Source organism: Streptomyces sp. NPDC046308, assembly GCF_055588065.1.
This window is the reverse complement of sequence record NZ_JBVJFB010000002.1, coordinates 1,280,348-1,335,353: the sequence shown is the minus strand read 5'-3', so window position 1 is coordinate 1,335,353 and position 55,006 is coordinate 1,280,348. Positions and strand designations below refer to the sequence as shown.

At 72.6% G+C, this 55,006-nt stretch carries 54 protein-coding genes (2 of these 54 cut by a window edge); 28 read left to right on the top strand and 26 right to left on the bottom strand.

Annotation, left to right across the window (positions count from 1 at the left end):
* The 9 genes from ACZ6JT_RS13550 to ACZ6JT_RS13510 all read right to left on the bottom strand — a co-directional run.
* Positions 1-2,647 carry the 5' portion of a hypothetical protein gene (locus ACZ6JT_RS13550; RefSeq protein ID WP_469209494.1) on the bottom strand. The gene continues 137 nt to the left of window position 1, outside the view, so the window shows 2,647 of its 2,784 coding nt (coding positions 1-2,647); it begins with the start codon at positions 2,645-2,647; its stop codon lies beyond the left edge, outside the window.
* Between the two features lie 4 nt (positions 2,648-2,651).
* Positions 2,652-2,810, bottom strand: a complete 159-nt coding sequence (locus ACZ6JT_RS13545) for a DUF6760 family protein (RefSeq protein ID WP_190184831.1) — start codon at positions 2,808-2,810, stop codon at positions 2,652-2,654.
* The gene (locus ACZ6JT_RS13540) at positions 2,807-3,304 is read right to left on the bottom strand and encodes a zinc-ribbon domain-containing protein (RefSeq protein ID WP_030710066.1); all 498 of its coding nucleotides are present in this window, start codon (positions 3,302-3,304) and stop codon (positions 2,807-2,809) included. The genes ACZ6JT_RS13545 and ACZ6JT_RS13540 overlap by 4 nt, the downstream gene beginning before the upstream one ends.
* Positions 3,301-3,741 carry a phage tail protein gene (locus tag ACZ6JT_RS13535; RefSeq protein ID WP_030031999.1) on the bottom strand — a complete coding sequence of 147 codons (441 nt, stop codon included), beginning with the start codon at positions 3,739-3,741 and terminating at the stop codon, positions 3,301-3,303. Before ACZ6JT_RS13535 ends, ACZ6JT_RS13540 begins: the two co-directional genes overlap by 4 nt.
* Positions 3,742-3,791: 50 nt before the next feature.
* Complete coding sequence (locus tag ACZ6JT_RS13530) at positions 3,792-5,348, bottom strand: phage tail sheath family protein (RefSeq protein WP_469209493.1); 1,557 nt, start codon at positions 5,346-5,348, stop codon at positions 3,792-3,794.
* Between the two features lie 156 nt (positions 5,349-5,504).
* Positions 5,505-7,598, bottom strand: a complete 2,094-nt coding sequence (locus ACZ6JT_RS13525; protein ID WP_469209492.1) for an ATP-binding protein — start codon at positions 7,596-7,598, stop codon at positions 5,505-5,507.
* Entirely contained in the window at positions 7,595-8,374 is a 780-nt protein-coding gene (locus ACZ6JT_RS13520; protein ID WP_469209491.1) for a Pvc16 family protein, read from the bottom strand. Before ACZ6JT_RS13520 ends, ACZ6JT_RS13525 begins: the two co-directional genes overlap by 4 nt.
* Entirely contained in the window at positions 8,371-11,556 is a 3,186-nt protein-coding gene (locus tag ACZ6JT_RS13515) for a hypothetical protein (protein WP_469209490.1), read from the bottom strand. Before ACZ6JT_RS13515 ends, ACZ6JT_RS13520 begins: the two co-directional genes overlap by 4 nt.
* Before the next feature lie 177 nt (positions 11,557-11,733).
* Positions 11,734-12,405: a helix-turn-helix transcriptional regulator gene (locus ACZ6JT_RS13510; protein ID WP_376612999.1), complete on the bottom strand. Its 672-nt coding sequence runs from the start codon at positions 12,403-12,405 to the stop codon at positions 11,734-11,736.
* A 168-nt stretch (positions 12,406-12,573) separates the two neighbouring features.
* On the opposite strand from ACZ6JT_RS13510, the gene ACZ6JT_RS13505 reads away from it, so the two are divergent.
* The gene (locus ACZ6JT_RS13505) at positions 12,574-13,965 is read left to right on the top strand and encodes a COG1470 family protein (RefSeq protein WP_469209489.1); all 1,392 of its coding nucleotides are present in this window, start codon (positions 12,574-12,576) and stop codon (positions 13,963-13,965) included.
* 1,073 nt (positions 13,966-15,038) lie between these two features.
* Positions 15,039-15,920 carry a helix-turn-helix domain-containing protein gene (locus tag ACZ6JT_RS13500; RefSeq protein ID WP_469209488.1) on the top strand — a complete coding sequence of 294 codons (882 nt, stop codon included), beginning with the start codon at positions 15,039-15,041 and terminating at the stop codon, positions 15,918-15,920.
* A 74-nt stretch (positions 15,921-15,994) separates the two neighbouring features.
* On the opposite strand, the gene ACZ6JT_RS13495 is transcribed toward ACZ6JT_RS13500, so the two are convergent.
* Positions 15,995-17,566 (bottom strand): ice-binding family protein, encoded by a 1,572-nt coding sequence (locus ACZ6JT_RS13495; protein ID WP_469209487.1) that lies wholly within the window; start codon positions 17,564-17,566, stop codon positions 15,995-15,997.
* Between the two features lie 406 nt (positions 17,567-17,972).
* Complete coding sequence (locus ACZ6JT_RS13490; protein ID WP_469209486.1) at positions 17,973-18,581, bottom strand: hypothetical protein; 609 nt, start codon at positions 18,579-18,581, stop codon at positions 17,973-17,975.
* A 134-nt stretch (positions 18,582-18,715) separates the two neighbouring features.
* Between ACZ6JT_RS13490 and hemL the strand changes: the two genes are divergently transcribed.
* From hemL to ACZ6JT_RS13450, 8 genes are all read left to right on the top strand, one after another.
* Positions 18,716-20,038, top strand: a complete 1,323-nt coding sequence (gene hemL, locus ACZ6JT_RS13485; protein ID WP_078892852.1) for a glutamate-1-semialdehyde 2,1-aminomutase — start codon at positions 18,716-18,718, stop codon at positions 20,036-20,038.
* On the top strand, positions 20,035-20,715 hold the full coding sequence (locus ACZ6JT_RS13480) for a histidine phosphatase family protein (RefSeq protein WP_376612992.1): 681 nt from the start codon (positions 20,035-20,037) through the stop codon (positions 20,713-20,715). The genes hemL and ACZ6JT_RS13480 overlap by 4 nt, the downstream gene beginning before the upstream one ends.
* Positions 20,716-20,900: 185 nt before the next feature.
* Complete coding sequence (locus ACZ6JT_RS13475) at positions 20,901-22,127, top strand: polysaccharide deacetylase family protein (protein ID WP_469209485.1); 1,227 nt, start codon at positions 20,901-20,903, stop codon at positions 22,125-22,127.
* Between the two features lie 197 nt (positions 22,128-22,324).
* Positions 22,325-22,963, top strand: a complete 639-nt coding sequence (locus ACZ6JT_RS13470; protein WP_469209484.1) for a TlpA family protein disulfide reductase — start codon at positions 22,325-22,327, stop codon at positions 22,961-22,963.
* Between the two features lie 4 nt (positions 22,964-22,967).
* On the top strand, positions 22,968-23,741 hold the full coding sequence (locus ACZ6JT_RS13465; protein WP_365480142.1) for a cytochrome c biogenesis CcdA family protein: 774 nt from the start codon (positions 22,968-22,970) through the stop codon (positions 23,739-23,741).
* Between the two features lie 13 nt (positions 23,742-23,754).
* Positions 23,755-25,536: a cytochrome c biogenesis protein ResB gene (gene resB, locus ACZ6JT_RS13460; RefSeq protein WP_469209483.1), complete on the top strand. Its 1,782-nt coding sequence runs from the start codon at positions 23,755-23,757 to the stop codon at positions 25,534-25,536.
* On the top strand, positions 25,533-26,624 hold the full coding sequence (ccsB, locus tag ACZ6JT_RS13455; protein ID WP_388475466.1) for a c-type cytochrome biogenesis protein CcsB: 1,092 nt from the start codon (positions 25,533-25,535) through the stop codon (positions 26,622-26,624). The genes resB and ccsB overlap by 4 nt, the downstream gene beginning before the upstream one ends.
* Positions 26,625-26,649: 25 nt before the next feature.
* Positions 26,650-27,153 (top strand): SRPBCC domain-containing protein, encoded by a 504-nt coding sequence (locus ACZ6JT_RS13450; protein ID WP_469209482.1) that lies wholly within the window; start codon positions 26,650-26,652, stop codon positions 27,151-27,153.
* 61 nt (positions 27,154-27,214) lie between these two features.
* Here the strand turns inward: ACZ6JT_RS13450 and ACZ6JT_RS13445 are convergent, their stop codons facing one another.
* Positions 27,215-27,616 (bottom strand): MarR family winged helix-turn-helix transcriptional regulator, encoded by a 402-nt coding sequence (locus tag ACZ6JT_RS13445; protein ID WP_469209669.1) that lies wholly within the window; start codon positions 27,614-27,616, stop codon positions 27,215-27,217.
* Between the two features lie 157 nt (positions 27,617-27,773).
* On the opposite strand from ACZ6JT_RS13445, the gene ACZ6JT_RS13440 reads away from it, so the two are divergent.
* Positions 27,774-28,145 carry a cupin domain-containing protein gene (locus tag ACZ6JT_RS13440; RefSeq protein WP_469209481.1) on the top strand — a complete coding sequence of 124 codons (372 nt, stop codon included), beginning with the start codon at positions 27,774-27,776 and terminating at the stop codon, positions 28,143-28,145.
* A gap of 31 nt (positions 28,146-28,176) precedes the next feature.
* Here ACZ6JT_RS13440 and ACZ6JT_RS13435 read toward each other — a convergent pair whose 3' ends face one another.
* Positions 28,177-28,503: a PLD nuclease N-terminal domain-containing protein gene (locus tag ACZ6JT_RS13435; RefSeq protein ID WP_469209480.1), complete on the bottom strand. Its 327-nt coding sequence runs from the start codon at positions 28,501-28,503 to the stop codon at positions 28,177-28,179.
* Between the two features lie 89 nt (positions 28,504-28,592).
* On the opposite strand from ACZ6JT_RS13435, the gene ACZ6JT_RS13430 reads away from it, so the two are divergent.
* The 3 genes from ACZ6JT_RS13430 to mqnP are packed head-to-tail and all read left to right on the top strand — an operon-like array spanning position 28,593 to position 31,443.
* On the top strand, positions 28,593-30,050 hold the full coding sequence (locus tag ACZ6JT_RS13430; RefSeq protein WP_469209479.1) for a menaquinone biosynthesis decarboxylase: 1,458 nt from the start codon (positions 28,593-28,595) through the stop codon (positions 30,048-30,050).
* Positions 30,047-30,523, top strand: a complete 477-nt coding sequence (locus ACZ6JT_RS13425) for a hypothetical protein (protein ID WP_469209478.1) — start codon at positions 30,047-30,049, stop codon at positions 30,521-30,523. Before ACZ6JT_RS13430 ends, ACZ6JT_RS13425 begins: the two co-directional genes overlap by 4 nt.
* Complete coding sequence (mqnP, locus tag ACZ6JT_RS13420; protein WP_469209477.1) at positions 30,520-31,443, top strand: menaquinone biosynthesis prenyltransferase MqnP; 924 nt, start codon at positions 30,520-30,522, stop codon at positions 31,441-31,443. The genes ACZ6JT_RS13425 and mqnP overlap by 4 nt, the downstream gene beginning before the upstream one ends.
* Positions 31,444-31,470: 27 nt before the next feature.
* On the opposite strand, the gene ACZ6JT_RS13415 is transcribed toward mqnP, so the two are convergent.
* Complete coding sequence (locus ACZ6JT_RS13415) at positions 31,471-32,091, bottom strand: rhomboid family intramembrane serine protease (protein WP_469209476.1); 621 nt, start codon at positions 32,089-32,091, stop codon at positions 31,471-31,473.
* Positions 32,092-32,182: 91 nt separating this feature from the next.
* Between ACZ6JT_RS13415 and ACZ6JT_RS13410 the strand changes: the two genes are divergently transcribed.
* Entirely contained in the window at positions 32,183-32,872 is a 690-nt protein-coding gene (locus ACZ6JT_RS13410; RefSeq protein WP_469209475.1) for a UbiX family flavin prenyltransferase, read from the top strand.
* Here the strand turns inward: ACZ6JT_RS13410 and ACZ6JT_RS13405 are convergent.
* A complete protein-coding gene (locus ACZ6JT_RS13405) occupies positions 32,869-33,003 on the bottom strand; it encodes a hypothetical protein (protein ID WP_267884487.1) in 135 nt (44 codons plus the stop codon). The genes ACZ6JT_RS13410 and ACZ6JT_RS13405 overlap by 4 nt on opposite strands.
* Positions 33,004-33,125: 122 nt before the next feature.
* Here ACZ6JT_RS13405 and ACZ6JT_RS13400 point away from each other — a divergent pair, with 122 nt between their 5' ends.
* The 5 genes from ACZ6JT_RS13400 to ACZ6JT_RS13380 all read left to right on the top strand — a co-directional run bounded on the left by ACZ6JT_RS13400 (position 33,126) and on the right by ACZ6JT_RS13380 (position 37,556).
* The gene (locus ACZ6JT_RS13400) at positions 33,126-33,581 is read left to right on the top strand and encodes an Lrp/AsnC family transcriptional regulator (RefSeq protein WP_030710106.1); all 456 of its coding nucleotides are present in this window, start codon (positions 33,126-33,128) and stop codon (positions 33,579-33,581) included.
* Positions 33,582-33,641: 60 nt separating this feature from the next.
* Positions 33,642-34,805, top strand: a complete 1,164-nt coding sequence (gene mqnE, locus ACZ6JT_RS13395) for an aminofutalosine synthase MqnE (RefSeq protein WP_030710107.1) — start codon at positions 33,642-33,644, stop codon at positions 34,803-34,805.
* Between the two features lie 108 nt (positions 34,806-34,913).
* Complete coding sequence (locus tag ACZ6JT_RS13390; protein WP_469209474.1) at positions 34,914-35,438, top strand: GNAT family N-acetyltransferase; 525 nt, start codon at positions 34,914-34,916, stop codon at positions 35,436-35,438.
* 150 nt (positions 35,439-35,588) lie between these two features.
* On the top strand, positions 35,589-35,861 hold the full coding sequence (locus tag ACZ6JT_RS13385) for a DUF4229 domain-containing protein (RefSeq protein ID WP_469209667.1): 273 nt from the start codon (positions 35,589-35,591) through the stop codon (positions 35,859-35,861).
* 372 nt (positions 35,862-36,233) lie between these two features.
* Positions 36,234-37,556, top strand: coding sequence for a dicarboxylate/amino acid:cation symporter (locus ACZ6JT_RS13380; protein WP_469209473.1), 1,323 nt, complete (start codon positions 36,234-36,236; stop codon positions 37,554-37,556).
* Between the two features lie 77 nt (positions 37,557-37,633).
* On the opposite strand, the gene ACZ6JT_RS13375 is transcribed toward ACZ6JT_RS13380, so the two are convergent.
* The 5 genes from ACZ6JT_RS13375 to ACZ6JT_RS13355 form a co-directional block, all read right to left on the bottom strand.
* On the bottom strand, positions 37,634-37,948 hold the full coding sequence (locus tag ACZ6JT_RS13375; RefSeq protein ID WP_469209472.1) for a hypothetical protein: 315 nt from the start codon (positions 37,946-37,948) through the stop codon (positions 37,634-37,636).
* Positions 37,945-38,265 carry a hypothetical protein gene (locus ACZ6JT_RS13370; protein WP_469209471.1) on the bottom strand — a complete coding sequence of 107 codons (321 nt, stop codon included), beginning with the start codon at positions 38,263-38,265 and terminating at the stop codon, positions 37,945-37,947. The genes ACZ6JT_RS13375 and ACZ6JT_RS13370 overlap by 4 nt, the downstream gene beginning before the upstream one ends.
* The gene (locus ACZ6JT_RS13365) at positions 38,262-39,650 is read right to left on the bottom strand and encodes a hypothetical protein (RefSeq protein WP_469209470.1); all 1,389 of its coding nucleotides are present in this window, start codon (positions 39,648-39,650) and stop codon (positions 38,262-38,264) included. The genes ACZ6JT_RS13370 and ACZ6JT_RS13365 overlap by 4 nt, the downstream gene beginning before the upstream one ends.
* Positions 39,647-40,087 carry a hypothetical protein gene (locus ACZ6JT_RS13360; protein ID WP_469209469.1) on the bottom strand — a complete coding sequence of 147 codons (441 nt, stop codon included), beginning with the start codon at positions 40,085-40,087 and terminating at the stop codon, positions 39,647-39,649. Before ACZ6JT_RS13360 ends, ACZ6JT_RS13365 begins: the two co-directional genes overlap by 4 nt.
* A 69-nt stretch (positions 40,088-40,156) precedes the next feature.
* The gene (locus ACZ6JT_RS13355; protein WP_469209468.1) at positions 40,157-40,579 is read right to left on the bottom strand and encodes a contact-dependent growth inhibition system immunity protein; all 423 of its coding nucleotides are present in this window, start codon (positions 40,577-40,579) and stop codon (positions 40,157-40,159) included.
* Positions 40,580-41,580: 1,001 nt separating this feature from the next.
* On the opposite strand from ACZ6JT_RS13355, the gene ACZ6JT_RS13350 reads away from it, so the two are divergent.
* Positions 41,581-41,937, top strand: a complete 357-nt coding sequence (locus ACZ6JT_RS13350; protein WP_469209467.1) for a hypothetical protein — start codon at positions 41,581-41,583, stop codon at positions 41,935-41,937.
* A 4-nt stretch (positions 41,938-41,941) separates the two neighbouring features.
* Here ACZ6JT_RS13350 and ACZ6JT_RS13345 read toward each other — a convergent pair whose 3' ends face one another.
* A complete protein-coding gene (locus ACZ6JT_RS13345) occupies positions 41,942-42,370 on the bottom strand; it encodes a MarR family winged helix-turn-helix transcriptional regulator (RefSeq protein WP_469209466.1) in 429 nt (142 codons plus the stop codon).
* 134 nt (positions 42,371-42,504) lie between these two features.
* Between ACZ6JT_RS13345 and ACZ6JT_RS13340 the strand changes: the two genes are divergently transcribed.
* The 3 genes from ACZ6JT_RS13340 (at position 42,505) to ACZ6JT_RS13330 (ending at position 45,743) form a co-directional block, all read left to right on the top strand.
* Positions 42,505-43,395: an MBL fold metallo-hydrolase gene (locus ACZ6JT_RS13340; RefSeq protein ID WP_469209465.1), complete on the top strand. Its 891-nt coding sequence runs from the start codon at positions 42,505-42,507 to the stop codon at positions 43,393-43,395.
* Positions 43,396-43,481: 86 nt separating this feature from the next.
* Entirely contained in the window at positions 43,482-43,646 is a 165-nt protein-coding gene (locus ACZ6JT_RS13335; RefSeq protein WP_469209464.1) for a hypothetical protein, read from the top strand.
* Between the two features lie 177 nt (positions 43,647-43,823).
* Entirely contained in the window at positions 43,824-45,743 is a 1,920-nt protein-coding gene (locus ACZ6JT_RS13330; RefSeq protein WP_469209463.1) for an AMP-dependent synthetase/ligase, read from the top strand.
* Positions 45,744-45,864: 121 nt separating this feature from the next.
* Here ACZ6JT_RS13330 and ACZ6JT_RS13325 read toward each other — a convergent pair whose 3' ends face one another.
* The 3 genes from ACZ6JT_RS13325 to ACZ6JT_RS13315 all read right to left on the bottom strand — a co-directional run bounded on the left by ACZ6JT_RS13325 (position 45,865) and on the right by ACZ6JT_RS13315 (position 48,617).
* Entirely contained in the window at positions 45,865-47,016 is a 1,152-nt protein-coding gene (locus tag ACZ6JT_RS13325) for a lipase family protein (protein WP_469209462.1), read from the bottom strand.
* A gap of 136 nt (positions 47,017-47,152) precedes the next feature.
* Complete coding sequence (locus tag ACZ6JT_RS13320) at positions 47,153-47,332, bottom strand: hypothetical protein (protein ID WP_469209461.1); 180 nt, start codon at positions 47,330-47,332, stop codon at positions 47,153-47,155.
* Between the two features lie 274 nt (positions 47,333-47,606).
* The gene (locus ACZ6JT_RS13315) at positions 47,607-48,617 is read right to left on the bottom strand and encodes an AraC family transcriptional regulator (protein WP_469209460.1); all 1,011 of its coding nucleotides are present in this window, start codon (positions 48,615-48,617) and stop codon (positions 47,607-47,609) included.
* 166 nt (positions 48,618-48,783) lie between these two features.
* Here ACZ6JT_RS13315 and ACZ6JT_RS13310 point away from each other — a divergent pair, with 166 nt between their 5' ends.
* The 3 genes from ACZ6JT_RS13310 (at position 48,784) to ACZ6JT_RS13300 (ending at position 52,193) form a co-directional block, all read left to right on the top strand.
* The gene (locus tag ACZ6JT_RS13310; RefSeq protein WP_469209459.1) at positions 48,784-50,532 is read left to right on the top strand and encodes an AMP-dependent synthetase/ligase; all 1,749 of its coding nucleotides are present in this window, start codon (positions 48,784-48,786) and stop codon (positions 50,530-50,532) included.
* Positions 50,533-50,926: 394 nt separating this feature from the next.
* Positions 50,927-51,550, top strand: a complete 624-nt coding sequence (locus ACZ6JT_RS13305; protein WP_469209665.1) for a histidine phosphatase family protein — start codon at positions 50,927-50,929, stop codon at positions 51,548-51,550.
* A 94-nt stretch (positions 51,551-51,644) separates the two neighbouring features.
* Entirely contained in the window at positions 51,645-52,193 is a 549-nt protein-coding gene (locus tag ACZ6JT_RS13300; protein ID WP_469209458.1) for a hypothetical protein, read from the top strand.
* Between the two features lie 76 nt (positions 52,194-52,269).
* On the opposite strand, the gene ACZ6JT_RS13295 is transcribed toward ACZ6JT_RS13300, so the two are convergent.
* Both ACZ6JT_RS13295 and ACZ6JT_RS13290 read right to left on the bottom strand, forming a co-directional pair.
* Positions 52,270-53,628, bottom strand: coding sequence for a Kelch repeat-containing protein (locus ACZ6JT_RS13295; RefSeq protein WP_469209457.1), 1,359 nt, complete (start codon positions 53,626-53,628; stop codon positions 52,270-52,272).
* 138 nt (positions 53,629-53,766) lie between these two features.
* Complete coding sequence (locus ACZ6JT_RS13290; RefSeq protein WP_469209456.1) at positions 53,767-54,363, bottom strand: dihydrofolate reductase family protein; 597 nt, start codon at positions 54,361-54,363, stop codon at positions 53,767-53,769.
* A gap of 309 nt (positions 54,364-54,672) precedes the next feature.
* On the opposite strand from ACZ6JT_RS13290, the gene ACZ6JT_RS13285 reads away from it, so the two are divergent.
* Positions 54,673-55,006: the start of a PKD domain-containing protein gene (locus ACZ6JT_RS13285; RefSeq protein ID WP_469209455.1), read on the top strand. Its footprint extends 2,408 nt past the window's final position; the window shows 334 of its 2,742 coding nt (coding positions 1-334); its start codon is at positions 54,673-54,675; its stop codon lies off the right edge, out of view.

The following is a 55,006-nucleotide window of genomic DNA, read 5'->3' as shown; positions in this document are numbered from 1 at the left end:
GCCGGTCGGCCGGGGCGGACCTCGCACCGCCGCCGCCGCCGCTGCCGGCGCTCGGCCCGGGGGTGGCCGGACCGGGGGCGCTCCGGGCGCCGCCCGGGGCCCGCTGCACCGCCGGCGGGCCCGCCGGCGCGGGGCCGGTCGCTGGCGGGGTGGCGGGGGCGGGAGCCGGTGTCCTCGGGCGTACGACGGGTACGGGCCGCGCGGGCGACGCGGCCGGGGCCGGCTGCACCGCGACCGGCGGTGCCTGCGGGCTCGTCACGGGCAGGGGGGTGGCCGCGGCGCGGGATGGACCGGGGGGCGACGCGGGCGCGGTACGCGGGTCGGGCGCGGGGCGCACGGCGTGCGGCCCGTGCACCGCGGCGCGCTGAACCGGCTGCGGTGCGCTCGAGGGGGCCGGCCAGCGCGCCGCCACCACGGGACGGCCCGCCGGGCGGGGGGCGGGCGCGGCCGCGCTCCCCATGTCACGGGTGTTGGTGCCGAGGGGCAGCGGCCGGGCCGCCAGCAGCTGGAGCGTGCGGGGCGCCGAAGGCGTCGGCGGGACGTCGCCCGCGGCCTTGTCGGTGACCGAGCGGGCGACGACCAGCGGAACCGGGGGAACGGAACCGGAGGTCGCGGCGGACGTGGTGGACGGGGCCGTACGGCGCTGCACGGAGCCCGTGCCCAGTACGGGCGCGCGGCCGGCGGGCGACGACGCGGCCCCGGCCGCGAGTGCACGCTGGATGTCCGCGTGGGACATGGGCCGGGCCGCCGCCCGAGCCCGGGACGAGGGGGACACCGGAGGGGCCGCGCTCGGCGGCAGCGCGGTCAGCGGCGCGCCGAGGCCGGTGCGTACGCGCGGTGCGGACGGCCCCGCCGAGGGCTCGGCCTGGCGCTGGACCGTGGGCATGGCCGGCGCGGGCCGGCCCGCCGGGGTCGCGGTGGGCGGGAGTTCGGCGAGCGGCGCGCCGAGCGGTGCGCGGCTGCGCGTGCGCTGCGCGGGCGCGTCGGCGCCGGCCGCAGGCTCCGCCCGGCGCTGCGGGGACGGCCTCGACCCTGCGCTGTCGGGCTCGGCCCGCTGGACCATGGGCATGGCGGGGGCGGGCCCAGCGGTCCGAGCGGGTGCCGGGTGCCCCGCCGTGGGCCGGAGTTCGGTGAGCGGGCCGTCGAGCGGTGGGCGGCTCCCCGGGCGCTGCACGGGCACGTCCGGCCCGGCCGAGGGCTCCGCCTGGCGCTGGACCGTCGGCATGGCCGGGGCGGGCGCGGGCCGGCCCGCCGGGGTCGCGGTGGGCGGGAGCTCGGCGAGCGGCGCGCCGAGGGGCGGGCGGGTTCCCGTCCGCGGCGCGGGCGTGTTCGGGGCGGAGGGCTTCTCCGGGGAGGGGGTCGGCCGAGCGCTGTCGGGGTCGGTCTGGCGTTGGACCGTCGGCATGGCCGGGGTGGGTGCGGGGGCCTCGGCTGCCGAGGGGGTGGCGGTGGGCGGGAGTTCGGTGAGGGGTGCGCCGAGCGGCGGGCGGGTTGCCGTGCGCCGCACGGGCGCGTCCGGCCCGGCGGTGGGCTCGGCCTGGCGCTGCGCCGTGGGCTTCGCCGGGCGGTGCTCGGCCTGGCGCTGGACCGTCGGCAGCGCCGGGGTGAGCGCGGCGGGCGCGGCGGGGCCTTCCGACGGGGTGGCGGTGGGCGGGAGGTCGGTGAGGGGGGTGCCGAGTGGTGCGCGGCTTCCCGCCCGCTGCACGGGCGTGTCCGAAGCGGCCCCGGCCGTAGGTCCGGCGATGGGCCGGACGGCGGGCACGCGGCGCCTGGCCGTGGCCGGGACCCGGGCGACGGTCAGCGTGCGGCCGACCGCGCGCGGCCGGACCGCGACGGGCGTCTCCTCACCGGCGCGGCCGGCACGGGCCTCCACCGTGGCCGGGGCGGACCCGGACCGCCGAACGGTCGGACCCGACGGGGTCGGGGCGGTACCCCCGGCGGACGCTCCCCGGGTCGCCGATGCGGCGGGGACGACCGCGACCCGGCGGATCAGCGGGAACCGCGGAGCGGGCATCGGCGTACGGTCGCCCGCGGGAACGGCCGCGCCGCCGCCCGTCGCCGCGGCCCGCTGGACGGACGGGGCGGGCGTGCCGAGTACGGCTGCGGAGTGCGTGGACGTGCCGTGCGCGCCCGGGCCGCTCGGACGGGACGCCGGAGCGCCGGACGCCGTGACGCGGGGCGAAGAAGGACGGGACGAGGCAGCACGGGACGACGTACCACCCTCAGCGGGCGGCTCCGCTTCCTGCGGCTGCCGCAGTGCCCGCAGCAGCAGCGGGCCGCCGCCACTGGCGGCGGTGGGCGCGGGGCCGGCTGCGGCCGGGCGGGTGACCCCGCGTACGAGACCGGCCGGGGCGGACGGCAGCACGGCGTGGCCGAGCCCGGTGTCGAAGGACGGGTCGCGCCACGCGGCCAGGCCGGACCGGAAGGCCAGCCCGTCGCTGACGCCGATGGTCGCGCGGGACACGGTCAGGACGGGCTGCGCCGTCGTGCGCCAGCCGCCGTCCCAGTCGCCGGGTACGCCGCTCTGCGGTACGCCGGTCTGCGGTGCGCCGGCCGCGCCGCCGGACGGCGCGGCCGGCTCCGCTCCGCGGCCGCTCGGGGCCTGCGGCACGGCGGTGCGCCGACGCAGCCTGTCCCGCCATGCCATGCGTTCAACCGCCTTCGTTCACACGGGTGTTGATTCGAGCTATCTCGGTGACCCACTCCTGGCGCTCGCCGTGGGTCAGGTCGAGGATCTCGTCGCGTTGCCAGTGGAAGTGGTAGGCGATGTACGCGATCTCCTCCTTGAGCCGGGGGAGGGCGTACGTCACGATTCCCCCAGGCGCCCACCGGACAGGTCGACCTCGAAGCCGCCTTCGCAGTGCGGGCAGGTGACCGCCGCGCGGGTGTGCCCCTCGCTGTTGACGCGCCGGTAGAAGTCCTGGAGGAACGCGACGTCGGTCGCGTACATCCGCTCGACGATCCCGGCGTGCACGTCGGTGATGGTGCCGAGCCGGGTGATCACCTGACTGAGCAGCACCACGCTCAGGTACGCCGGGTTCTCCTTGACCCGCAGGTCGATCTGCGGGCGCAGTTCGTCGCGGGCGGTGGCGAGGCGCATCGAGCCGTGCCGGTGCAGCGTGCCCGCCTCGTCGACGTACCCGCGCGGCAGCTCGAACTCGAACTCCGTCCGCAGGCCGTGGTCCTCGCGCGCCGCCGGAGCGGCGGCGGCCGGGGGCGCCGCCGCCTGCTCCGGGGCCGTCGTGGGCGCCGTGACCTGGAGGATCTCCTCCAGGCTTCCTGCCGTCACCGTACGACGTCTCATTCGACGATGATCTCCTCGAACACGATGGTCACGGACTCGGTGGCCGCGGCGGACTCGCCGGCCTTGAGGGAGGGGCCCTCCCACTTGGAGGCCCAGCCCTGCATCAGCTGGATGCGGCGGATGGTCGCGCCCGTGGAGTCCTTGATCTCGATGGTGAGGTTCTGCCGAGCGGTGTCGACGGCCCCGTTGTTCAGGGTCTCCTTGATCCACTTGGTGAACTCGCTGCTCTTGTCGAGTCCCCGGGTGATCGTGACCTCGCCGGCCTGGCGGGCGCCGGGCTGCTTGCGGATGATCTGCTTGCCCTCCGCGCTGACCTGGCGGACCTCGACGACCTCCTCCTCGACGGTCAGGCCGCTGATCTCCTGGATCGACTCGACCAGGTAACCACCGAGCTGTACGCCGAAGATGTGGGTGGAAAGAGCATCGCCCTCTGCCATGACTGTCCTTCACCTTTCCTTGCTGCTGCTGGTGCCGCTGACCGGCGGGGTCACTCGTCGACGAGGCTGGTGCTGTCGGAGAACTGGGCCAACCGGAACACCACGAACTCGGCGGGCTTGACCGGCGACACGCCGATCTCGCAGACCACGCGGCCCTGGTCGATCGACTCCTGCGGGTTGTTGTCGCGGTCGCACTTGACGTAGAACGCCTCGGCGGCCGTGCGGCCGAACAGGGCGCCGCGGCGCCACTCCTCGGTGAGGAACGCGGTGACGTTGCGCCGGATGCTGGACCAGAGCCGGTCGTCGTTGGGCTCGAAGACCACCCACTGGGTACCCAGGAGGATCGACTCCTCCAGGTAGTTGAAGAGGCGGCGCACGTTCAGGTAGCGCCAGGCCGGGTCGGAGGAGAGGGTGCGGGCGCCCCAGATGCGGATGCCACGGCCGGGGAAGGCCCGTACGCAGTTCACGCCGATCGGGTTGAGCAGGTCCTGCTCGCCCTTGCTGAGGCGCAGTTCCAGGTCCACCGCGCCGCGGATCACCTCGTTGGCGGGGGCCTTGTGGACACCGCGCTCGGCGTCGCTGCGCGCCCACACACCGGCGACGTGGCCGCTCGGCGGGACGGCCGTGTTGCGTCCGGCGGCCGGGTCGAAGACCTTCACCCACGGGTAGTAGAGGGTGGCGTAGCGGGAGTCGTAGCCCGCCTCGTCGTTGCGCCAGGTGCGCACCTGCTGGGCGGAGAGCCTCGGCGGGGTGTCCAGGACGGCCACGCGGTCGCCCATCTGCTCGCAGTGCGAGATCACCGCGAGCTGTACGGTGCGCACGCCCTCCGAGTCGATGTCCCCGCGCTGGTAGGCGCTCATCAGGTCCGGGACCGCGACCATGGTGATCTCGTCGATGGTCTCCAGGCCGGCGAACCCGGTACGGGCGGCGGAGTCGCCGACGTACTCGGCGGGGTCGAGACGGGCCACGCCGCCGCCGGCCGGGGCGGGCGACGCGGCGGGGGCGTCGGGCACGGCGACGGTCTGCGCGGCGGGCCGGGTCTGGGCCGCGCCCCGCTGCTCGGTGACCTCGATCAGCTTCGAGGCGCGGGCCTGGGTGACGAGGTAGCCCTTGACGTTCTTGCGGGCGGACACCTCGTAGGTCTCGGCCACCTGCTCGCCCTGGCGGACCAGGACCTTGAAGCGGTCCTCGGGCGGGTTCTCGCCGTCCGAGTCGGCGATCTCCACGGACACGCCGGTGACGCCCGGCCGGGCCGTGAGGACGAAGCCGCCGAGCTCGACCGGCTGCGCGGCGAGGGGCTGGGGGACGGAGCCCGCGGCGGCCGGTGCGGAGGTGTCCTGGGCCTGTCCGCCGATGCGGACGACGTAGGCGGCGCCGCCGCCGTTGGCGAAGTAGCCGTAGACGGCGTGGGGCAGGTAGGTGCCCTCGGAGAAACCGCCGAACCGCTGGGAGTACTGGTCCCAGCTGGTGACCAGGGTCGGCTCGTGGAACGGGCCGCTCTGGGCGAATCCCACGAACGCGGCGACGGCGGTGCCGACCCCTTCGATCGGGCGAGCACCGGACTGCACCTCCTCCACGTACACGCCCGGGGTGAGGTACGTCGGCATGCTCGCTCCTTGGGTCACGGCTGTGCGATCAGGTCTGATCAGGTCTGTCCACAGTCTTTCCGGAGGGCGCCGTCGCGGGCAGAGACGTTCGGCCCTGGGCGGGGGCAAGCGCGCTGCCCTCCTGGTCGCCCCCGCAGGGCCGGCCAGGCAGCGCGCTCACACCTCCGTGAGCTGCCCCAGGTACGGACCGAACTCGCTCTCCAGGACGAGCCGGCCGAGCTTGCGGTACTCCTGGGCGACCGCCGTCACGACCTGGCCCATGGTCAGCGGTTCGCCCGACGCGGCCGCGAAGTAGGCGGCCGTCACGGCGCACGCCCGGATCGAACCTCCGGCCAGCTCGAAGCGGTCGGCGCAGAAGGCGAGGTCGACGTCGCCGGCCCGGGGCAGCCGCTCGCCCAGGCACCGCTCCCACAGGGCCAGGCGCTGGGTGGCGTCGGGCACCGGGAAGTCGGCGACCACGTCGAGGCGGCGGGTGAACGCCTCGTCGAGGTTGGCCCGCAGGTTGGTGGTCAGGATGGCGATGCCGTCGAAGGACTCCATCCGCTGGAGCAGGTACGCCGACTCCATGTTGGCGTGCTTGTCGTGGGCGTCCTTCACCTCGGAGCGCTTGCCGAAGATCGCGTCGGCCTCGTCGAACAGCAGGACCGCGTTGACGGCCGACGCCTCGGTGAAGATCCGCTCCAGGTTCTTCTCGGTCTCGCCGACGTACTTGTCCACAACGGTGGACAGGTCCACCACGTACAGGTCCATGCCGAGGTCGGCCGCCACCACCTCGGCGGACATGGTCTTGCCGGTGCCGGAGGACCCGGCGAACAGTGCGATCACGCCGCGGCCGCGCCCGCCGCCGGGCCGCATGCCCCACTGGCCGAGGACCTGGTCGCGGTGGCGGGCGCGCACCGCGAGGTCCCGCAGCCGGCGGTGGGTGGGGGCGGGCAGCACCAGGTCGTCCCAGCCCACCGCGGGCTCCACCCGGCGGGCGAGGCGGGCGAGTCCCGCACCGTTCTGGGCCCGTACGGCGGCGCGCAGGTCGTCGGGGGAGAGCGGGCGGTCCTCCAGTGCGGCGGTGCGCACCGCGGTGTCGGCGGCGCGCCGCAGCTGGCCGGCGTCGAGGCGGTGCGCGGCCACGGACCGGGCGAGCGCTTCGGTGTCCCCGGCCGCGCCGTGCTCTCCGGCGGCCCGCTCCAGCGCGTGCCGCCAGCGGGTGGCGTGCCGGTCGGGCGTGGGGGCCGTCACCGTGAGGGTGACCGGGGTGGCGGCCGCCCAGGCGGGTTCCCAGCCGCTGGTTCCGTAGGTGAACAGGGGGATGCCGCGCAGCACGGTGCACAGGGTGCGCAGCACGCGGGTCCGCTCGTCGGGCTGGTCGGGCAGTTCCTCCAGCGGCCCGAGCAGGACGCCGGCGCCCGTCAGACGGGCCTCGCGGGCGACGGCCCGGGCGAGTTCGGGCAGGGCGCGGGCGTGGGGGGCCAGGGCCGCCGCGTCCAGGGCGAGGGGCGTGGTCCCGCACGCGTGCAGGGCGGCGACCGCGAGGCCCGCGGGGTCGCCGCCGCGGGCCCGCAGGTGGACGTGGCGGGTGCCGCTGCGGGCCGCGGCGACGGCCCGGGCCAGCTCGGCCGGTTCGACGGCGGGGTCGTCGGTGGCCGCGGCGAGCACGTCGGCCAGCCGCGGGTCGGGCGAGGTGTCGCCGAGCAGGTGGGCGGTGACCCGGTCCGGGACGGCCAGCACCCGGGACAGGGGCGGCCGTTCGGGTTCGGTGACCTCCAGCAGACCGCCCGCCACGAGGGGGGCGGTGGGGGAGAGCCGGAACCGCGCGGCGGCCACGCCGGTGCGGCCGCACAGTTCGAGGGCGAGGCCGACGGTGGGCCGGCGGCGCGTCAGGTCGTCGTTGAGGTAGCCGTAGAGCCGTTCGAAGCGGGCGTCGAGGTCGGGCGCCAGGGCCACGAGGAGCAGGTCCACGTCGAGCGGTTCCAGCGCGAAGCGCGTGGCGAGGACGTCGAGCGGCGAGCCGGGCGGGGGTGCGTCCGGGGCGAGCGCGGGCAGGCCGGGGCCGTGCGGTCCGTCCAGGACGCGGGCGGCGGCCTCGGGCGTGAGGTACTGGCCCCGGTAGGGGTCGTCGGGGTCGGGATCGACGGCACGGCGGAGCTCCACGGCCCGGCGTACCCGCTCCTCGACGAGCCGGAGGCGGGTCCACAGGTGGGGGGTGGTGTCGGCCGGGGCCGCGGGCGGGGTCTCCGGCCGGACGGTGTGCGTCACGGCTGCCGTTCCCCCCGCCGGCGGCGCGCGGGTGCGTTCGGCCGGGGCCGGGAGCCGCCGAAGCCCTCCGGTACCGGCACGTTCAGCCCGACGTAGCGCAGCCGGCGCCGGCTCTCGGCCCCGTCCGCCTCGCCCCCGTCCGGCTGCGACCTGTCCGTGTCGGATCCGTCGGCCGCGGACGCGTTCGCCGCGGACCCGTCCGGATCGACCTGCGGTACGGAGTTCACGACGAGCCCCTCGGTGACCGGCGGGGCCGTGATCGTGCTGATGCCGGCCAGCGGCGCCTTCACGCGCAGCCCGAGGGACGGCTTGAGGTCGCCGCCCAGCGCCGACCACACGTCGGAGGCGGCCGGTGCGTCCATGCCGGTGCCGCCCGCGTCCACGTCCACGATCAGGCCGAGTTCGGCGAGCGTGCCGGTGAGCAGGCGCGGGGGCAGCGTGTCGGTGTTCACGAGGCAGGAGAGCACCTGGGAGAGCAGCCGGTGCTCGTCCTGCGGCCTGCTCGCCCACGCGGTGACCAGGTACGTCAGCTCGAACCAGCGCGGCGGGGTGCGGCGCGCGACGACGAAACCGTCCGCGTCGTACACCTCGCCGGCGCCGCTGCCGCGCCGGGTGTGGTCCTCGCGGATGTCGTACAGGAACACGCAGACCGTGGGCGCGCTGCGGCGCGCCGCCCAGTCGCTCGTCGGGGCGTCGAAGACCACCTCGACGCCCGACGCCTCCAGTCCGGACTCCGCCAGCAGCCGGCGCAGCCCCTCGTCGACTTCGTGGATCATCGGCGGGTCACCTCGTCGGGCGGCTGCACCGAGCCGCCGACCACGAGGAAGTCGGTCTGCACCGGCGAGAAGCCGGGACCGCTCGCGGTGATGGTCCGGGGGCCCGTCTGGTCCTTGGCCAGGATCAGCAGCTGCCCGATGAACGTGCCGTCGCGCTGCGGGAACGTCGGTGCCGCGGCCGCGGTGATGCCCGGCTTCCACGCGAACCGCACCGGCACGCCGGGCGGGAAGTCCTCGCCGCGCACGGAGGTGACGAAGCCGGGCTTGCCGATCGGCGGCACGGCGACGATGCGCGGCTGGAGGATGCGCAACTGCTGGCGGGCGGTGTTGTCGCGGGGGTCGGCGTCGGTGCCCGTCGTCGTGAGGTTGCCGGTCACCTGGGCGGTGAGCGCCTTGTCGGGGTTGAGGACGACCCGCAGGACGGTCCGGGCGCCCGGGGCCAGGTCCGGCAGGGCGCACTCCCCGGACGCGTCGCAGCCCGGCGGCATCCCCGCGCTCGGTACCCCCTGCGGGAGGCCTATGCGCAGCCGCAGGCCCGTGGCCAGGGCATTGCGGCCGTTGCGGACGGCGTACGTGACGACGACGCGGCCGCCGACGTAGCCGGGGTTCGGCTGCGCGGTGATGCTCAGCCCGGGGCCGGCCGGGGGCGCGGGGGGCTCAGGCTGCGGCGCGGGCGTCGTCGGCGGGGCGGTGGTCGGCGGTGCCGGGGTCGGAGTCGGCGGGGTGGGGGTCGGTTTCGGCGGTACGGGTGCCTCGCGGACCGGCACCACGGTCCGGCCGGAGTTGTCGCTGGGGCGGGGGTCGATCACGGTGCCGGTGACGGACCAGTCCACCGGCTGGTCGCCGGGGGTGACGCCGGTGAGGGTGACGCTCACCGGGACGGTGGCGCCGGGGCGGACCACGCCCAGGGTGCAGGTCAGCGCGGCCGCGTCACAGGTGGCGCCGGGTGCGGTGAGCGCGGTGACGCCCACTCCGAGGGGCGGCGAGACGGTCAGCCGGGTTCCGGGTGAGGCCGCGGGGCCCTGGTTGACGACGTCCACGCGGACGGTGGCGGAGCCGCCGACGGTGAGCGGCGCGGCCTTCTCGGGTGCCCGTACCGCGAGGTCGACGGACTGCTGCACGCCGGGTTCCTTCTGGCGGCCCGGCAGGCCGGTGACGAGCAGGTTGTGGTCGCCGGAGGCCACGTCGACCAGCTTCAGCTTCTCCGGGCTGTTGGGGGCACGCGAGCCGCGGGCGCTGAGCACCAGGCTCTTGCCGTCGGCGGTCCACGCGGCGTCGCGGGGCTGGAACGGTCCCTTGGCGGTGGGCTCGGGCAGTTCCCGGCCGCAGGCCCCGGGCACGTCGCGGGCGGCGTCGGGCAGCAGGACCCGGCAGGCGCCGCCGGTCGCGGAGGCGAGCAGGATGCCGCTGCGCTCGTCGACGCGGCCGCCGCCGTTCTTGCGGTTGAAGGCGATGGTCGCGCCGTCCGGGGAGAACGCCGGGCTGTCGTCGATGACTTCGCAGCCGGCGGGGCACAGGGTGGCGCTCAGGTCGCGCTGGCGGTCCAGGTGGTCCACGGGCACGGTCCAGACGTGCTTGTTGCCGCCGTTGCCGTTGATCACGAGGTTGCGGGTGAAGGCCAGGGTCGTGCCGTCGGAGGACCACGTGGGCTGGGCGTCGCCCAGCCGGGCCTGGCCGGCGGGCGGGGTGATCTCGCCGCGGATCGCGCCGGTGGCGGCGTCCGCGATCAGGATGCGCGCGACGCCCGTCTCACCGCCGACCCCGCCGGGCGAGGTCCGGGTGAAGGCCAGGAGCTTGCCGTCGGGGGAGAACGTCGGGTCGGTGTCCCAGTCCCGGGGGCCGCGGCCGGCGAGCGGCAGGGCCGACGGGTTGGTTCCGTCGGCGTCCGCCATCCAGATCCGCTGGATCCGGGCTTCGGGCTTGCCCTCGAAGCGGGTCAGCACGATCCTGCGCCCGTCGGGCGTGTAGTTCTGCCGCTCGGTCCACGGGTCGGAGCCGGGGGCGGGCTGGAACAGCGGATCCTTGGCCGGGTCGGTGTTGGTGTCGGCCGCCGGGTCCTCCTTGAGGATCTCCAGGCCGAGGTCGCGGGGGTCGGAGCCGTCCATCCGGGCGTCCTGCAGGGTCACCGTGTGCGGTCCGGCCGCCGAGGTCCGCTCGACCACGACGCTGCCGCCGGTCAGCGGGCCGAGCCAGGTGGCCGAACCGACCTCGCGGTCCTCGCTGAGCACCAGCTGGGGCGTGTCCGCCGAGTGCGCGGGCACCCGGAAGACGTGGTCCCAGTCGCCCTTGCAGTCACAGGTGCGGTCCGGGCTGAGGAAGAGCACCCCGTCCCCGTCGGGCAGCCACGCTGCCCCGCGAGTACGCCAGTTGGCCTGGGCGCCGGCCAGCAGCGGACCGTCGCCGCGCCCGTCGGTCCAGCGCAGGCGGGGTCCGGTCGAGTCGGCGGTGGTCGGGGTGGCGGTGTAGGCGATCAGGTCCCGGTTCGCCTTGTCGTCCACCGGGTTCCACACGGGCTCGGTGGCCGTGCCGTTGGCCGGGTCGGTGACGCGGGTGGCGGAGCCGCCGCGCAGGGGACGTACGTAGACCTGCCGGCCGACGGCCTTGTCGCCGTCGGAGGAGTAGGCGAGGCGTCCGCCCTCCGGCGAGACCGTGGGGTGCTCCTCGTTGGCGGGGGAGTCGGTCAGCCGGGTGAGGCCGGTGCCGTCGGTGCGCACCGACCACAGGTCGCGCTGGGTGCCGCCGCCGGCGGGGGCGGGCTGGGCCGAGTCGAAGACGACCGAGCGGCCGTCCGGGGTCAGCCGGGGGTTCGCCGCGTCCAGGCCGCTGGTCAGGCGCCGCACCGAACCGTCCGCGGCCCGCAGGTAGACCTGCGGGGTCTTCTCGTCGCGGCGGCTCGCGAAGACCACCTGGTCGCCCAGCGCTGCGGGCTGGGTGTCCAGGTGGGCCGGACCCTCACCGAACAGCGGTGTGCTGGACGCGTCGTTCGCCACCCGGCCGAGGCTCCGGTGGCGCGTACCGGCGAACACGACCCGGCCGTCCCCGGCGTCGGCTGCCAGGGGGCGCGCCTCGGCGTCGCCCGGGCCGGTGGCCGCCGTCACCGCGAGCAAGGGCACCAGCAGCAGCAACGGCGCGCCGGCCCTCCCCCAGCGGCGTCGACGACTGCCGGAGCCACCCGTGCCCATCACGGTCCACCTCACAGTCGGGTACAGCATTCACGTATGACCTCGCCATCCTTCGGCCGCGCACGTGCCGGCGGCAGGGCCGCGCGGCCGCACCCGGGGGAAGCGCCCGGTGCGCTTTCGGGCAGCGGGGGGTGCGGTCCGCCCGGGCCGGCGGCCCGCCGACGCCCGGCCGTGGGGTCAGATCAGCCCGTTGCGCAGGGCGTAGCCGACCGCGTGCGTGCGGTTGCGCAGGTGCAGCCGCGTGATGATCTCGTGCAGCACGTTCTTGACGGTCCGTTCGGAGTACGAGGTCTTGCGCGCGATCTCCGAGGTGTCCAGGCCCTCCGACACCAGGCGCAGCATGTCGGCCTCGCGCGAGGTCAGCGTGGACAGGGACACGGCGTGCGGGTCGAGCGTCGAACGCTGCAGGCTGCCCACGTGGTCGAGGAGCTTCGCGAGGAGGTCGCCCGGGAGCACGCCCTCGCCGTTGGCTATGGCCAGGACCAGGCGCAGGAGCCGGTCCTGGTCGGCCTCGCTGCGCCGCAGCACCGCGGTGACCCCGCATTCGATGGCGCGCTGCAGGGCGTCCCCGGATTCGAACGTGCCGACCACGAGCCCGGTACGGGTGCCGGAGTTGTGCCGCAGCCGGTACAGCAGGGCGGCCGTCTCGTCGTCCACGCTGTCCACGGCGACGAGGGACACCTGTGCGTCGTCGGCGTCGGCGAGGTCGACGAGTTCGATCTCGGGCCGCTGGCGCAGCTGGTGGACGACCCCGACGTGCAGGACCGGGTCCGGCGCATACACGGCCACGGTGACCCGTTCGCCGGCGCCGGATGAGGAGACGGGTCGGTTGTTCTCAGGCTGAGGCATGTGTCGTACCTGTTCCGTGATGCGTACGTGGGGTTACGGATGGATGGGGAGGTTCAACGACTGGGTCGATGAGGGGAGTTGGTGAGCGTCCGCGGGGGCATCGGGGCTGCCCGGGGCGTTGCCCTCGCGTCCGTGGAAGTGGCCGTGGCGGCGCCGTAGCGTCGTGGTGTGATATCCCCAGCAGCCTCTTCCAGCCCTGGCGCGCCCGGCCTCGACATCCCGCCGGTATCCGTGACGCCGGGCGGTACCGCATCCACGAGCCTGACCGTCCGCAACGACAGCGACATCGTCGAGGCGTACCGCCTGGAGGTCGTCGGCGACTGCGCTGCCTGGGCCACGGTGGAGCCCGAGCGCGTCTCCCTCTACCCCGGCACCTCGGAAACGGTGACGATCCGGCTGGCTCCGCCCCGGTCGCCGCAGGTGCGGGCGGGGGACGTGCCGCTCGCCGTGCGCGTGCTGCCCACCGAGCACCCCGACGCCGTGCGGGTGCCCGAAACCACCGTGCATGTGGAGGAGTTTCGGCAGGTCAGGGCTGAGAGCGCTCCCAAACGGCGCCGCGGCTGGCTGCGCGGACGCTATCGACTGGCCGTGCGCAACGAGGGCAACTGCCCCGTGGAGCTGGGCTTCACGCCCGCCCAGCCGGGCGAGGAGCTGAAGTTCGCCTTCGCCCCCGCGACGCAGAAGCTGGAGCCGGGGGAGTCGGCCGAGGTGGGGCTGCGGGTCCGCACCGGCAAGCCGGTGTGGTTCGGGGCCCCGGTGACCTGGCCGTTCACGGTGGACGTGGCCGAGGTCGAGGTCCGCGACGCCGGCGGCGCCGGTGGCGGTGGCGGTGTCGGTGGGCGTGAGGAGGGCGTGGAGCGGCCCGAGTCGGAGCGCGTCCGGGTGCCGCTGGACGCCGAGTTCGTCCAGATCCCGGTCTTCCCGAGGTGGCTGCTCGCGGTACTGGCCGCGCTGCTCGCCCTGTTGCTCGCCTGGTTCCTGCTGGTACGCCCGGCCGTGCGCAGTACGGCGAAGGAGGCCGCCGAGGCGGTCCAGAAGAAGCCGGCGCCCAGCGCGGACCTGAACGGGCAGACCCCGGTGACCGGTGACGGCAAGCAGCCGGCCGGCGGGGGCAAGGGCACCCAGCCCGGCGCGGGCGGAGCCGGTACGGGAACCGGCACCGGCACCGGATCGGGTGGCGGCGGGGGCGGTACGGGAGGCGGAGGCCAGCAGAGCTCGGCCACCATCGACCTGCAGACCGGCGCCGGACAGTCCAAGACCGGCACCTACACGGTGCCCGCGGGCAAGGCCTTCGGCATCACGGACATCGTCGTCGCGAACTTCCAGGGCGACGAAGGGGTGGTGACCATCGACTTCGGCGACCGCAAGATCACGACGATCGCGCTGGAGACGTTCCGCAACCAGGACTACCACTGGGTCACCCCCATCAGCATCACCGAGAGCCAGACTGTGACCGTGCAGGTGACCTGTGCGAAGCCGGGCACCCCGGCCACCGGCCGTCAGGCGCAGGAGTGTCACGAGGTGCTCAACGTGAGCGGTGTGCTGAGCGACCTCAGGTGACCCGAGCGGCACGGACATAGTCGGTCAGGTTGCACGCCGGGGCAAAGGTGCCCAGTGCCCCGGCGTCCGGAAACCGCTACTCCTGGGTAGCGATCAGGCGTTCCCCGTACGACTGTGCGCTTTCGTTTCGACAGCGCTGGGAACGGTTAACCCCGGTACGCACGGCGTCAGTTGACGGGCTGCCGAAGATGGCCTGATTTACACTCTCTCTTTTGCTCCGGTCAGTGCGTGGTCAGTGCGTGAGGACTCCGACCTGCTGACCGGACCCGAGGACCACCGCGGCCGCTCCACGGTCGACCGCGAAAGGTCCTTTTTTCGTGCCGGCAGCGTGAATCCGGGGGAGAAGTCGCCCTCGCGGATGTTCGGCTACCGGACATCGGGGAGCCAGTTCCGGCCACCTCGGCTCCGGCGATCTCCTTGGTCATCCCGGCTTCGTACACGGCTTCGGCCTCCCGCTCGAAGCGGTCGCCGGGGTTGCCGGGGTCGCTGACCCGCAGCCCTGCCCCGTGTCCGTTCCCGAGACGTCCCTGCCGGAGGTGTGCGCCCGGCCCCGGTCTCGGCTGCGGAGCGCTGCGCCAGGGGACCGGAGTGACCCGTACGTCGGAGAAGTCGGCGCCGAGCCGGCTCTCCATCTCCTCGCGCAGCGGCGCGTCGAGGGGCCGGCCGGGAGAGCGGAGCGCCTCGTGCGCGGTCGCCGGCCGGCCCGCCGCGTCCTCCTGCCCGGCTCCGGCGCCCGCCGCGAGCGGGGATACGCAGGGGGCGTGCCCCTCGGGAGGTGTGGCGGGACGCACACCTGCCCACCCGGGGCGATCCGCCGGGCGGGATGCCCCTTCGGGCACACCCGGGGGAAGCCCCCGCCGCTGCGGGGCCGCACCGCCGGATCGAGCAGCTGCGTGCCTGGCATATTGCACAGAAACCTGCACCCGGATTGTGGCGGTCATACGGATAGGGAGCCGCTCTCCTTCCGGTGCGGATGACCGTGCACGACACACCGCGAAGGCCGGTCCAGCAGCGCTCGGCCGTGGCAATCTGCTCGCCGTTGCAAGGTTTTGGAGCGGAGGAGAAAGCGTCCCGTGGGTGTCACTGTCAATCCCACCGTCAGCAGGCGCCGACTGGGATCGGAGCTGCGCCGGCTCCGTGAGATCAGCGGTATGACGTCGCAGCAGGTGGCTGAGACCCTGCTGATTTCCCAGCCCAAGATCAGTCAGTTGGAGAACGGCCGTCGCCTCATCAAGCCGCGCGATGTGCGCGATCTCTGCGGGCTGTACGGAGTCCGGGACCAGCGGCGTGTCGACCAATTGATGGAGCTGGCCAGGGAATCGGGCCGGCAGGGCTGGTGGAACGCCTATGACGACATCCCGTACGGCGCCTACATCGGCCTGGAGGCCGAGGCCGCCGCGATCCGTGTCTACGAACCCTTGGTGATTCCCGGTCTCTTGCAGACCCGCGCCTACGCCCGGGCGGTCATCGCAGGATCGATCCCGCACGCCACTGCCGAACAGGCCGCCGCCCGCCTCCAGGTGCGGATGCGGCGCCAGAACCGGCTGCGCGAGCCGGGCAAGCCGCTGCGCTTATGGATCGTGCTGGACGAATCGGCGTTGCGGCGCGTCGTGGGCAGCCGCGAGGTCATGCTCGAGCAGTTGCACCATGTGGCCGGCATCAGCGTCCAGCCGCACGTCACCCTTCAGGTGCTCCCCCACGATGAGGGTGCGCACCCGGGTGTCTCGGGGCAGTTCTCGCTGCTCGAGTTCACCGATGCCGTCGATGCGACCGTGGTGTACCTGGAGAGGTTCACCAGCGACCTCTATCTGGAGAAACGATCCGACGTGCGGCGCTACGGCGACATGTACGCGCACTTGCAGGCCCGGGCGCTGAGCCCGGACAGTAGCCGGAGCTTCATCGAGGAAGTCATCGCGGCGTACGCGGGCACGGAGTTCCGGCCGGACGCCCGCTGAGCCCCCGGACGGGCGTCCAGGGGCTCAGTCGGCGAACGGCGGACCGGATGGGGAACGGTCACGCCTGCTACGGGTTAGTCCTGTCGGGTCGTCGCACCTCGGCGGGTCCGCTTCATGGCGAAGAAGGCCGAGCCTCCGAGGAAGGCCAGCGCGACTGCGGTGGCGGCCGCGATACCCGACTCGCTGCTTGAGCCGGTCGTGGCGAGGTTCTGCGACGCTACCTTCGGCTGCCGGTCGGTGGCGGCGCTCACAGGGGCGAAGTTGACGCTCTTGGCGGTGTGGCCGGGGCGGAACTGCCCCAGAGCGTCGTCGAGGCCGCCGGGCAGGAAGTCGGCCCACGGGGGCTTGCCCTGGTCGTGGCCGGGCTTGCCGTGGTCGTCGGGGCCGTCGTGCCCGTGGCCGGGCGGCCTGCCGTGGTCGTCGTCGTGACCGTGCTCGCCCTCGTTGCCCTCGTCGTCATGGCCGTGGCCGTGGTCGTGGTCGTGGTCGCCCGAGTCACCCTTCTCGCCCTTGTCACCGCGAGGCCCCTTGGGGCCGGCGGGGCCGGCGGGTCCTGCCGGTCCTGCGGGTCCGGCGGGGCCGGCGGGTCCTACGGGTCCGGCAGGTCCCGCGGGTCCTACGGGTCCTACGGGTCCGGCAGAACCGGTGGGTCCGGCGGGGCCGGGGGCACCGGTCGGGCCGGGGGCGCCCGTCGGGCCGGGGGCACCGGTCGGGCCGGGGGCGCCGGGGCTGCCGGAGGGGCCGGGGGCACCCGTCGGGCCAGGGGCGCCCGTCGGGCCGGGGGCACCGGTCGGGCCGGGGGCACCGGGGCTGCCGGAGGGGCCGGGGGCACCCGTCGGGCCAGGGGGGCCGGTGGGGCCGGGAGAGCCGGTGGGGCCGGGCTCACCCGTCGGTCCGGGAGGGCCGGTCGGGCCGGTCGGGCCGGGCGAGCCCGTCGGTCCGGGAGGTCCGGGCGGCCCAACGGCGCAGGCCGCCCTCGTGATGGTGTTGGTGTCCAGCGTAACCGCGCCATTACGCGCCAGGGCGCGGCCTTCGAGCACGGCGCCGGTGTTCAGCGTGATGGACGTCAGGGCCAGGATGTTGCCCTTGAACTGGGTGTTCACGTCGAGCGTGGCAGAGCTGCCCACTTGCCAGAACACGTTGCAGGCATTTGCTCCGTTGATCAGGGCTACGACGCTGTTCGGAGCCGTGATCAGGGTCGAGGGGATCTGGAAGATGAAGACGGCGTCGGGGTTGTTCTGGCCGTCGAGAGTGACCGTGCCGGTGAGGTTCAGGGTCGACGAGGCCGTGTAGACGCCGGGCGCCAGCGTCAGTCCGCCGATATCGGCTGGAGTGGCGGTGCCGGGGCCCCGGCTTGCCGCGTCGTTGTAGGCGATGACGAGGTCGGACTTCGCCTGAGCGGCGGCGGCGTCGGTGATGTGCTGCGTACCGTTGACGATGCCGGGCGGGAAGCCGGTCACCGATGTGCCCGGGTGGAGCCCCAGATCACCGTTGATGACCGTGGGGCCCGTGTTGGTGACGGTCGAACCAGCCAGGACCGCGTAGTTGGTGGCGGTCCCCAGGTTCACGGGGGCCTCCAAGGCGTGCGCGAGGTTCGGCGTCAGGGCTGCCGCCGCCAGAAGCGCCGCGGGGAGCAGGACGAGCACTCCCCGTTTGAACAGACTGCGTCGAGGCTTTTTGTCGGGTGGACCCGACCGGATGACATCCAATGCCACAGCAGGACCTTTCTTGTTGCTTCGGGTCTCAGGCCTCCCGGAGGAGGATCCCGAGCGCCCGCGACGATGACGGCTCAGGGCCGCGAGCCCCCCTGCCCGCGCCGGCGTGCAGGCTTCCCCTGAGCGGGGACCGAGAGCGACTGCCTGCCCGAGGTAGTGATACGTCGTCACGCGGGAGTAGTCACGCATATTTCACAGCAATAGACCGCAAATCAGTAAAAATGGTCTATGTGAGGGACGTGATGCGGGAACCGCTGGTGCAGGGCAGCACGAAAGACGGGCGGCCCGCGCAGGGGCCGCCCGTCTTCGGCGAAGTTTCAGGTCAGGTCGGGTCGGGTCAGGGCCAGACCAGGCAGTACGGCTGGTGGCCCGCCTCGTGCAGGCGGTGGGAGAAGTCCTGCCACTCGTGGAGCAGCTGGTAGACGTTGAAGGCGTCGCTCGGGCCGCCGCGGTCCGGGACCGTGGACCAGATGAAGGCCGCCGCGCCCACGGACTCCTCGCCGATGCCGCGCAGCGGGTCGACCACCGTCATGGGGAGCTTGACCACCGCGTAGTCGGGGTGGAGGACGACCAGCTCCAGCGGCGGGACCTTGTGGAGGGGTATGCCCTCGATGCCGGTCAGGACCATCGCGGCCACCGTCTCCGGCTTGATCTTGGTGAAGAGGCCGCCCATGCCGAGCTCGTCGCCGCCCAGCTCCTCGGGCCGCATCGTGACCGGCACGCGGGCGGCCGTGGCGCCGTCGGGGGCGCCGAAGTACTTGTACGTCACTCCCATGCCACGACCCCTGGGCAGGTCCTCCGCCGGCGTCGTGGGTCCCGGGACGGCGTCGGCCGCCTCGGTGGCACGCCGGCGGTGCTTGCCCCGGCGGCGGGCCTCGCGGGCTTCGCGGGCGCGCTGGGGATCGAGGCCGTCCGTACCCTCGCCCGGTCCACCACCGCGTTGCATATCTCCACCCGACTGGTCTTGCTTGCCCCGGCCCCGCGGCCCCCGCCACGCAGCCTGATCATCATGGCAGTGACCTCCCCCGCGGCGACGCGGTGAAACGCCCGTCCGCAAGTCTGTCCCGGCCCTCTGAGACCATGGCTGGTGTGAGCTACCCGTACCCGTATGAAGCCCCAGTTTCGCAGACGCTCTTCGAGCGCGCCTCCCTCGTGACCCCCGGCGGCGTGAACTCTCCCGTGCGCGCCTTCCGCGCCGTGGGCGGTACGCCCCGGTTCATGGTGTCCGGGACCGGTCCGTACCTCACCGATGCCGACGGTCGCGAGTACGTCGACCTCGTGTGCTCGTGGGGACCGATGATCCTCGGCCATTCCCACCCCGAGGTGATCGCGGCCGTCCAGGCGGCCGTGGCCCGCGGGACCTCCTTCGGCACGCCCGGCGAGGGCGAGGTGGCGCTCGCCGAGGAGATCGTGGCGCGCATCGAGCCCGTCGAGCAGGTGCGGCTCGTCTCCTCGGGGACGGAGGCCACGATGTCGGCGATCCGGCTGGCGCGCGGTTTCACCGGCCGTGCCAAGGTCGTCAAGTTCGCCGGCTGCTACCACGGCCATGTGGACGCGCTGCTGGCCGCGGCCGGTTCCGGCCTCGCGACCTTCGCGCTGCCGGACACCCCCGGTGTGACGGGCGCGCAGGCCGGCGACACGATCGTGCTCCCCTACAACGACCTCGAAGCGGTCCGGGCGGCCTTCGCCGCGCACCCCGGCGAGATCGCCTGCGTGATCACCGAGGCCGCGCCCGGCAACATGGGCGTCGTGACCCCGGCCGAGGGCTTCAACCAGGGGCTCGCCGACCTCTGCCGCGAGAACGGCGCCCTGTACATCTCCGACGAGGTCATGACCGGCTTCCGTACCTCGCGCGCCGGCTGGTACGGCGTCGACGGGGTCAAGCCCGACCTGATGACCTTCGGCAAGGTCATGGGCGGCGGCTTCCCGGCCGCGGCCTTCGGCGGCCGCGCCGACGTCATGGGCCACCTCGCGCCCGCCGGCCCGGTCTACCAGGCCGGCACCCTCTCCGGTAACCCGATCGCCACCGCCGCCGGCCTCGCGCAGCTGCGCCTGCTCGACGCGGCCGCGTACGAGAAGGTCGACGCGGTCTCGAAGGAGATCCAGGGCCTGGTCAGCGGGGCGCTGGCCAAGGAGGGCGTGGCGCACCGGCTGCAGACCGCGTCGAACATGTTCTCCGTCTTCTTCACCGAGGACGAGGTGCGCAACTACGACGACGCCAAGAAGCAGGAGAGCTTCCGCTTCAACGGCTTCTTCCACTCGATGCTGGCGCAGGGCGTCTACCTGCCGCCGTCCGCCTTCGAGTCCTGGTTCGTGTCCACCGCCCACGACGAGCGGGCGATCGAGCGCATCGCGGCGGCGCTGCCCGCCGCCGCCCGAGCGGCCGCGGAGGCCACCGCATGAGCAGCAGCGAGATCACCGTCGTGCACCTGGTGCGCCACGGAGAGGTGCACAACCCGGACGGGGTCCTGTACGGGCGCCGCGAGGGGTACCACCTGTCCGAGCTGGGCCGGCAGATGGCCGACCGGGTCGCCGAGCACCTCAAGGGCCGGGACATCGCCTACGTGGTGTCCTCCCCCTTGGAGCGGGCGCAGGAGACGGCCGAGCCGATCGCCAAGGCCCACGGCCTGGGCCTGGCGACCGACGCCCGGCTGCTGGAGGCGGAGAACGTCTTCGAGGGCAAGACCTTCGGCGTCGGCGACGGCGCGCTGCGCAAGCCCGGCAACTGGAAGCACCTGACGAACCCGTTCAAGCCCTCCTGGGGCGAGCCGTACGTCGACCAGGTGGTCCGGATGATGAGCGCGCTGGAGGCGGCGCGCGACGCGGCCCGCGGTCACGAGGCGGTGGCGGTCAGCCACCAGCTGCCGATCTGGATCGTGCGCAGCTTCGCGGAGAAGCGCCGGCTGTGGCACGACCCGCGCCGCCGCCAGTGCACCCTCGCCTCGCTGACGTCCTTCACGTTCCAGGGGGACAAGCTGGTGTCGGTGGGCTACAGCGAGCCGGCCCGGGACCTGGTCCCGGCGCACCTGCTCGCCGGGGCGAAGCCGGTGAAGGGCGCGTCCAAGGCGTTCGGAGCCTGACGGATCGTTACGCCGTTCCGGACGTAGCCCTTCCTTGATCGACGCTCTGTTACGAACCGTTACAGCTTTACCTAAATAAATACAAGTTGCGCCGGGAATCACCCCTCCAGTGTCGCAAGTCGCTTCGAATTGTCCGTTTATATGGATTTCGATGTGGGCTTGCGAGGGACGACGGGGAGGGTGGCGTGCGCGACTTCAGTCGAAGGGGAGTGCTCGGGCTCGGCCTTGGGGCCGCCGCCGCGGTGGGGATCGCGGGCTGCGGCGCGCCCGGCAAGGCCGGGCCCGGCACCCCCGGGCCGGTCAAGAACCCCAAGCCCGGTGGGAAGCCGGCGGCGAAGCTCATCGGTGACGGCTCCACGGCCGACACCGGCCCCCAGCCGAACCAGCCCGACCGGCCCGTGCCGCTGCAGCCGGGCGAGACCCCGCCCCAGTTCGTCGTCTTCAGCTGGGACGGCGCGGGTGAGATCGGCAACGGCCTCTTCCCCCGCTTCCTCAAGCTGGCCAAGGACCACGGCGCGGGCATGACCTTCTTCCTCTCCGGCATCTACCTGCTGCCCGAGGCGAAGCGGAGCCTCTACCAGCCGCCGAACAACCCGGTCGGGGCCTCGGACATCGGCTACCTCAAGGACGAGAACGTCCGCTCCACCCTCAAGTACGTCCGCGAGGCGTGGCTCGACGGGCACGAGATCGGGACGCACTTCAACGGCCACTTCTGCGGCGGCCCCGGCTCCGTCGACCGGTGGACCCCGGAGGACTGGCAGAGCGAGATCGACCAGGCCGTGTCCTTCGTCACCAACTGGCGCACCCACACCGGTTTCGCCGACCTCGACCCCCTGCCCTTCGACTACCGCAAGGAGCTGGCCGGCGCCCGCACCCCCTGCCTCCTGGGCCGGGACAACCTGCTGCCGACCGCCCAGCGGTTGGGGTGGCGCTACGACTCCAGCTCGCCCGGCGGCCTCCAGGTCTGGCCGGTGCGCCGGTCCGGCGTCTGGGACCTGCCCCTGCAGTCCCTGCCCTTCCCCGGGCATTCCTTCGAGGTGCTGTCGATGGACTACAACATCCTCGCCAACCAGTCGAAGAACACCACGAGGGGCGTGCCCGCCAACTACCCGGCCTGGCGCACCCAGGCCACGGCCACCTATCTCGGCGGCTTCCGGCGGGCCTACGAGACCAACCGCGCGCCGCTCTTCATCGGCAACCACTTCGAGGAGTGGAACGGCGGCATCTACATGGATGCCGTCGAGGAGGCCCTCAAGGGCATGGCGGACAAAAGGGACGTACGGCTCGTGTCCTTCCGGCAGTTCACCGACTGGCTGGACGTCCAGGACCCGACCCTGCTGGCCAGGCTCCGCGGTCTCGGCCCGGGCCAGTCGCCGGCCGGCGGCTGGAACGCGTACCTGACCGCGGCCTGACCAGGACCCGGCCCGCCCGGCCGCGGCCTGACCAGGACCCGGCCCCGCCCGGCCGCGGCCCGACCTGCGGCCCGACCTGCGGCCCGACCTGCGGCCCGACCCTGGCCGGTCTCCGCCCGTCCATTGCCTGACCAGCGCATTGACATCCCCGCGGGGGGCGCGGTAGATCCGCGAATTGCTCATGCGAAACTTTTCACATGAGCCTTAGCCGCGCCCGTGCCCGCCGAAGTCGCCGCCGCTCGACCGGCGGCCGTGCCACCCTGCTGACCGCGGTGGCCGTAGCGGGCGTCATGACCCTGACGTCCTGCGGCGGCTCGGGCGGCGGCAAGGCGGCCTCCACCGGTGGCAACTACGTCACGGGCGCGACCGGAATCACCACCGCCGCCAAGGGGGAGCGCGACGACGCCCCCAAGCTCGACGGCGAGACCGTCGACGGCAAGACCCTCGACACCACCACCCTCAAGGGCAAGGTCGTCGTCCTCAACATCTGGGGCTCCTGGTGTCCGCCGTGCCGCGCCGAGGCCCCCGACTTCGCGAAGGTCTCCAAGGAGCTGGCCGACGCCGGCAAGGACGTCGCCTTCGTCGGCATCAACACCCGCGACACCAGCCCGCAGAACGCGATCTCCTTCGAGGAGACCTTCGGGATCACCTACCCGAGCCTCTACGACCCCGCCGGGAAGCTGATGCTCCGCTTCCCCAAGGGCACGCTCAACCCGAACGCGATCCCCTCCACGATCGTCCTCGACCGGGAGGGCAAGATCGCCGCCCGCACCCTGGCCCCGCTGGGCGAGGAGAGACTGCGCTCGATGATCGACCCGATCCTCGCGGAGCAGTGACCTCGTGGTCGAGTACGTGCTGGCCGCCGAGGCGACCGGGGTGAACACCACCGTCCTGAACGGGGCGCTGCTGCTGGCGCTGCCCATCTCGGTCCTCGCCGGGCTGGTCTCCTTCTTCTCGCCCTGCGTCCTGCCGCTGGTCCCCGGCTACCTCTCCTACGTGACCGGCGTCAGCGGCGCCGACCTCGCCGAGGCGCGGCGCGGCCGGATGCTGGCGGGCGCGGCCCTGTTCATCGCCGGTTTCACCGTGGTCTTCGTCTCCACGGGGGCGCTCTTCGGCTACTTCGGGGAGACCCTCCGGGAGAACAACGAGATCATCTCCCGGGTCCTGGGCGGCCTGGTGATCGTTCTCGGCCTGTTCTTCATGGGCGCGATCCCGGGGCTGACGATGCGGGAGTTCCGCTTCCACCGGAAGCCGACGGCAGGCCTGATCGGCGCCCCGCTGCTCGGCGTGCTCTTCGGCGTCGGCTGGACCCCCTGCATGGGCCCGACCCTCGCGGCCGTCACCACGCTCTCCCTCGACCAGGCGAGCGCCGGCCGGGGCGCGCTGCTGACCGTCGCCTACTGCCTCGGGCTCGGCGTGCCGTTCATCCTCACCGCGATCGCCTTCCGCAAGGCGCTCGGGGCGTTCGGCTGGGTGAAGAAGCACTACGCGTGGGTGATGCGCATCGGCGGAGGCATGCTGATCCTGACCGGTCTGCTGCTCGTCACAGGAATGTGGGCCAGCATCGTCAGCGACATGCAGAGCTGGACCCAAACCTTCACGGTGGGGATCTGAGGACTACACGGACATGAGTACGACTGACAAGGCACCCACCGGGGCGTCGCCCGAGTCCGCCGCGGCGGACACCACCGACGCCACCGACGCCACCGACGCCACCGACGCCACCGACTCCGCCGCCACGGACGCCGCGGACGCCGTGGCCGGAGCCCAGCTCTCCACCGCCCCGCTGGACGACGGTCCGAGCGGACCGGCCGTCGGCATCGGCGTGATCGGCTGGGCCCGCTGGTTCTGGCGGCAGCTCACCTCCATGCGGGTGGCGCTGATCCTGCTCTTCCTGCTCTCCCTGGGCGCCATCCCCGGCTCCCTCATCCCGCAGCGCAACGTCGACGAGATGAAGGTCGCCGACTGGAAGCGGACCCACGCCTCCTGGGTGACCGTCGCCGAGAAGCTCCAGCTCTTCGACGTCTACAGCTCGGTGTGGTTCTCCGCGATCTACCTGCTGCTGTTCATCTCGCTGGTCGGCTGCATCCTGCCGCGCTCCTGGCAGTTCGTCGGCCAGCTCCGCGGCCGGCCGCCGGCCGCCCCCAAGCGGCTCGACCGGCTCCCCGCCCACACCACCTGGCGCACCGGCAAGACCCCGGACGAGGTCCTCTCGTACGCCACGGCGGTGCTCCGCGGGCGCCGCTTCCGCACCGAGGCCGGCAAGGGGCACGTCGCGGCGGAGAAGGGCTACCTCCGCGAGGCCGGCAACCTGGTCTTCCACGTCGCGCTGATCGTGATGCTGGTGGCCTTCGCCTGGGGCCAGTACTTCAAGTCCGAGGGCGGCAAGCTGGTCCTGCGCGGCACCGGCTTCTCGAACACCCTCACCCAGTACGACGACTTCAAGGCCGGCACCCTCTTCCACCCCGACGACCTGCCGCCGTTCAGCTTCACGCTGGACCGGTTCGACGCGACGTACGAGATGAGCGGCCCGCAGAAGGGCACCCCGCGCGACTTCAAGGCGTACGTCACCTTCAGCGAAGGGGCCGACGGCAAGCCGGAGAAGCGCGAGATCCAGGTCAACAAGCCGCTCCAGGTCGACGGCTCCAAGGTCTACCTGCTGGGCCACGGCTACGCGCCGATCCTCTCGGTGACCGACCCCACCGGCAAGGTGATCTACAAGGACGCCGTGCCGATGCTCCCGCAGGACTCCAACCTCACCTCCACCGGAGCCGTCAAGGTCACCGACGGCTACAAGGACAAGGACGGCAAGGCGGAGCAGCTCGGCTTCAACGCCGTCTTCGTGCCGAGCTACGCCGGCGAGGGCATGGGCACGATGTTCTCGCAGTTCCCGGCCCTGCTCCAGCCGCGGCTCATGCTCAACGCCTGGCACGGCAGCCTCGGCGTGGACTCGGGCCTGCCGCAGAACGTGTACGTGCTCAAGACGGACAAGATGCAGTCCTTCAAGGACGAGTCCGGCGCTCCGTTCAAGCAGAAGCTCAAGGTCGGCGACACGATGACCCTGCCCAACGGCGCGGGCACCGTGAAGTTCGAGGGCATCGAGCGGTGGGCCACCTTCTCCGTCACCCACCAGCCCGGCAGCGGCCTCGCCCTCGCCGGCGCCATCGCCGCCATCGCGGGCCTGGCCGGTTCCCTGTTCATCCAGCGCCGCCGGATCTGGGTCCGCGCGGTGGCCGGCCCGGACGGCGTGACCGTCGTCGAGATGGCGGGCCTGGGCCGCAGCGAGTCCGCCCGGCTCCCGCAGGAGCTGGCGGCCCTGGCCGCCGCGCTGCACCAGCAGGCGCCGACCGCGCCCGCCGCACTTGCCGAACCACGTGTCGAAGAAACCCCTGAAGGAGAGCGCGGATGACGCCGCTCGCAGCCGCAGCCAATGAGAACCTGGCTCAGATCAGCAACTACCTGATCTATTCGTCGATGGCGGTCTACACGCTCGCCTTCTTCGCGCACATCGCCGAGTGGACCTTCGGCAGCCGCAGCAAGGTGGCCCGTACGGCCGCCGCGCTGACCGGGTCCGCGCAGGACCGGGCAGCCGCCGCGCCCGCCGTGCAGGTCCGGGGCAAGGGGGGCGGCACCGCCGTCCTCGACCAGCCGAAGGTCGTCACCCGTTCGGCCGCGGGCACCCGCGACGTGCCGGACGGCCCCGGCGCCGGCGGCGGCACCGTCCAGGGCGACCTCTACGGGCGGATCGCGATCTCGCTGACCGCGCTCGCCTTCCTCATCGAGGCGGGCGGCGTCCTCGCCCGCGCGATGTCGGTGCAGCGGGCCCCGTGGGGCAACATGTACGAGTTCTCGATCACCTTCTCCACGGTGGCCGTCGGCACGTACCTGGCGCTGCTCGCACTCAAAAAGAACGTCCGCTGGCTCGGCCTGATCCTGGTCACCAGCGTGCTGCTGGACCTCGGCATCGCCGTCAAGATCCTCTACACCGACAGCGACCAGCTGGTCCCGGCCCTGCACTCGTACTGGCTGTGGATCCACGTCTCCACCGCCATCTTCTGCGGCGCGGTCTTCTACATCGGCGCGGCCGGCGCGGTCCTCTACCTCTTCCGCGACGCCTACGAGGGCCGGATCGCGAACGGCAAGGCCGCGGGGAAGTTCTACGCGTCGGTCATGGAGCGGCTGCCCTCCGCGGCCTCGCTCGACAAGTTCTCGTACCGGATCAACGCGGCCGTCTTCCCGCTGTGGACCTTCACGATCATCGCGGGCGCGATCTGGGCCGGCGACGCCTGGGGCCGCTACTGGAACTGGGACCCCAAGGAGGTCTGGTCCTTCGTGACCTGGGTGGCGTACGCCTGCTACCTGCACGCCCGCGCCACCGCCGGCTGGAAGGGCCGCAAGGCCGCGTACCTGGCGCTCTTCGCCTTCGCCTGCTGGATCTGGAACTACTACGGCGTGAACATGTTCCTCAACGGCCTGCACTCCTACTCGGGCGTCTGACCGGCCGGAGTGGGACGCTGGTGGCATGTCTCTCGTGAGCCACGCCACCAGCGAGCGCCGCGGCGAAGACCGCTGGCTGCTCCGCTTCGAGCTGCACCTGCCGTACTCCTACGCGGCGCTCTGGCCCGCCCTGACCACACCGGAGGGGCTGCGCGGCTGGCTGGCCGCGGCGGACGTCCTGGAGCGCAGGCTCGGCGGGGCGGTCACGCTGCGCTGGCTGAACACCGGGACCGTGGCCACCGGGCGGGTCACCGCCTGGGACGTGGAGCGGGTCGTGGAGTACACGGTCACCGAGCACGGGCGGATCCGCTTCCACCTGGAGGCGGTCGGCACCGATTCGACGGTGATCCGGTTCGTGAACGAGCGGGGCGGGCCGCAGGACGAGCGCCTCGACTGCCTGGCCGGCTGGCACGAGCACTTCGAGCTGCTGGAGTCCGCCCTGTCCGGGCGGCCGGCGAACTGGGCCGCCTGGACGGACGCCCGCTGGTCGCAGCTGCGCGAGGCCTACGCCTCCTTCACCAGGGCCTGAGCCGCCGGGGCCTGAGCCGCCGGGGCCTGAGCCGGCAGGGCCTGAGCCGATCGGGCCGCCCTCACCACACCGGGCGCAGGGGTGGCAGTCCGTCGTCCCCGTGGAGTGCGCGCACGAGGTGCCCGAGCTCCCGGCGCAGGACCGCGAGGTCGGCGCTGCCGGCCAGCTCGGCCTCCAGCCCGTGCAGGATCCGGCCCGCGACGGCGAGGTGGGTGTGGGCCGCCGCCGTCAGCACGACCAGCTTGCGGCGGCCGCCCCCGGGATGCGGCTCGCGCCGGACGTAGCCGCGCTTCTCCAGGTCGTCGACGATCTGCCCGGCGGCCTGCTTGGTGACCCCCAGCCGTTCGGCGAGCTCGGTGGCGGTGGCGCCGGGACCCTTCAGGGCCTGGAAGGCCATGCCGTGCAGGGGGCGCAGGTCCGGGTATCCGGCCTCGGCCACGCGCCGGGTGAACTCTCCCAGCATCAGCTGGAAGCCCAGGCCGAGCAGGATGGTCAGCTCGACGCCCTCGTTCTCTTCTCTCGTCACGCAAATATGGTGACACGGCTGAGTCAAGCTGCTTTACTCGATGTGTCGAGTAAAGCAGCTTGACTCAGTCGTACCCGAGAAGACGAGGACCGCCTTGCACGTCATCACCGTTTCGCCCGAGCACGTCACCGCCACCCCGAACGCCACCATGACCGGCCGCGCCGCCCCCAGCCGCGGCAGCTCCGAGCTCAGCACCTGGCACGTCGACATGGCCGCCGGCAGCACCGGACCCGAGCACCGCGTCGATCGCGAGCAGGTCTGGCTGCTCACCGCCGGCTCCCTGGAGGTCACCTGCGACGGCCGCACCGAGAAGGTCGCCGCCGGCCAGACCCTGGTCCTTCCGCCCGACGTACCGCGCCGGATCCACGCCCCCGAGCACTTCGAGGCGTACGTGGCCATGCGCGCCGACGGCGTGGTCAGCGTCCCGGGCACCGAGGGCACCCGCGTCCTGCCCTGGGCGCAGTGACCGGGAGGCCGGGGCCGGCCGGGGCCCCGTCCTAGTCCTGGTCCCGGCCGTTGTCCTTCTTGTTCTTCTTGTCCTTGTTCTCCTGCTCGTCGCGCAGGGACTTCAGGAACTCCGGATTGTCGTCCGGCGCGACCCACTGGGTCCGGCCGCGGCCTCCGCGGCCGCCACCTCCGACCGCCGAGCGCTTCTTGCCCGCGAACAGCCACACCACCGGCCCGACGATCGAGAAGAGCAGGATGATGATCACCCAGACCACCTTGGGGAGGTGCTTGACCTCCTCCTCGGGCGTGTTCAGGCAGTCGATGAAGGCGTAGATGGTCAGCGCGAGGATCAGCAGGAACGGCAGATAGCGCAGCACGGTGTGGAACCGACTCCCCGGCAGTGACGGCAGGCCCCTCGGGGCCCCGGTGACACCTCCAGAGTAGTTGGTGACGGATACTTGCCCCTATGGCTTACGACGATCTCCGCTCGCTGCTCCGGGCTCTGGAGCGGGAGGGCGACCTCAAGCGCATCAAGGCCGAAGTCGACCCGTACCTGGAGGTCGGGGAGATCGTCGACAGAGTGAACAAGGCCGGCGGCCCGGCGCTCCTCTTCGAGAACGTCAAGGGCTCGGCGATGCCGCTGGCCATGAACGTCTTCGGGACCGACCGGCGCCTCCTGAAGGCCCTCGGCCTCAAGTCGTACGGCGAGATCAGCGAGAAGATCGGCGGCCTGCTCAAGCCGGAGCTGCCGCAGGGCTTCATCGGCGTCCGCGAGGCCTTCGGCAAGCTCGGATCGATGGTGCACGTGCCCCCGAAGAAGGTGAAGGGCGAGTCCGCGCCCGTCCAGGAGGTCGTCCTCACCGGCGACGACGTGGACCTGGACCGGTTGCCGGCGCTCTTCACCTGGCCCAAGGACGGCGGGTCCTTCTTCAACCTCGGCCTGACGCACACCAAGCACCCGGAGACGGGCGTGCGCAACCTCGGCCTCTACCGCCTCCAGCGCCACGACAAGCGCACCATCGGCATGCACTGGCAGATCCACAAGGACAGCCGCAACCACTACGCGGTCGCCGCCAAGCGCGGCGAGCGGCTCCCCGTCGCGATCGCCTTCGGCTGCCCGCCCGCGGTGACGTACGCGTCCACCGCGCCGCTGCCGGGCGACATCGACGAGTACCTCTTCGCCGGCTTCGTCGCCGGCAAGCGGATCGAGATGGTCGACTGCAAGACCGTCCCGCTCCAGGTCCCGGCCAACGCGGAGGTCGTGATCGAGGGCTGGCTGGAGCCCGGCGAGATGCTTCCCGAGGGTCCCTTCGGCGACCACACCGGCTTCTACACGCCGCAGGAGCCCTTCCCGGCGCTGCGGATCGACTGCGTGACGATGCGCAGGCGCCCGCTGCTCCAGTCGATCGTCGTCGGCCGCCCGCCGACGGAGGACGGCCCGCTGGGCCGCGCGACGGAGCGTTTCTTCCTCCCGCTGCTGAAGATCATCGTGCCGGACATCGTGGACTACCACCTGCCCGAGTCGGGCGGCTTCCACAACTGCGCGATCGTCTCCATCGACAAGAAGTACCCCAAGCACGCGCAGAAGGTCATGCACGCCATCTGGGGCGCGCACATGATGTCGCTGACCAAGCTGATCATCGTGGTGGACGCCGACTGCGACGTCCACGACCTGCACGAGGTGTCCTGGCGGGCCCTCGGCAACACGGACTACTCCCGCGACCTCACGGTCGTGGAAGGCCCGGTGGACCACCTGGACCACGCCTCGTACCAGCAGTTCTGGGGCGGCAAGGCGGGCATCGACGCGACGAGGAAGCTGCCTGAGGAGGGCTACACCCGCGACGGCGGCTGGCCCGACATGGTCGAGTCCGACCCGGCGACCGCCGCCCTCGTGGACCGCCGCTGGAAGGAGTACGGCCTGTGAGTCCGATCGTTGTGGGGGGTCCCGAGCTCTTCCTCGGCGCCGGTGAGGTCTACGTGGCCCTGCTGCGCCCGGAGATCGACCCGGCGGACGCGGGCGTCCGGCTGGCCGCCGAGCAGGCGGGCGTCACACCCGAGGAGTTCGCCGGTCCCGGCGACGTCTGGGCGCTGATGTACGAAGACGGGGCCGGCCCCGGTGAGTTCGAGCTGCCCGGGGCGCGGGACGTCGAGGCGGACGGCTTCGCGGAGCAGTTCCAGGCCGCCCTGGCCTCGGGCGAGCCGTTCACGGTCGAGGCCGGGGACTTCCTGAGCATCGACGCCCGCCCGGCCGCCGACGCCTGGCGGCTGACCGCCCGGGTCAGCCCGCCCGAGCACGAGGAGGACGGCGCAGCCGGCCCCCGGACCCTGGAACTGGGCGCGCTCCCGGCGACCCGGCTCCTCGCCGACCTCGAAGACTTCCGGAGCGCACTCGCATGATGACGACCGCCGACGGGGTGATCGGGTCCGGCCATGCGCCGCAACCGAACGGCAAGGTGAAGGCGTTCCTGCGGCTCGTGATGATCGAGCACTCGGTCTTCGCGCTGCCCTTCGCCTACATCGCGGCGCTCACCGCCATGTTCCAGCTCGACCGGCACGTGCACTGGGGCAAGCTGCTGCTCGTCACCGTCTGCATGGTCGGCCTGCGGACCTTCGCCATGGCGGCCAACCGGATCATCGACCGCGAGATCGACGCCCGCAACCCGCGCACGGCCGGCCGCGAACTGGTCACCGGCGCGGTGTCGGTCCGTTCGGCCTGGACCGGCGCCGGGATCGCGCTCCTGGTCTTCCTCGGCTCGGCGGCGCTGCTGAACCCGCTCTGCCTGATGCTGGCGCCCGTCGCGGTGATCCCGATGGTGGTGTACCCGTACGGCAAGCGGTTCACGAACTTCCCGCACGCCATCCTGGGTCTGGCCCAGGCCATCGGGCCGATCGGGGCCTGGCTGGCCGTCACCGGCGAGTGGTCCTGGGACGCGGTGATCCTGGGCCTGGCGGTGGGCGTCTGGATCGGCGGCTTCGATCTGATCTTCGCCTCGCAGGACGTGGCCTCGGACCGCGCGGACGGCGTCAAGTCCGTCCCGGCCCGCTTCGGCGTCCCGGCCGCCCTGTGGGGCGCGCGCGGCGCGCACGTCGTGACCACGGCCCTGCTGCTCTGGTACGGCCTCGCCACCGGCGCGGGCGCGCCGTTCTGGGCGGGCCTGGCGATCGTCGTGGTGGCCTTCTTCTACGAGCACACCATCGTGACCCCGCACGACCTGTCCCGTCTGAACCGCGCCTTCTTCACGGTCAACGGCTTCATCGGCATGGCCCTGTTCGTGTGCGCCACGCTGGACCTCGTGCTCCGGGGCCTGACCTTCTGATCGAGCTGCCCGTGGCCCCCTTCGTCGTCAGCCCGTGAGGGCGGGGCGCCGGCGGGCTGGGCGCCGGTAGAACAGGGCCGTCAGCACTCCGCCGACCAGGCCGCAGAGGTGGCCCTGCCAGCTGACGCCCGCGTCCGTCGCCAGGATGCCCGTCACGATCGCGGAGCCCCAGACGGCCGCGATGCCCACGGCGACGGCGATGCCCAGCACCCGGCGTTCCACGAAGCCGCGGACCAGCAGGTAGCCGAAGAGACCGAAGACGACGCCCGAGGCGCCCAGGGTCATCGTGTTCGGCGGGGAGATCAGCCAGGTGCCGATGCCGTCGGCCAGCACGATCAGCCCGCACACCGCGAGGAAGTGCCGGATCCCGGACAGGGCCGCTGTGAAACCGAGGACCAGCAGCGGAACGCTGTTGGAGGCGACGTGGTCGAAGCCGAAGTGGAGGAAGGGCCCCGTGAGGACGCCCGTCAGGTGGTCCGGGTCGCGGGCCACGATCCCGTACGCGTCCAGCGCGTGCCCCGTGGCGTAGTCCACGGCCTCCAGGGCCCACAGGAGCGCGACCCAGCCCAGCATGAGCTTTCCGGCCGCCTTGGCGCGGTCGCTGTGCCGCCACTCGCCCTGACGCACCGTCGTGCCCGTCGTGCCCATCGTCTCCGTACCCCCTCGCAGCGCCCCGAGTGCGGAACGTCCGGGCACCTTACCGAGTGCCCGCCCGGGGTGGCCGGATAGTCTCGGAGGTATGACTGAGCGCAAGCGCACCCCGTGGGTGGTCGGGGTTTCCGGGGCGTCCGGGACGCCGTACGCGGCGGCGGTGCTCCGCGGACTGCTGGCGGCGGGGGAGAGTGTCGACCTGGTGGTCAGCCGGGCTTCGCGGCTCACCCTGTTGGACGAGACCGGGATCGCCTTCCGCGACGCGCACTGGCGCGACGATCTGGGGGAGTGGCTGCAGGGGGGAGCCGACGGGAAGCCCGGGACCTTCGCCCGGCCCGGACTGGACGACGTCCGGTACTGGGGCGCCGGGGACCTGGCCGCGGGGCCGAGTTCGGGCTCGTACCCGGCCAAGGGGATGCTGATCGTCCCCGCGTCCACGGCCTGCGTGGCGGGGGTGGCGCTCGGGCTGTCGAAGGACCTGCTCCAGCGCGTGGCGAGCGTGACGCTCAAGGAGCGGCGCCGGCTGGTGGTCGCGGTCCGGGAGACCCCGCTGAACGGGCAGACGCTCAAGGCCCTGGTGGCGCTGGACGAGGCGGGCGCCGTCGTGCTGCCCGCCTCTCCGGCGTTCTACGCGGGTGCGACGCACATCCAGGATCTGGTGGACTTCGTCGCGGGGCGGGTGCTGGACGCGGCAGGGGTGCCGCACCGGCTGTACCGCCGTTGGGAGGGGGAGTTGGGAGGGTCCCGCACTCCCCGGGAGGCGAACGGTGGTGACTAGGCCTTCTTGCCGGACAGCGGCTTGCGGGCCTTGTCGACGCGGTAGGCGGCGGCGGGCTGGTGGGCACGGGATCGGTTGGCCAGCTCCTGGAGCTGTCGCATGTGTGCGTGGGCCATCTCGATCGTGAACACGGTGAACCACTCCTGAAGATCGTCATTGATCTGTTGAAAGATTTCACAGGGTGTTGACCCTGTGTGCCTTAGATTCTATACCTAAACTTGCAGGATCGCCGAATAATGGAAGGCTCCACGTAATGGACACGGTGGACAGGCAGCTCATCCAGGCACTCCGGGAGAACGGTCGTGCCTCGTACGCGGAGCTGGGCCGTCTCGTGGGCCTCTCCGGCCCCAGCGTCACCGACCGCATCAACCGTCTGGAGACGGCCGGCGTCATCACCGGCTACCGCGCGACCGTGGACTCGCGTTCGCTCGGCCTCGGCGTCACGGCGCTGATCGGACTCTCCATGTCCGACGCCGCAGACCACGAGGACGTGGCCCGGCGGCTGCGCGACCTCAACGAGATCGAGGACTGCTGGTTCATCGCGGGCGACGACTCCTTCATGCTCAAGGTGCGCGCCAACGACGTGGACGGCCTGGAGAAGATCATCCGCAGGCTCTCCGGAACCAAGGGCGTCTCGCGCACCCGCACCACCATCGTGCTCTCCACGAAGTGGGAGAACCGGGTCGGGGAGCTGCCCGAGGAAGCCTGAGAGTACGGTGGGGCAGGGTTCGCAGGACAGGCAGAGGCATCTAGAGGAGGCGACCGGTACATGGACGCTGGGCTCAAGCGTGAGCTGGAGGAGAAGGTCCGCTCCGGCGAGCGGCTGACCCGTGAGGACGGCATCGCCCTCTACGAGTCGGACGACCTGGCCTGGCTCGGTGGCCTCGCCCACGAGGTGCGCACGCGCAAGAACGGTGACGTCGTCCACTTCAACGTCAACCGGCACCTCAACATGACGAACGTGTGCACCGCCTCGTGCGCGTACTGCTCGTTCCAGCGCAAGCCGGGCGAGAAGGACGCGTACACGATGCGCATCGAGGAGGCCGTGCGCCTGGCCAAGGCCATGGAGAACGACAACCTCACCGAGCTGCACATCGTCAACGGCCTGCACCCGAACCTGCCGTGGCGCTACTACCCGCGCTCGCTCTCGGAGCTGAAGAAGGCGCTGCCGAACGTCTCGCTGAAGGCGTTCACGGCGACCGAGATCCACCACTTCGAGACGATCTCCGGCATGTCGGCCTCCGACATCCTGGACGAGCTGATCGAGGCCGGCCTGGAGTCGCTCACCGGCGGCGGCGCGGAGATCTTCGACTGGGAGGTGCGCCAGCACATCGTCGACCACCGCACCCACTGGGAGGACTGGTCGCGCATCCACCGCCTCGCGCACTCGAAGGGCCTCAAGACCCCCTCGACGATGCTGTACGGGCACATCGAGGAGCCGCGCCACCGCGTGGACCACGTGCTGCGGCTGCGCGAGCTCCAGGACGAGACCGGCGGTTTCCAGGTCTTCATCCCGCTGCGCTACCAGCACGACTTCGTGGACATGCAGGACGGCAAGGTGCGCAACAAGCTCCAGGCGCGCACCACGATGGCGACCGGCGCCGAGGCGCTGAAGACCTTCGCCGTCTCGCGCCTGCTCTTCGACAACGTGCCGCACGTCAAGGTCTTCTGGGTGATGCACGGCGTGCAGACCGCCCAGCTCGCGCTCCAGCACGGCGCGGACGACATGGACGGCTCGGTCGTCGAGTACAAGATCACGCACGACGCGGACAACTACGGCACCCCGAACAAGCTGGGCCGTGACGACCTCCTGGAGCTGATCCGGGAAGCGGGCTTCCGCCCGGTCGAGCGCAACACGCGCTACGAGATCATCCGCGAGTACCCCGGTCCGGACGCGGGCCTGCGCGAGACCCCGCAGGCCATGCGCGTCTGACGCCGCGTCGGCCTTGTCCGACCCCCTCCCGGCGAGTTAACCCCGGCCCATGGGCCGGGGTTTAACTTTTTCTGGACGGGCCGATGAGGTAATGGGTAAACTTGCGAAATGACCCTTACTTTCACCCTGGACCCGGTCGTCGACCCTTCCCTGCGTGATGGAATCCTCGGGCTGTGGGCCGACGTCTCTAACGCGGGCGGCGCCGTGGGCTTCGTACCGCCGGTCACCTTCGACGACATCCGCCCCGCACTCGACAAGCACCTCGTCGGCGTCGCCGACGGGAGCTGCCGCCTGCTCGTCGGGCACGACGAGGACGGCGCGGTCGCCGCCACCGCCTTCCTCACCCGCAACGCCCACCGGCTGCAGCTCCACTGGCTGTGGGCGTACACGGTCATGGTCCATCCGCGGCACCAGGGCAAGGGCTACGGGCGCGAGCTGATGGCCGCGACGGAGACCGCGGCCCGCTCCCTCGGGGGCGTCGACGCCATCCGCCTCACCTGCCGCGGCGGCCACGGCCTGGAGCACTTCTACGCGTCCTGCGGCTACAAGGAGGTCGGCCGCGTCCCCGGCGCCGTCCGGGTGGCCCCGGGCGACGACCGCGACGACATCACGATGCTGCTGCCGCTGTACTGACGGGCGGGGTGTCGTCCGCCCGCACCCCGGAGGCCCGCGGCGCGGGCCCGGCGTGCTTCACTGGACGGGCACCAGCCGACGTACGACCACGACGAGAGAGAAGGGGTCACCGTGTCCCTCAAGCCGAGCGCAACGATCCGCTACACCGCGATGCGCCTGGGCATCTTCGTCGGATGCCTCGTCGTCGTCGCGGGGCTCGTCCGGCTCGGATGGGTGCCCTCCGGCCTCGGAGACGCCAACGCCGCCTGGGTCGTGCTGCTCGCCCTCGTCCTCTCCGCGCCGCTCTCCTTCGTCCTCCTGCGCAAGCAGCGCGACGAGATGTCCCAGCAGATCTCCGGGCGCGTAGCGGGTGCGAAGGAGAAGCTCGCCGCGAACCGCAGCCAGGAGGACGAGGTCGACGACGCGGCGCGTGTGCGCTCGTAACGACACAGTTGGCTTCATCACACACCGAACCGCCCCAGCACCGGGTATACCGCCCGTAACGCTGGGGCGGTGGTGTTTTCCGGGCCGGCGCAAGAGGGCCTCCTGCGCCGTTGTCTCAAAGGGCCCCTTTGAGATTCCCAAAGGAGAAGTGTTAGCGTGTTGAACATGTTGACCACAGCCGCGCACCCGATGACCACGAGCGTCCCGCTCGTGATGCGCCTGCACGTCGACCTCTGCCGCCGCGCGTCCGCGGCCTGTTGCTGTTGAGCTGAATCGATACAGCAGCGGTCCCGGCCGGCTCCTTCCGGCTGCTGCCGCACCGCATCACCACCGCAGCACTTCCCCCCTGTCTTTGTGCGTCACCTCCGGAGAGTGTCCGTGTCCGCGACCCCCCAGGCCCCCGCCAAGGCCTCGTTCAAGTTCCCCTTCTGGGCCCAGATCGTCGCCGGTCTCGCCCTCGGTGTCCTCTTCGGCTGGATAGCCCGCAGCCAGGACGTCAGCTGGCTCGCCACCACCCTGGAGAAGACCGGCGACATCTTCGTCCAGCTGCTGAAGCTGGCCATCGCCCCGCTCGTCTTCTTCGCCATCCTGGTGTCGATCACCAACCTGCGGAAGGTGAACAACGCCGCGCGGCTCGCCACCCGCACGTTGCTCTGGTTCATGATCACCTCGCTGATCGCCGTCGGCATCGGCCTCGCGATCGGCCTGCTGACCGACCCGGGTTCGGGCACCGGCCTCACCGCGGCCGACGGCAAGGAGCCGAAGAAGACCGGCTCCTGGATCGACTTCCTGACCGGGATCGTGCCGACGGACATCGTCACGCCGTTCACCGACCTGAAGGTCCTTCAGATCGTCTTCCTGGCCGTCGTCGCCGGCATCGCCGCCCTCCAGCTGGGCAGCAAGGCGAAGCCCGTCCTCGACCTCGCCGAGTCCGCCCTGGAACTGCTCCAGAAGGCCCTGTGGTGGGTCATCCGCCTCGCCCCGATCGGCACCATCGGCCTGATCGGCACCGCGATCGCCACCTACGGCTGGGACCTGATCGGCAAGTACGCGACCTTCACCGCCGACATCTACATCGGCTGCGCCCTCGTGATGTTCGGCGTCTACCCGCTGCTGCTCGCCACCGTCGCCAAGGTCAACCCCCTCCAGTTCTTCAAGGGCGCCTGGCCCGCCATCCAGCTGGCCTTCGTCTCCCGCTCCTCCGTCGGCACCATGCCGGTCACCCAGAAGGTCACCGAACGCCTCGGCGTCCCGAAGGAGTACGCCTCCTTCGCCGTCCCGTTCGGCGCCACCACCAAGATGGACGGCTGCGCCGCGATCTACCCGGCGCTCGCCGCGATCTTCATCGCGCAGATCTTCGACGTGCAGCTGGGCATCAAGGAGTACCTGCTCATCGTCTTCGTCTCGGTCATCGGCTCGGCCGCCACGGCCGGTCTGACGGGCGCGACGGTCATGCTGACGCTGACCCTCTCCACGCTGGGCCTGCCGCTCGCGGGCGTCGGCCTGCTGATGGCGATCGACCCGATCCTGGACATGATCCGCACCGCCACGAACGTGGCCGGCCAGGCCCTGGTCCCGGTCATCGTCTCGGCCCGCGAGGGGATCCTGGACAAGGAGGCCTACGCCTCCGCCTCGGCCTCCCCGCTGGACGAGGAGCCCGCCCCGGCCCCGGCCCAGGTCGCCGTCGCCGCCTGATCACCGCTCTCGCCGCAGCCCCCGCCCCCGTCCGGGCGGGGGCTGTGGCGTGTCCGGACGGCCCCCGTTCCGGGGCGTCAGACGGTCTGCGCGCGGAAGTACGCGACCGTCGCGAGCAGGAACGGCACGGCGAACCACCACCGGCCCATCGTCCGCCGGAACACCGGGGTGATGGTGATCATCAGCCCGAGCAAACACAGCACGACGGAGCAGTTGCCCAGGAACCGCGCGTCATCGCGGACGGGGTCGTACGGCGACCCGGGCCGCAGGGCCAGGGCGACGTAGCACGCGAACGCGGCCGGTGTGTAGAGCAGTACGAGCGGGACGCCGAGCACCCACCGCAGACAGCCCCGGTCCCCGGGCAGGTCGATGTTCTCGCGGGGGAGCCTCACGACAGCGTCACCATCCGGATCCAGGCGATCGTCCCGAGGACGACCGGCGGGGCGAACCACCACGGGCCCAGCATCCGGCGGACGGGTGGGACGAGGGTGAGGAGCAACCCGGTCAGGCTGAGGCCGAGGGCGAGGAGACACACCGCCGTCGTCCCCGCGTACCCCTGCTCGTCCCACCCGGCGGCCGGCCCGTAGCGCACCGCCGTGTAGACGAAGAAGGCGTCGAGCAGGTGGACGAGGGCGAGCGGGACCCCGACGATCCACTTGAGCGGGCCGTGGTCCTCGGGCAGGTCGACGCCCGCGCGCGGGTGCGTCATCGCATCGCTTCCTTCACCTGGCCGAGTCCGTCGGTGAAATCATCGCCGTAGTTCTGGGCCTTCTGCGACTCCCAGTACGGGCCGCCGTTGTAGCGGGCCGCGATCTCGCGCATCTGGCCCTCGGTCAACTGGTCGGCCGGTACGTCGGCGTACGCGGTCTCCGCCTTGATCCGGGCCAGGTGGCCGGCGGCGATGAAGGCGTTCTGCCGGTGGTCCTGGAGCGACTCCTCCACCAGGGCGCGCTGGGCCTCGGTGAGGTGCGCGGGGTCGTAGCCGAGGACCTCGGCGCCGCGCCGCAGCTGGATGGCGATCGGCCCGAAGGACGTCTGGTCGGGCACGCCGCCGAGGCGGTGGGGGAGGTTTTCGGGCGTGATCGGGCTCAGCGGGAAGGCGGCCGCATGGCGCAGGTGGTCCGTGACGTCGTCGGCGTAGCCCGGCTGCCCGGATATCTCGTTCCAGGCGATGCCCGCGACCAGCTCCACGGGCAGTCCCGCGTGCTCGGCGGCGGCCCGCAGCACCTCCTTGTTGCGGGAGAGCCACCGGGCCTTCTCCGCGTCGCTCTCCGGCGGGTTCCAGTACATGTCCTCGCCCTGCGGCAGCCCGGCGATGCGCGTGCGGATGTCCTTGAGCTCCGGCGACATGTAGGCGTCCCCGACCGTCCCGTGCACCTCCCGCTTCGGGCCGCTGCCCGGCAGGTGCGTCAGCGGGCTGTTGCGCGCCTCCTCGCCCTCGCGGCGCAGGTCCGCCATGGCGGCGTACAGGTCGGGCCGTTCGCCGCCGCGGATCCGTAGCTCGGGCAGCAGCTCGTACGCCTGCTCCAGCGCGTGGACGCAGGCCTCGCGCGCCTCCCGCTCCACCGTCCGGGCCAGGTGGAAGCTGCCGCCCGCGTCGTCGTGGAGCCGGTTCGCCTCGTCGCGGATGTCGTCCACGTCCATGGTCACTTCGGCCAGGAAGTCGAAGACGCCGGTCGTGGCGCGCATGTCCTCCCACTGGCGCATCGGCTCCGCCTCCTGCGCGACCTTGGTGAGGGCGGTGCCCTTGGTGGCGATGAGCGCGGCGAGCGCCCGCTCCGACCGCGTGCCGTTGCCGTAGTGGGACTTGGCGGTGGCGAGGGCCAGGGCATAGCCGTGCAGGGCGCTCGCGGCCTTGTCGAAGGCCTCGGCCATGTGCGTCACCAGCTGCCGGGCGTCGGTGAGGCGCGAGCGGTACGTCTCGCTGCCCTCGCTGTGCCACTGGGTGTGCCTCTCCGCCCGCAGGGCGGGTTCCTCGACCTGCACGAGGAGCTCGCGCAGCCGGCGGAACTCGTCGGCGTTGCGCTCGACGAGCGCGGGGGCGCACTCGGCGAGGAAACGGACGTCCGAGTGATGGCTCAGGCCGCCGCTCAACGGTCCTTGTCCTCCGGCTTCACGTACACGCCGGCATCGACGACCCTGCGGAGGAACGCGGCGGCGGTGTCGTCGTCGACGCGGGCGAAGCCGGTGCCGGTGGTCTTCAGACGGGTGGCCAGGCCGGCGAACAGGGCCACCGTGTCCTTGAACTGGTCGTCGGCGAACCGCGCGAAGCGCAGGGCCTGCGCGGCGACATCGGGGTGCGCGCGGGGCGCACGGGCCATCGTGCTCGCGTCACCGTCGGGCCGCCCCTCGTGCAGGAGCGCGGCGATCTCGATCAGCAGGTTCGCGTTCCCGTTGATGGACGGCACCCCGGCCACCAGTCCCCCCGCGGGCGCCGGCTGATGGGGGCACGGCGGAACGGGCCGTTCCCCGGCCTGTTCCCCGGCCTGCGCGGCGGCCTTGCACTCGGCCCACTCCGCGTCGAACGTCATGACTTCCCCCCGATGTGGTGGTCATGCGCATGTTAAGTCGCACCGGCCCCCTCACGCCCCCACCGCCCCTCACCCCCCAAATCCCCCCAACCATCCCCCCGACCCCTCTCGCCTTGCCAACCGCCCGAGTTCGGCGGTGGCATCGGCCGAGAGGTCCTTGACGGCTGCCGTGAGCCGTGCGGCCAGGTCCGGGAAGGGGGCCCAGGCCGATGCGGGCAGGCCGCAGACCGCGAGCAGCAGGTCTCCCTCGTGGAAGTACGCGTCCAGCAGCGGGTCTTCGAGCAGCAAGGCCACGGCGAGGGGGAGGACGTACGGAAGGGACACCTGCTGGGTGACGAGCGTACGGAGGTCCGCGGGGCTCAGGACGGACAGCGGGCGGCGGCGCAGGGCGTGGACCTTCGTGACGAGTCCCGTCGCGTCCGGCGGCGCGGGCGGCCATGCGGGGCCGTCGAGTTCGTCGAGCGTGCGGTCCAGGTGGAGGAGGCGTTCCATCCGGCCATTGTCGTTCCGCCCGGTGTGGCGGTGGCCGGGGCGTGGGTCTTCGGGGTGCTGGTGGCCGGGACGCGGTGGGCCGGGACGCGGTGGGCTGGGACGCCTGAAGAACCAAAGAACCGGGGGAAAGAACCAACCAACCCCACCAAACCCGGACCGTGTCGCTCGGAAGGGTGAAACGTGGCAACTGGGCTGGATTCGGAGGGGGTTGGCGGGCATATGCTCGCCCCGACCGCCTCAGAAATGAGACGGCCCCCGGTGGGACTGGCATCCCGGCCGAGGGCCTGACCAACAAGGAAACGACCTTCCTCATGGCTCCCCAGAACCTTAGCGCGCCGACGCGCGCAGTGGCCCGTGTTCGACCCGGGACCCCCCGATCCGGTGTCATTCACGTCAACACGTCGCACCGGCGTCACTTCACCGTGGTGGGCAACCACCTCCTCCAGCACGCCGATCTGTCGGCGACGGCGATCGGGGTCGGCGCCTACATCCAGTCGCTGCCCGACGGCGCGCCCGTCGGGATCAAGGCGCTCACGGAGCGGTTCCGCGAGGGCGAGGTCCGAATCGCCTCAGCCCTGCGGGAGTTGGAGCGGCACGGCTACCTGGAGCGCAGGCGCGAGCGGCTGGCGACCGGCCAGGTGGTGACCCGGACGTTCTCGTACAACAGGCCGGGGGCCGGCGCGGATCCTGACCGCCCGCCGACTCCGGACGGCCCCCAGCCTGCCGGTGAGCCCCCGGCCCCCCTCGACGGGCCTGCGTCGCCTGTCGACGATGCGTCGCCACCTTCCGATGATCCTGCGTCGCCTTCCGACGACCCGTCGGCTTGCGTTGACCACCCGCCTTCCGGCGACCCGCCGCCTTCGGGTGGCACGCCTCCGGGCCGGGAGCCCTTGCCGGGGCCGGGGCCGGGGCCAGGGCCAGGGCCAGGGCCAGGGCCGGCGTCGGGGCCGGCGTCGGCTCGGAGGGCGCGGGTCTTCGACGCCCTGCCCGTCCCGCGGGCGGTGCACCACGGCGCCGCCGACCTGCTCGCCGGGCTGCGGCGGTACGATCCGCGGCTCCTGCTGGCCGAACGCGACCTACGGCGGCTCGTGCCGGGGGTGTCGGCCTGGCTGGAGCGCGGGGTCGAGCCGGAGGCGGTGGCGCGAGCGCTGTCCGCGGGCCTTCCCGAGCCCATGCGGGACCCCGCGTCCGTGCTCGCGTACCGGCTCACCGCACTGCTCCCGCCGCACCTGCCGCCCGTCCCGGTGGTCCGGCGGCCCAAACGGCCGGATCCGCTCCAGAACTGCAACGGCTGCGACCGCGCCTTCCGTGCCCCGGCCCCGGGTCGTTGCCGCGACTGTCCACCGGCCGCCGCGTAGGGGTTCAGGCGGAGGTGACGGCCTGTTCCAGGAGGGCGCGCAGGACGCGCTGGTCCTCGGGGGTGAGGCCGGACAGGGGGGAGTCCACGGCGAGCAGGGCAAGGAGGCGCTCGCGCAGTGCGGTGCCCTCCGCGGTGAGGACGAGGTGCTTGGCGCGGCGGTCGGTGGGATGCGGGTGGCGCTCCACCAGGCTCTGCTTCTCCAGCTTGTCGACGACGAAGGTGGTGTTGGAGGGCTCGCAGCTCATGCGTTCGGCGAGCTCCCGCATGGTCATCGGCCCGCTCATCTCCCGCAGCGCGGTCGCCTGGGGTGCGGTGAGGCCGAGGGTGGCGGCGCGCTCCCGTACGTGCTCGCCGATCCGCTGGGCCAGTCCGTTCACCAGACCGCACAGCTGGCGCTCGGCGATGACCTGCTGCTCGGGGGACGTCGTCATGCCACCACCCTAGCAAGTCCGTCAAGACTGAATATTTCCAGCTTGAATGATTCGAGCTTGATGTTTATGGTGACGTCGTCGCCGCGGGAAACGAACCCCGCGGCGTCCTGATGACGACTCACGGAAGAGGATCGATGGCCGAGTTGACGGTGGAACAGGGTCACGACGTGCGGCTGCGCCGCCCCGGGGGCATCCGCTCGATACGGCTCGGCGACACGAAGGTGTCGTACGTGCCGGACGGCGATGTGCGGCTCCGGCCGCTGAGCGTGCTCCCCGGCACCACCGGCGAGGTGTGGGCCGCGCACCCGGAATACCTGGACGCCACGGGCCACCTCGTCGGCAGCGTCGGCGCACTCCTCGTGGAGCACGGCGACCGCGCGCTGCTGATCGACGCGGGCTTCGGCCCGCAGAGGCACGAGGCATCGGACGGCCCCATCGCCGTGATCCACGGAGGCGCGCTCGCCGACGGCCTGGCCGAACTCGGCCGCCGCCCCGAGGACATCGAGGCCGTGGCCTTCACCCACCTCCACGCCGACCACCTCGGCTGGGCCTGCCACCCCGTCCCCGGCGGCGACCAGCCGGTGTTCGCCCACGCCGAGTACCTGATCTCCGAGCCGGAGTGGGAGCGTCGCGACCTCCTGGAGGACCAGGGGATGGGCGAGCAGGTCGCCGCCCTCGCGCCGCGGGTGTGTACCGTCACCGACGGGCAGGAGATCTTCCCCGGGGTGCGCGTGCGGATCACCCCGGGCCACACCGTCGGCCACGCCGAGTACGTCATCACCGGGGGCGGGCGGCGCCTGATCGCCTTCGGCGACGCCGTGCACTCCCCGATCCAGATCGACCACCCCGACTGGTCCTCGGCCTTCGACCACGACCAGGACCTCACCGCCGACCACCGCCACCGCCTGGTCGCCGAGCTGGCGGAGCCCGACACGATCGGCTTCGGCGCCCACTTCGCCGACGTCGTGTTCGGCCGAGTCCAGCAGGACGGAGAGGGCCCGGCCTGGCGCCCCCTGGACGCCTGACCCCCGTCCTGCGCGGGCTGCGCGTCCTGCGCGCCCTGCGCGCCCTGCGCGACGAAGGGGTGCTGGAGTTCCGGCGGCGGCGCGGGGTGACGGTGGCCAGCGCGGCCGACCCGCGCTCCGCGCTGCTGGAACGCGTACACGAGCTGGTGGCCGAGGGGGCGCGCCTGCTCCCTCGTCGCCCCACCCGTTCGACGTTCCAGGCGCTGTACTGGGAAGCGGTGCGGACCGTGCCGGCGGCCGCGCGGGGGTGAGCCGCACCGCCGCGGCAGCGCGCTTCACGCGTGCGGCACGGATCGGTGTCAGTGGCACCGATCGGTGTCAGTGGGGTGGAGCGTCCGTGAAGAAGGGGTCCGAGGGCTGGTCGGACCGGGTTACCTCTCCGTAAATTACCCGCGGTAACGCTCGTGCCGAGCCAAGGAGAGTGCGCCATGGGAGCCGAGCTGAAGCCCGTCAGCCCCGCCGGTACCACCACCCCCACCAGCCCCGTCAGCCCCGTCAGCCCCGTCGAGCCCGTCAAGACCGTGATCAACGGGGTGGTGCGCGAGGTACGGGTCCCCGCGCTCGTGGGACCGCCGCAGCAGGGATCCCTCGGCGACATCCCCTTCGACAACGCCCACCAGGCCCCCCGCGAAGCGGTCCTCGCCCGCAAGGAGCGGGACGGAACCTGGCGCGACGTCTCGGCCGCCGAGTTCGCGGCCGAGGTGATCGCCGTCGCCAAAGGGCTGATCGCCGAGGGGCTGCGCGAGGGCGACCGGCTGGCGATCATGGCCCGCACGACCTACGAGTGGACCCTGCTCGACTTCGCCGGATGGGCCGCCGGGCTGGTCACCGTACCGATCTACCCCACCTCCTCCGCACTCCAGGCCCGCTGGATCATCCAGGACTCCGGAGCCGTGGCCTGCGCCGTCGAGGACACGACGCAGGCCCGGCTCATCAGCAACGAGCGGGCCCATCTGCCCTGGCTCGCGCACCTGTGGGAATTCGACACCGGCGCCGCGGCCCGGCTGGTCAAGGCCGGGGAGCGGATCCCCGACGCGGTGGTGCACAACCGGCGGGCCGCCCGTACGCCGGACAGCGTCGCCACCCTCATCTACACCTCCGGCACCACCGGGCAGCCCAAGGGATGCGTGATCACCCACGCCAACTTCTTCGCCCAGGTGGACAACGCCGTCGAACTGCTGCACCCCGTCTTCAAGTCCGTCAGCAAGGACCCGGCCTCCACCCTCCTCTTCCTCCCGCTCAGCCATGTCTTCGGACGCATGGTCGCCGTCGGCTGCATGCGGGCCCGCGTCAAGCTCGGCCACGCCCCCAGCATCAGCACCGACGACCTCCTCGCCGACCTCGCCGGCTTCCGGCCGACCTTCCTCCTGGCCATCCCGTACGTGTTGGAGAAGGTCTACAACACCGCCCGGGCCACCGCAGAGAGCATGGGCCGGGCCTCCTCCTTCGACCGGGCCGCCCGCATCGCGCAGCGCCTCGGCGAGCTGGCCAAGGGCAAGGCCCCCGGGCTCGTGCTGCGCGCCGGCCGCGCCCTGTACGACCCGCTCGTCTACCGGCGGATCCGGGCCGCGCTCGGCGGCCGCGTCCGCTACATCCTGAGCGGCGGCTCCCCCCTCGGCCGACGGCTCGCCGCCTTCTACACCGGCGCCGGCATCGAGGTCTTCGAGGGCTACGGCCTGACCGAGACCACCGGCGCGAGCACCGTGACCCCGCCGCAGCACCCCCGGCTCGGCACGGTGGGCTGGCCGCTGCCCGGCACGGCCGTGCACATCGCGGAGGACGGCGAGGTGCTGCTGTCCGGCGGACACGTCTTCGCCGGCTACTGGAACAGCGGGCACGCCCTGCCGTACGGGAGCTGGCTGGCCACCGGCGACATCGGGGAGCTGGATGCCGACGGGTACCTCACCATCACCGGCCGCAAGAAGGACCTGATCATCACCTCCGGCGGCAAGAACGTGGCCCCGGCACCCCTGGAGGACTGGCTGCGCGCCCACCCGCTGGTCGGCCAGTGCATGGTGGTCGGCGACAACCGCCCGTACATCACCGCGCTGATCACCCTGGAGCCGGACGGGCTGCAGCACTGGCGCCAGATGCACAAGAAGCAGGGCGTGCCGATGCGCGAGCTGGTGCGGGACGAGGAACTGCTGGCGGACCTCCAGCGGGCCGTCGACGAGGCGAACCGGCTGGTCTCGCGGGCCGAGTCGATCCGCCGCTTCGCCGTCCTGCCCGGCGAGTTCACCGAGGCGCGCGGCCACCTGACCCCGTCGATGAAGCTCAAGCGGGGCGTGGTCGCCCGCGACTACGCGGACCGGATCGAGGAGCTGTACCGGGGCCCGCGGGACGCCTAGCGGCGGGCCGGGGGGGGGGTGCGGGCCGGGGCGGCCGGCCGGCCGGGTGGGCGGGCTGAGCGGGTGTGGGGCGGGCGGGCCGGGGGCCCGGCCCGCTCCGTGCCGCTCGGGACAGGCCGGATCAGCAGTTGGCGTGCGTGGCCCGGCCGGCGAAGCGGTCCGCCAGCCAGTTCCCGGCCGCCAGGGAGTGCGTGATCACGCCGCTGACGTGCTCACCGACCCAGACGGTGTCGAATTCGAGGTTCGCGCCGCGGGCGCACCAGTCGGAGCGCAGCCGACGGCCCACCCCGTACGGGATCAGCTCGTCGGCGAGCGCGTGGTACTGGTACACCGGCGCGGCCGGGGCCGTCCGCCCGAGGCGGCTCTGGTTCAGCCGGGCCCGCCAGTCCGGCTGGGCGAGCGGGTCGCGCGTGGTCAGGTCGGAGATCCGCTTGAAGGAGCCCGCGATCGCGTCGATCGCCACGCAGTTCTCCTTCATCCCGGCGACCAGCTGCCGGCCCACCGGGTTGAGGTAGGAGTCCAGCTTCAGCTCCGGGAAGGCCGCGTCCTGTCCGGCGGCCGCCATGAAGATGAGCCCGGAGCCGTAGGAGCCGTTGTTGAAGTCGGCCACCTCCAGCAGATCGGCGGGGACACCGCCGGTGGCCGTGCCCTTCACCTGGAGCTCGGGGGCGTACGAGCCCTGCAGCTCGGCGGCCCAGCTGCTGGCCTGCCCGCCCTGGGAGTAGCCCATGATGCCGACCGGGCCGGTCGGCGACAGGCCCGTCCCGGGCAGCCGCTGGGCGGCGCGGGCCGCGTCGAGGACGGCGTGCCCGGCGGAGGGGCCGACCGTGTAGGTGTGGACGCCAGGGGTGCCGAGGCCCTCGTAGTCGGTGACGACCACGGCCCAGCCGCGGAGGGTGAGCTGCTGGATGAGGTTGGCTTCCATGGCGGTGCCGCGGGGGAGGTTGTCGCTCGGCGCACAGGAGTCGCCGAGGCCGACCGTGCCGACAGCGTACGTGATCAGGGGGCGCGGGCCGGTCCGGCCGTCCTGCGGGACGATGACGGTGCCCGAGACGATGTTCGGGGTCCCGTCGGCGGTGGTCGAGCGGTAGTGGATCTTCCAGGCCCGGGTGTCGGTGGGCTGGCCGGGCAGCGGGTGGAAGGCGGACGGGGCGCTGGCCACGACGTCGCCGGGGGCGGAGGCGGGGGCGGCGCCGGCGGTGGGGATCGCGGCCGGGACCGCCGAGACGGCCAGGGCGGCCACGGCGACGAGGGCGGTGCTGCGCAAACGCATGGGGGGCTCCCGGAGGCTCGTTCCGTGCGGGGATCGGTGAGCCGAAGGTAGTGACCGACCAGTAGGAAGGTCGCTGACCGCGCAGCTCAGCTTTCCTGGCCCGAAAACGCACCCGCCGGGGCGCCCGCGTACCGGATCAGGCGGCGCGAGCCCTGCCGTCGGCGTACCCCGCCCGCCCACCGGAGTCGGGCCTCATGGGGATGAGGGTGCCGGTGGAGGGGATCATCCGGGCCGAGCCGATGGCACTGGGCGCCACACGGATGGCTCCCACGGCGATGGCCGCCTTGAGGAGGGCGAGGCGGTGGATGCTGGTCATGACGGTCTCCTCAAGGCGGTGGGAACGGGAAGCGGGGAGCGGGCCCGGTCGCCCAGGAGGCGAAGGCCGACCCTCGTCCCACCATTGGGCCCCACCGGCAGCACCCCGTCACGCCACTCGATCCCGGGACTTGACAGCGGGGGCGGAGCCGGGACCGCGGCCGGGGGCCGGGGCCGGGCCGGGGGTCGGGGCCGGGCCGGGCCGCGGGGCACGCGGTGGCTGGGTGGGCGTCGTGGCCGGGCAGTCGGTGCGCTTCCGCCCCCGGCTTCCGGGCCTAGCCGTTCGACGCCATGCGGTAGGCGCCTGGGGTCGTGCCCGTCCAGCGGCGGAAGGCGCGGTGGAAGGCCGTGTCCTCCGAGAAGCCCAGCCGCGCCGCGAGCTCCGCGATCGGCTCGCCGCTCTCCGCCAGCCCGGCGATCGCCGCGTCCCGCCGCACGTGGTCCTTCAGCTGCTGGAACGAGGTCCCCTCCTGCTGGAGCCGGCGCCGCAACGTCGCCGGGGACACCGCGAGCCGCGCCGCGACCTCGCCGAGCGCGGGCAGCCGCGGCGACGTGCGCAGCCGCTGCGTCAGGGTCCGGCGTACCTGCTCCGCGACCGTGGTCCCGTACTCCGGCCGCGACAGCAGGTCGAACGGCGCACGCCGGAGCATCGCGTCGAGCGCGGCCTCGTCCCGTACGAGCGGCGCGGTCAGCCAGTGCGCGTCGAAGCCGGCGCCCGTACGGTCCGCCCCGAACCGGACCGGGCAGTCGAAGAGGACCTCGTACTCCTCCTCGTGCGGCGGCGGGGGATAGGCGAACGCGGCGTACGCCAGCGGGATGCGCCGCCCCACCAGCCAGCTGCTCAGCCGATGCCAGATCGCGAGCACGCACTCGGTGAGGAAACGGTCCTCGTCCCGTGCGAAGTCGTTGCGCACCGTGAACCGGGCCTCGCCGCCCGCCACTTCGAGCGCCAGCTCCGGCCCGCCCGGGAACAGCCCGTAGAACGCGGCCGCCCGCTCCGTCGCCGCGCCCAGGTCACGGCAGCCGAGCGAGGCGTGACACATCATCGCGAAGGTGCCGGGACGGCTCGGGACCGGGCTCAGCGCGAGGAACTCGTCCTGCGTCGTCCGGTACAGCGCCCGGAACAGCCGGGCGAACTGCGCGGGCGTGATCCGCGCCCGGTCGTCGCCCAGCAGCAGCGGCGGGATCTGCGCCTCCTGGAGCAGCGGCACGGTGTCGATGCCGCTGCCGCGCGCTCCCGCGAGCAGGGCGCGTACGTGGTGCACGGTGATCGTCCGCCTCCCCATGCCCTCGACGGTAGCCCGCGGCGGCGCGGGGCGATACGGACGTGCGCGGACCGGTGAGCGCTCGGGTCAGCAGGGGTGACGCTTCCGGTCATGCCGCGGCGGACGTACGGGTGCCTAGCGTCGGGGGTCACCACCTCACCAAACCCCCTGAGCCGGAGGGCATGCGATGGACGGTCGGCCGAGCACGCTGGCGGTGTTCACCCAGTGGGCCGAGGAGCGGTACGGGCCGGAGACGGCCCTGCGGTTCCGGTCGGCCGACGGCGGGTGGCAGACCCGTACCTACGGCGAACTGGCCGCGGAGGTACGGGCCGTCGGGTGCGCGCTGCTCGGCCTGGGAGTCGCCGCCGGGGAACGGGTCGCCGTACTGGCGGAGACCCGGCCGCAGTGGACCTACACGCACTTCGGCGTACTGGCGGCGGGCGCGGTCCTCGTACCCGTCTACCCGACGGCGGGGGAGGAGGAGCTCGCCTGGGTCCTGTCGGACTCGCAGGCCGTCGTCGTGGTCTGCGACGACGGGAGACAGGCGAAACGCGTCGAGGCGCTCCGGGCGAAACTGCCCGCGCTGCGGCGGGTGGTGCTGATGGACGAACTGCCGGCGGTGGTGGGCAGGCCGGCCGGGGCGGACGCGGGCGCCGATGCCGCGCTGCGGGCCCGCGCGACGGGCGTGACACCCGCCGCGGACGCGTCGATCGTCTACACCTCGGGCACGACGGGCCTGCCCAAGGGCTGCCGCCTCACCCACGGGAACTTCGGCGCCGTCCAGGACGCCACCGTCCCCCTCATCAAGGGCGGGCCGGGAGACTCCACGTACCTGTACCTGCCCCTCGCGCACATGCTCGCCCAACTGATCCAGTTCACGACCCTGCTGGAGGGCGGGGAGCTGTGCTACTTCGGCGGCCGGATCGAGGACGTGCTCACGGAGATCGCGGAGGTCGCACCGACCCATCTCCCCTCCGTTCCGCGGCTCTTCGAGAAGCTGCACTCGGTCGTGCTCTCGCTGGCGGAGTCCCGGGAGGGCGGCCGCGAACGCTTCGAGGAGGCCGTACGGGTGGGCGTACTCGCGGCGGACGGCCGGCTGCCGGAGGACCGGCGGGCGGCGTACGAGGAGGCGGAGAAGTCCCTCTACTCCCTGGTCAGGGGCGCGTTCGGCGGCCGGCTGAAGTGGGCGCTCACGGGCGGCGCCCCGATCGCCCCGGCGACCCTGGACTTCCTGCGCGCCTGCGGGATCACCGTCTTCGAGGGGTACGGGATGACGGAGTCGGGGGGAGTCATCTCCCTCAACCACCCGGGGGCTTCCCGCAACGGGACGGTCGGCCGCCCGATCGCGGGCTGCGAGGTGCGGATCGCGGAGGACGGTGAGGTGCTGGCGCGCGGGGCGATGGTGTTCCCGGGCTACCACGCGAACGACGCCGCGACGGCGCGGGCGCTGGACGGGGAAGGCTGGCTGCACACCGGCGACCTGGGGGAACTGGACGGCGACGGCTACCTGCGGATCACGGGCCGAAAGAAGGAGCTGATCATCACCTCCGCCGGGAAGAACCTCACCCCGACGGAGGTCGAGTTCGCCGTCCAGCGCTCGCGCTACGTCTCCCGCGCGGTCCTGATCGGCGACCGCCGGCCCTACCCGGTCGCCCTGATCACCCTGGACGCGGAGGAGATTACGGCCTGGGCGGCGCGCGAGGGTCTCGACCCGGGCCCCACCCCGGCCACGCACCCGGCGGTCCGCGCCCTGATCGAAGCGGCGGTGGCCGAAGCCAACGCCACGGTCTCCCGCCCGGCCCGCATCCGCGCGTTCCACATCCTCCCGGAGGACTTCACGACGGCGGCGGGCACCTTGACCCCGACCCTGAAACTCCGCCGCGCGGCGGTGGCGGAACGCTACGCGGAGGTGATCGAGGGGCTGTACGGGGGGTGAGGGGGGCGGGGGAGTGGGAGGTGGGGTTTCCCGTCGGTCTCATCGTCCTTCCGTGGCGGGTCGGTCCCTCAAGGGCGCTCCTTCGTCGCGTCGCTTCGCGATGGCCTGCGGCCACCCTTGACCGACCGACCCGCCACGGAAATACGAAGACAGCCGGGAAACCCCCAGAGGAACGGGCCGGGCGTCCGGAGCAGGGGCGGGCGTGTCGGCACCTTCCGGGTGAGGGTTTCGGTGCGCGATCGATCGCTACGCGCTCCCGTCGGTTCAGCGTCCGCCGGCCGTCCTGGGCTGGACATGAGCCGCCCTCGGCCGCTGCGGACTTCGGAGGAACCGGCACTGCGAGTGGTGGCGTCCAGTGGTGCACAAGATCGATAACGGATTCGAGGAGTTCGGGATGACGGGCACGGCCACGCGGTACCTCTATCTCGTCCGGCACGGCGAGGCGCTGCCGGACGAGAGCGGGCTGACGGAGGACGGCCGCCGGCAGGCCACGCTGCTCGGCCGTCGTCTTCGAGACGTCCCGCTCGCGGCGGTGCACCACGGCCCGCTGCCCCGGGCCGAGCAGACGGCACAGCTGATCGGCGACCAGCTGAAGGACGTGCCCCTGTGTCCTTCGGAGGCTGCCGGTGACTACGTGCCCTACATGCCGCAGAGGGAGGAGCTTCCGGCGGAATCCGCCGACTTCTACCTCCGTTTTCTCGAAGGTGCCTCTGCCGAGGAGCGGGAGCGGGGGCCCGGGCTGGTGCGCGAGGCGATGGAGCTGTTCACCGGTCCGGTGGACGGCGAAGAGGACCGCCACGAACTGGTCGTCACCCACAACTTCCTGGTCGCCTGGCTCGTCCGCGAGGCCATGCACGCTCCGAAGTGGCGCTGGCTCGGCCTCAACCACGCCAATGCCGCGCTGACGGTCATCCGGTACGCGCCCGATCGACCCGCCTCCGTCCTCTTCTCCAACGACATGCGGCACCTCCCCGCCGAACTGCGCTGGACCGGCTTCCCGCCCGATCTGCACTTCTAGCGCGGTACAGACTGGAGTCCGGGCCGGCAGCCCGCGCGCCCGCGTTACGCCCCGCTCCGCGCGGGTATCGGCCCGGGGGAGAGGGAGGGGCGTGGTGCGCGCTGCCGTGCGGAGGTTGGGGCGGGGGGTGGCCGGGGCCGGGGCGGTCGTGACGGTCGCGGTGGCCGGGTGGTTGGTGTGCCTGCTGCCCGGGCCGCAGATGGCCGCCGTTCTCGGCTTCGGGCCCGTGGACGGGGTCGTCTCGATCCACCGGTGCTACGAGGCCGCCGACGCGGAGGGCTACACGACGGGCACCGACTGCACGGGCTGGTACACCCCCCGGGTCTCCGGGGAACCGGGGCGCGAGATCGTGCTGGACACGGCCGACGAGAAGTACCGGTCCGGTACCGACGTGGAGGTCAGGACGGCGCGGGGGAAGGCCTACGAGCTCTCGGGCAGCGCCGTGTTCAACTTCGGCACCGCCACCGGCCTGCTCGTGGTGCCGTTCCTGACGCTGGCGGCCTGGTTGTTCTCCTGTGCGCGCCACGGCAGGGTCGTGGACGGCGAGGTCTACTTCCTGGCGGGGATGGTCGGCCTGTTCGCCGCCATGGTGCTCGGCGCGGCGGCCGGCCTGCTGGTCGGCGTCGCCACGTTCGTCTTCTGACGGTCCGGAGAGCATCTCCGACGCGCAGGGCCGGCGCCGTGGCGGCGCCGGCCCTGGTCGACGGGGGTGACGCCGACTAGCGGGCGTCTTCCGTGTCGCCGGCCGGAAGGTCCAGCCCCGGGTCGAGGCCGAGGTCGAGGTCCGGGTCCAGACCCGCGTCGGGTGCGGGGTCGGTCTGGGGCTTCTCGGCCGGAGGCCTCGGCGCCGGCTTGCCGTCGGGCTTGGGCTCGGGCTTGACGTCGGGCCCGGGCTTCACGTCAGGCTTCGCGTCGGGCTTGGGCAGCGGGGCCGGTGCGGGGTCCCTCCGCGGGCCGTTGGGAGCCGTGGGCTCCGGCCGCGGATGCGGCCTGCCCCTCTGGCGCTCGATGGCGAAGGCCTCGGTCGTGCCCGAGACGGTGGGGGTCTCGCCGGGGACCAGGCTTCCGATGGCGTACACGCAGGGGTGCTTCGTGTCCTTGGGGCAGGGCGCCGCGGCCACTCCGTGGTTGATGTGACCGGTCGGAGTGGAGGGCAGCGTCACCCAGGCGTTGGTGACCGGGGTGTAGGCCTCGACCGTATTCGGGGAGCCGGCGCCACCCACCACGTAGATGCAGCCGTTGACAATGCCGTCGGGGCAGGGGGCCGTCGCCGCCCTCGCGAGGTTGCGGGCGGTCGGGATATCGGCCGCGGGCCCCCACTGGTTGTTGACGGGGTTGTAGAAGTCCACCGAGAGGGGGTTGGCGTTGGTCCCGCTGATGGCGTACACGCAGAGGTGTCGGGGGTTCGGGTCCCCGGGGCAGGGCGCGGACGCGCCGGCGTGATTGCTTCGCGGGGTCGGCAGGTTCGCCACGGTGGCCCAGCTGTTGGTGGCCGGGTTGTACGCCTCGGCGGTGCCGGTGGCGTTGCCGCCGAAGACGTACACGCACGTGCCGCGCCAGCCCTCGGGGCAGGGGGCCGTGGCCGCCCCCGCGTTGGTGTGGTCCGCCAACATGGGGGTCAGGGACAGCCAGGCGTTGGTCTCCGTGCTGTACGCCTCGGCGACCCTGGCGGCCGTGCCGATACCCCCGAGCACGTAGACGCAGTCGCCCCGTACCCCGCTGGGGCAGGGGGCGGTCGTCGCCGCGGCCTGTGTACGGGGTGTCTTCAGGACCGGCAGGGTGGCCCACGTGCCGCTGGAGGGGCTGTACGCCTCGAACTTCTCCGGGGCCTGCTCGCCACCGGCGGCGTACACGCAGATGCCGCGCAGCCCCTCGGGGCAGTCCGCCGCCGAGCTCGCGAGCCCGGCCCGTGGCGTCGGCAGGTTCGGGACGGTCACCCACACGCCCTGGGCCGTCGCGGTCGTGGCCGACAGGGCCAGCAGCGGCGCCAGGGCGGCGACGGCGAGCCGTCGCCAGCCTCGGTGCGGGGTGCGGCCGGGCGGGGAATCCCCCGGGTCACTTCGTGCAGTGCGCCTCATGGGCACCTCTCCTGGCATGCCTCGGCACGGTCTGCCGCGGCGGGAAGCGGGACACCAGCGAAGTTACATACGGTCATACGACGTCGCGCGCCGTGACGGCCATATGCCACAACGGCCGCCGGAGACCCCGCGCCCGGCCTAATGCCGGGTCACCGGCCGGTAGGTGCACACGTGGACGCCCGCCGGGCTGATGGTGGTGGAGGCCAGTTCGAGGGTCCGCAGCCCGCCGTCGGCCGGGAAGATCGACTTACCGCCGCCCAGGAGCACCGGCATGATCATGAGCCGGAGCTCGTCGACGAGGCCCTCGCCCAGCAGGGTGCGCACGAGGGTGGGGCTGCCCATGACCACCAGGTCGCCGCCGCCGGCCGCGCGCAGCTCCCGGATGCGGGCCACGGCCTCAACGCCGGCGATGCGCGTGGTGTTGTTCCAGGTCAGCTCGTCCTCGCCCAGGGTCGCGGACACCACGTACTTCGGGATGGCGTTCATCTGGTCGGCGAACGGGTCGCCGGCGCGGTCGGGCCACGCCGCGGCCATCGTCTGCCAGGTGCGGCGGCCGAAGAGCAGTGCCTCGGCCTTCGCCATCGCCTCCGCGAACGCGCCGCCCACCACCTCCGCGTCGAAGAAGGGGTGCGACCAGCCGCCGTGGGCGAAGCCGCCGTCGTCGTCCTCGCCCTGGCCGCCGGGGGCCTGTACGACGCCGTCCAGGCTCATGAATTCGGTGATGACGATGCGCATGGGATCTCTTCCTCTTCTTCGAGCCGGTCGGTGCGTACGAAGTCGGTGCGTACGAAGGGGAGACTGCCGCGCCCGCCGGAATTCATCGCGCTCCCCCACCCTCGTGACGGTGACGAGGGTCACGCCGCCGCCCCGCCGGGTGCGGCTGAAAACAGATGACACTGGCTGGTTCGGCGATGGATGATGATCGATGTCTGTTCGAGCTCGCGTGCGCCCGGCTGACGCTGGGGGAACAGAACGTCTACCAGTCGTGCGGCGCCGCGACCGGCGTGACCCCACGTCACTTCTGGTCTGAAGGAAACCCTCCTGGTGCGTCCCACTCGTGCGACGGTCCTGCTCACCGCAGGTCTCGTCACCCTTCTCGGTGTTCCGGCCGCCGTGGCCGCCGAGGCTCCGCCCGTGCTCTACGTGAACAACTCCGCCGGCTCCTCCTGCACGGACGGCGGCCCCGGCTCGCAGACCGTGCCCTTCTGCACCATCTCGGCGGCGGCCAAGGCCGTGGCGCCGGGCCAGACCGTGCGGATCAAGACGGGCAAGACCTACGACGAGGCCGTCACCATCGGCAGCTCCGGCGCGCCGGGCAAGCCGGTCAGCTTCGTGGCCGACGGGCCGGTGGGCGGCACGGTGAGCGTGGGCCGACAGG

What these genes read in the sequence shown, in the direction of transcription:
- ACZ6JT_RS13540 (WP_030710066.1), bottom strand. Translation starts at nt 3,304, where the DNA reads ATGAGACGTCGTACGGTGACGGCAGGAAGCCTGGAGGAGATCCTCCAG.
- ACZ6JT_RS13535 (WP_030031999.1), bottom strand. Translation starts at nt 3,741, where the DNA reads ATGGCAGAGGGCGATGCTCTTTCCACCCACATCTTCGGCGTACAGCTC.
- ACZ6JT_RS13530 (WP_469209493.1), bottom strand. Translation starts at nt 5,348, where the DNA reads ATGCCGACGTACCTCACCCCGGGCGTGTACGTGGAGGAGGTGCAGTCC.
- ACZ6JT_RS13520 (WP_469209491.1), bottom strand. Translation starts at nt 8,374, where the DNA reads ATGATCCACGAAGTCGACGAGGGGCTGCGCCGGCTGCTGGCGGAGTCC.
- ACZ6JT_RS13515 (WP_469209490.1), bottom strand. Translation starts at nt 11,556, where the DNA reads ATGGGCACGGGTGGCTCCGGCAGTCGTCGACGCCGCTGGGGGAGGGCC.
- ACZ6JT_RS13510 (WP_376612999.1), bottom strand. Translation starts at nt 12,405, where the DNA reads ATGCCTCAGCCTGAGAACAACCGACCCGTCTCCTCATCCGGCGCCGGC.
- ACZ6JT_RS13490 (WP_469209486.1), bottom strand. Translation starts at nt 18,581, where the DNA reads ATGCAACGCGGTGGTGGACCGGGCGAGGGTACGGACGGCCTCGATCCC.
- hemL (WP_078892852.1), top strand. Translation starts at nt 18,716, where the DNA reads ATGGCTGGTGTGAGCTACCCGTACCCGTATGAAGCCCCAGTTTCGCAG.
- ACZ6JT_RS13480 (WP_376612992.1), top strand. Translation starts at nt 20,035, where the DNA reads ATGAGCAGCAGCGAGATCACCGTCGTGCACCTGGTGCGCCACGGAGAG.
- ACZ6JT_RS13470 (WP_469209484.1), top strand. Translation starts at nt 22,325, where the DNA reads ATGAGCCTTAGCCGCGCCCGTGCCCGCCGAAGTCGCCGCCGCTCGACC.
- resB (WP_469209483.1), top strand. Translation starts at nt 23,755, where the DNA reads ATGAGTACGACTGACAAGGCACCCACCGGGGCGTCGCCCGAGTCCGCC.
- ccsB (WP_388475466.1), top strand. Translation starts at nt 25,533, where the DNA reads ATGACGCCGCTCGCAGCCGCAGCCAATGAGAACCTGGCTCAGATCAGC.
- ACZ6JT_RS13450 (WP_469209482.1), top strand. Translation starts at nt 26,650, where the DNA reads ATGTCTCTCGTGAGCCACGCCACCAGCGAGCGCCGCGGCGAAGACCGC.
- ACZ6JT_RS13445 (WP_469209669.1), bottom strand. Translation starts at nt 27,616, where the DNA reads ATGCTGGGAGAGTTCACCCGGCGCGTGGCCGAGGCCGGATACCCGGAC.
- ACZ6JT_RS13430 (WP_469209479.1), top strand. Translation starts at nt 28,593, where the DNA reads ATGGCTTACGACGATCTCCGCTCGCTGCTCCGGGCTCTGGAGCGGGAG.
- mqnP (WP_469209477.1), top strand. Translation starts at nt 30,520, where the DNA reads ATGATGACGACCGCCGACGGGGTGATCGGGTCCGGCCATGCGCCGCAA.
- ACZ6JT_RS13415 (WP_469209476.1), bottom strand. Translation starts at nt 32,091, where the DNA reads ATGGGCACGACGGGCACGACGGTGCGTCAGGGCGAGTGGCGGCACAGC.
- ACZ6JT_RS13410 (WP_469209475.1), top strand. Translation starts at nt 32,183, where the DNA reads ATGACTGAGCGCAAGCGCACCCCGTGGGTGGTCGGGGTTTCCGGGGCG.
- ACZ6JT_RS13400 (WP_030710106.1), top strand. Translation starts at nt 33,126, where the DNA reads ATGGACACGGTGGACAGGCAGCTCATCCAGGCACTCCGGGAGAACGGT.
- mqnE (WP_030710107.1), top strand. Translation starts at nt 33,642, where the DNA reads ATGGACGCTGGGCTCAAGCGTGAGCTGGAGGAGAAGGTCCGCTCCGGC.
- ACZ6JT_RS13390 (WP_469209474.1), top strand. Translation starts at nt 34,914, where the DNA reads ATGACCCTTACTTTCACCCTGGACCCGGTCGTCGACCCTTCCCTGCGT.
- ACZ6JT_RS13385 (WP_469209667.1), top strand. Translation starts at nt 35,589, where the DNA reads ATGCGCCTGGGCATCTTCGTCGGATGCCTCGTCGTCGTCGCGGGGCTC.
- ACZ6JT_RS13370 (WP_469209471.1), bottom strand. Translation starts at nt 38,265, where the DNA reads ATGACGCACCCGCGCGCGGGCGTCGACCTGCCCGAGGACCACGGCCCG.
- ACZ6JT_RS13360 (WP_469209469.1), bottom strand. Translation starts at nt 40,087, where the DNA reads ATGACGTTCGACGCGGAGTGGGCCGAGTGCAAGGCCGCCGCGCAGGCC.
- ACZ6JT_RS13355 (WP_469209468.1), bottom strand. Translation starts at nt 40,579, where the DNA reads ATGGAACGCCTCCTCCACCTGGACCGCACGCTCGACGAACTCGACGGC.
- ACZ6JT_RS13345 (WP_469209466.1), bottom strand. Translation starts at nt 42,370, where the DNA reads ATGACGACGTCCCCCGAGCAGCAGGTCATCGCCGAGCGCCAGCTGTGC.
- ACZ6JT_RS13340 (WP_469209465.1), top strand. Translation starts at nt 42,505, where the DNA reads ATGGCCGAGTTGACGGTGGAACAGGGTCACGACGTGCGGCTGCGCCGC.
- ACZ6JT_RS13330 (WP_469209463.1), top strand. Translation starts at nt 43,824, where the DNA reads ATGGGAGCCGAGCTGAAGCCCGTCAGCCCCGCCGGTACCACCACCCCC.
- ACZ6JT_RS13325 (WP_469209462.1), bottom strand. Translation starts at nt 47,016, where the DNA reads ATGCGTTTGCGCAGCACCGCCCTCGTCGCCGTGGCCGCCCTGGCCGTC.
- ACZ6JT_RS13320 (WP_469209461.1), bottom strand. Translation starts at nt 47,332, where the DNA reads ATGACCAGCATCCACCGCCTCGCCCTCCTCAAGGCGGCCATCGCCGTG.
- ACZ6JT_RS13315 (WP_469209460.1), bottom strand. Translation starts at nt 48,617, where the DNA reads ATGGGGAGGCGGACGATCACCGTGCACCACGTACGCGCCCTGCTCGCG.
- ACZ6JT_RS13310 (WP_469209459.1), top strand. Translation starts at nt 48,784, where the DNA reads ATGGACGGTCGGCCGAGCACGCTGGCGGTGTTCACCCAGTGGGCCGAG.
- ACZ6JT_RS13305 (WP_469209665.1), top strand. Translation starts at nt 50,927, where the DNA reads ATGACGGGCACGGCCACGCGGTACCTCTATCTCGTCCGGCACGGCGAG.
- ACZ6JT_RS13295 (WP_469209457.1), bottom strand. Translation starts at nt 53,628, where the DNA reads ATGAGGCGCACTGCACGAAGTGACCCGGGGGATTCCCCGCCCGGCCGC.
- ACZ6JT_RS13290 (WP_469209456.1), bottom strand. Translation starts at nt 54,363, where the DNA reads ATGCGCATCGTCATCACCGAATTCATGAGCCTGGACGGCGTCGTACAG.